A 41,789-nucleotide genomic window follows, 5' to 3' on the forward strand; every position below is an offset into this window, starting at 1 on the left:
CCGCGCCATGCGCATGGTCGACCCTGGCCTGGAGCTCGTCGCCTGCGGCAGCTCTGGCTCCGGGATGCCGACCTTCGGCGCCTGGGAGGCGACCGTGCTGGAGGAGACGTACGACGTCGTCGACTACATCTCCTGCCACGCCTACTACGAGGAGAAGGACGGCGACCTCGGCAGCTTCCTGGCCTGCTCCACCAACATGGACTACTTCATCCGCTCGGTCGTCGCCACCGCCGACCATGTCGGCGCCAAGCTGAAGTCGCGCAAGCGGATCGACATCTCCTTCGACGAGTGGAACATCTGGTATCAGTCGCGCTTCCAGGCAGCCGAGCCGGGAACCGACTGGCCGATCGCCCCGCCCCTGCTGGAGGACCACTATCACCTGGCCGACGCGGTGGCCTTCGGCGGCCTGCTGATCAGCCTGCTGCGCAACAGCGACCGGGTGACGTCCGCCTCGCTCGCCCAGCTCGTCAACGTCATCGCCCCGATCATGACCGAGCCGGGCGGCCGGGCCTGGCGGCAGACCATCTTCCACCCGTTCGCCCAGGCCTCCCGGTACGCGGCCGGCGACGTGCTGCGCGTCGAGCCGGTCTCGCCGCTGTACGACACGGCCGAGTTCGGTGAGGTGCCGCTGCTGGACGCCGTCGCCACCCGGTCCGACGAGGGCGTGACGATCTTCGCGGTGAACCGTTCGACGGACACGCCGCTCTCTCTGGAGATCGACGCCCGCGCCCTCGGCGGCGCGCGCATCGTGTCGGCCACCACGCTCACCGACCCGGACGTGCACGCCCGCAACACCGCCGACGACCCCGACCGGATCGCCCCCCGCGCCAACGACGACATCGAGCACGACCCGATGCGGGTACGCCTGCCCCCGGTCTCCTGGAACGTGATCCGGCTCGCCTAACGGCCGACGCAGGGGCCGGTGCTCTCCCGTACCACGAGCTCCGGCTCCACCAGCCGCCGGGTGGTGTCCTGCGCCGTGCCGGCCATCCGCTCCAGCAGCAGGTGGAAGGCGTGCCTGCCGACCTCGCCGAACTCCTGCCGCACCGTGGTCAGCGGCGGCCAGAAGTAGGCCGCCTCCGGCACGTCGTCGAAGCCGACGACGCTCACGTCCTCCGGCACCCGCCGGCCGGCCTCGCGCAACGCCCGCAGCATGCCGAGCGCCATCTGGTCGTTGCCCACGAACACCGCCGTCACCGACGGGTCGGCCGCCAGCCGCCGGCCCAGCTCGTAGCCGGAGCGCGGGCTCCAGTCGCCGCGCAGCGGCTCGGGCACCGGCCGGCCCTCCGCCTCCAGGACTCCGCGCCAGCCGTCTATCCGGTAGTTGGCGTCCAGCCAGTCGACCGGCCCGCCCAGATGCCAGACCGTCTCGTGGCCGAGGCTGAGCAGGTGTTTGGTCGCGCGGGCCGCGCCGGCCCGCTGATCGACGGTCACCACCGGAACCGGGATGTCCTCCCCCGCGTCCACCGCGACCACGGGCAGATCGGGCGGCAGATGGCGCAGCCCGTCGGCCGCCGACTCGTGCGGCGCGAGGATGACCACCCCGTCGACCGACTGGGCGCGCAGCCGGTGCACGGCCTCCTGGATGGACCGGCGGCTGAGGATGCCCAGGCTGGCGATGCTCACGCTGTAGCCGCTGAGCCTGGCCGCCTGCTCGATGCAGTAGAGGGTGGAGGCGGGACCGTACAAAGTGGTGTCGATACTGACCACGCCGAGCACGCCGGAGCGGCCCGTGACGAGCTGGCGGGCGGCCGAGTTGGGCCAGTAGTCCAGCTCGCGGACGGCGGCGAGGACGCGGGCGCGCGTCTCCGCGCGCACCCTGTCGGGTGCGTTGAGCACCCGGGAGACCGTCATCGCCGAGACCCCGGCGAGCGCGGCGACGTCGCCGAGCACCGCGGGCCTGCTGCGCGGGTTGCTCTCATCCGACCTCGTGGTCATGCGTCAACGCTAACAGCCGATTGACCGCGCGACTTCCGGCAGATTACGTTCTCGTGAGCATGCGGGCGGCCGAAGGAGAACACGTGAACCTGCCCGAAACCGGGAGAACGGCCGATGACCTGCTGGCCGAGCTGGCCAGGCTCAAGGAGCACGACCTGCCCGTGCGCGGCGGGCAGGTGACCTCCTACGTGTACGACACCGGGCGGCCCGGGGTGCACGAGGCGGCGGCCCGCGCCTACTTCGAGATGCTGGAGGTCAACAGCCTCGACCCGACCGCCTTCCCGAGCGTGGTGGAGATGGAGAAGCAGGTCGTCGGCGCGGTCGCGGACCTGCTCGGCGGCGGCCACGGCATCTTCACCAGCGGCGGCACCGAGTCGATCATGCTGGCGGTGAAGGCCGCCCGCGACGAGGCGGGCCGCGACCGGCCCAACCTGGTGCTGCCCGTCACCGCCCACCCCGCCTTCCACAAGGCGGCCCACTACCTGGGCGTCGAGGTCAGGCAGGTGCCGGTGGACCTGGCGACGTACCAGGTCTCGCCGCAGGCCGTGGCGGAGGTCATCGACGGTGACACGGTGCTGGTCGTCGTGTCCGCGCCGTCCTACCCGCAGGGCGCGATCGACCCGGTCGAGGAGGTCGCCGCCGTGGCCGCGGCGGCGGGCGTGCGCTGCCATGTGGACGCGTGCGTGGGCGGCTGGCTGCTGCCGTGGCTGCGGGAGGCGGGCGCGAAGGTGCCGCCGTTCGACCTGTCGGTGCCAGGTGTCACCTCGCTCTCCTGCGACCTGCACAAGTTCGGGTACGCGCCCAAGGGGGCCTCGGTGGTGCTGTTCACCGATCCGGCGACGCGGCGCAGGGCCTACTTCGCCTCGGCCGCCTGGCCCGGTTACACGATCATCAACGCCACCGTGCAGAGCTCCAGGTCGGCCGGATCGCTGGGCGGCGCCTGGGCCACCCTGCAGTCCCTCGGCAGGCAGGGTTACGTGGAGCTGGGCCGGGCCACGCTGGAGGCGGCGACCAGGCTGCGCAAGGGCATCGCCGCGATCGACGGCCTGCGCGTGCTGGGCGAGCCGGAGTCCACCCTGATCGCCTTCGCCGGGGAGGGGGTGGACGTGTTCGTGCTGGCCGACGAGGCTCGGGCGCGCGGCTGGTTCCTGCAGCCGCAGCTCTCGTACGCGGGCATCCCGGCCAACCTGCACATCACCGTGACCGGGGTGACGCTCGCCGGGGTGGAGGCGATGCTGGAGGTGATCGCCGAGTCGGCGGCGGCCGCCCGGCGGCGCGGCCCGGCGGAGCTGCCCGACGGCCTGGTCGAGCTGATCACCGGCCTGGATTTGGACGCCCTGGACGACGCCACCTTCGCGGAGCTGGCCGCGTCCGTCGGCGTGGACCTGCGCCCCGGCGCGGGACAGCCCGCGATGGCGGTGGTCAACACCGTCCTGGACGCCCTGCCCGCACCGGTGCGGGAGGCGGTGCTGGTGCGCTTCCTGTCGGTGATCTACAGCTGATCGAATACCGCTATGGTCAGCCTGTGAGAGAAAAGCCCGGGTTATCCCATGCCGCCTGGGCAGCGGCGGTCGCCGTCGCGGCCGTCCCCACCTGGCAGGAATGGCAGCCACGGCCGGAGCCGACGGGGCTGTTCTTCTCCTATGGCCCTTGCTATTTCTCGCCGCCGACCAGCAGGGAGGCGCTGGTCTCGGCGGCACACGACCTGCTCGGCGACGCCGCGGAGTTCGCGCTGCTCCGGGCGGTCCCCGTGATGCTCGTCGTGCTCGGTCTCCTCTGGTGGCTGCGGCAGGAAGATCCGGCGGCGGGGCAGCGGGTGGCGTGGGGGCTGACGCTGATCGCGGCGGCCGGGTTCTGCGTCGCCGAGTACCGGATGGAGCCCTGCGACGTCCTGTCGCCCCTCGGCCTGGACTGGATGGGGAACCAGGGTTACTACCTCGTGGCGGCCCTGCTGGTGCTCGCGGGCAGCAGCAGGGGCCGGGCGCTCAGCCGCGCGACTCGTTGACGCAGCGCAGCACCGGATAGGTGGTCAGCGCCTCCGGGGATCTGGATGCAGGCGCTCGGTTCAGAACGTGTTCTGATATAGACTCAGCGCGTGAGCACATGCCATGCCGACGCCGTGACCTTCTCAGAACTGTCAAGAAATCCCCGATCGGTCGCCGAACGCGCGGCGCGCCTCGGACGCGTTCGCGTCACACATCGCGATGCTCCCGACTTCTACCTGACAGCAGCAGACCGTGAAGAGGAGCGCGAACAGACACTGGCCACCGCGTCCCGGCTGTTCCTTGCCCTGATCAAACATGACCCCACAGCGCGGGCGCTGGTCATCGCCATGCCGGAGGTCTTTCCCTGGGTTCGCCATCTGTCCTCGGACGAACTGCGCGCCTTCACGCTGGAACTGGTCGAAGCGCTCTCCGACGCGGCCGAACTCGACGTCGACGCCACAACCCGAGAGGTCGTCGCGGGCTGGCGAGCCACCGCCAGAATCAAGGCCGACCCTGCACATCACGCCGAGGCCCGCAAGCCCACCAGCGGCGACTTCGGCCCGGTACAGATTTTCACATGAGTCCGAAACGGGGCGATCGCGTTACGGTACCGCCACCGGATGACGAGTGGGATCTCCGGTTCGGCACCGGCGATGCGGTCAAAGGCTGGGAAGAACTGTGCCGCCACGCCTTGGCCAATACGCGCCGATGCTTCGAGATGCTGCGAGCCGATCCCCGATCACGCGCAAGTCACGACCGTCAGCATCGCCTGCGCGGTGATCTCGCGACCCATCGTCACAACGGCAAGGACTTGGAGCAGTGGGAGTTCGAGGTGACCAGCGGCGGGCGTGTGCGGTACGCCATCGATGACGCCGCTCGTACTGTCTGGGTGATATACGCATCGCCTCGACACCCCAAGGACACCGAATAGGCACGGCCGAAACCTGGCGCACCATAAGTTCTTGGCGACGCGAGCGGCCCCATAGCCGGCGCGGGTCGCGTTCCGGGCACTGCGGAATCGCTTCACCCTTCGATAGAGCTATTCGGCCTCGCCGAATCGCCGAAGCGATGCGTAAAAGCAGCCTGAGCGGAAGCGGGAACGACTGCGTCGAAGTGGCTGACAACCTTCCCGGCATCGTGGCCGTACGCGACAGCAAGGACCCTGACGGGCCGGCGTTGGTCTTCAATCCGAGCGAGTGGAGAGCATTCGTTTCCGGAGTCAAGGGCGGCGAGTTCGACCTGGCTTGACCACCCGGTTCACCGCGGTCTCTTACGGCTCGCCGATCCGATCGGCGAGCCGTCTGCTTAAAGAAGGATCACGACCCGATGCCGGTCCACCGTGCGGCCGAGGGAGGGCCTGTCGGCGGCGGGTTGAATCACGTTCTTGCAAGATCTTCGTGCAGGGGTGAGCAGGAGTCCGGAAAGCCTCTCAGCCGGCCCGACCCAAGGTCACGGTGCGGGATCCGAGTGTGAAGTCGCCGAAGGACTGTTGCCAGGACTCACCGGGCCAGTAGTACGTCACAAGGCCCTCGGCGGGCCGGTAGTGGGCGGTGTAGAGCGTTACCGTCCCCTGCTCGTCGAAGGGTCGATACAGCGGCGGCTTGAGCATCGCCGCCACGTCCACGCCCGCGGCGCGGATGGCTTGCAGCCGCTCCTGCGTCCGCATGGCCCGCTCCTGTTCGTCGGTCACCGGCAGATGCTGGTGATTGGCGGCGCAGGCGTCCGGTGCCACCGTCGGCGGCATATCCGGTCCCACGAACACCGTCATCGCCTTCTTGGGATCGACAAGGGTGAGGTTCTGGGGGACGGCGACCGGCAGGGACCGCAGCCTGTCGACCGCCTCATCGACGGTGTCGCACGTCTCCAGCAGGTAGCGCACGAGGATGAGAATGGCGAAGCCGCGTCCGTAGACGGAACGTCCGCCCCAGGTGAGCGAAACCGCGAGACCGGCGTCGTTCATCCCGTCCTGCAAGCCCCACAACATGTCCTGCATCCCGATCACGGGGCGCAGGAAGCAGGAGGAGATGATGGTCCCTTCACACTGATCGGGCCGTAGGTCATAGTTGCGCAGCAGAGTGCCGTTCTGGCCGATCTGGGTGCAGGCCTGGGAGAACGGTCGCAGTGCCGCGTGGGTGAGGAAGACTTCCGCCTCGGGCCGGTCGAGTTGGCCGACCAGGCGGTCCAGAACCGGGACCAGCTCCGGCATGTGCGCACGGAACAGCACCCGAACACGATCCGCGCCCTCCGGAGTCCGGCCTTCCTCGGTCAGCAGGCCCTCCATCTCCTGCCACAGGGCCCGGGCGTAGGCGGCCCACCGCCCGTCGCCGCCGTCGCCGACCTCGATCGCCTGGAAGGTCTTGTGCTGTTGCCGCACGCCCGCCACTCCCCTGTGAGAATCGGACAAGGCGAGGACAACCTAGCTAATTGGGCAAGTATTCACCAGGTGGCCGCCATCGGCGACGAGCTAGGCGCCGGTGATCGCGTGCCAGCGTTCCCGGGCGTCACCCGCCTCGACACAGACCCCGAGAGCGGTGAAATCAGGCTGTGTTCACGGAAGAGTCCCTGGGCGCCCACGCGTGGTTCGCGTTCCTGGGTCCCATGCTGACCGTGCTGGACCAAGGCTCGGTCCTGCTCGTGGACGAAAAGGAAGAGAACCTCGAACGGGGGTACCTGCGTGGCCGCTACGGCGGGGTGCCGCGAGTGACCGCAAGAGAGATCGTCCGCGAAATCGTGCTCGGTCACGATGCGCGTTCGCGTGCCTCGTTGACGCAGCGCAGCACCGGATAGGTGGTAAGCGCCTCCAGGTCGAGGGGTTCGTCCGTGGTGACGTGGAAGGTCGCCTCCTCGCCCGGCAGCAGGGTGACCAGCATGGCGTCCACCGAGGCCGCCGGGTCCAGGCGGTCCGGGAAGAGGGCCAGCTCGCGCAGCAGGGTGCGGGCCGTCACGGTGACGCGGTAGCCGCCCTCGGCCGGCTCGGCGCGGGCGTCGTAGTCGGCGGGGGCGAAGGCCACGGCGGTGTCCTCGGCGAAGAACGACACCACGCGCGTGTCCCCGAGCCGGACGGTCAGCAGCTCGGCGGCCGGGTCGTCGGGGTCGCCGACGGCTGCGGGCAGCGCCACCCTGGCCACCGAGCGGGGGGCCGCCTCGACCGGGACGGCCTCCTTGGCCAGCGGTCGGCCGCTGAGGCTCTGCCGCGTCAGCACCAACTCGCCCAGCCACGGCTCGTCGCCGTCGTTGACCACGGCCACCTCCCCGTCCTGTAGGGTCACCAGCCGGTCGGCGTAGGCGCGGCGGAGCGCGTACCAGAGCGGTTTGCGTCTGCCGTCGCCGTCGACGGCGGCCCAGGAGGTGACCGGCCAGCAGTCGTTGAGCTGCCAGACGATGGTCCCCATGCAGTACGGCGCGAGCGAGCGGAACCGCGCCACGCCGAAGGCCATCGCTCTGGCCTGGTTGAGCTGGGTCAGGTAGTGCCAGTCGTCGAACGAGTCCGGCTGCGGCAGGTGGTCGCCGAGGCCGCGCAGCAGCTTGGCGTTGCCGTCGTCGGCCTTCTGGTGGTGCAGCACGAGCGGCGCGTCGGCGGCCAGCTCGCCGCTGATGGCGCGGCGCATCGTGGCGTAGGCGGGCGGCCCCTGAAAGCCGAACTCGGCGACGAAGCGGGGCGTGTAGGCGGCGTAACGGCTGTAGTCCTCGCGGTTCCACACGTCCCAGATGTGGATCGTGCCGCTGGCCGGGTCCTGCGGCGGCTGCCCGGGGGTGGCCGAGAAGGGGCTGCCGGGGATGTACGGGCGCGTCGGGTCGAGCTCGGCCACGATCGACGGGAGCAGGTCGTGGTAGAAGCCGCCGCCCCAGCTCCGGCCTTCGAGACGCTCCTGCCACTGCCAGTCGGCGTAACCTTCGAGGTTCTCGTTGTTGCCGCACCACAGCATCAGGCTCGGGTGCGGGGCGAGCCGGACCACGTTCTCGCGGGCCTCGGCCACCACCTCGGAGCGGATCGGCTCCTCCTCCGGGTAGCTCGCGCACGCGAACGGGAAGTCCTGCCAGACCATCAGGCCGAGCTCGCCGGCCAGGTCGTAGAAGTCCTCGCTCTCGTACAGGCCGCCGCCCCAGACCCGCAGCAGGTTGACGTCCGCGCCGGTGGCCTGGGCGAACCGCTCGGCGAGCCGCTCGCGGGTGACCCTGGTGGGGAAGCAGTCGTCGGGGATCCAGTTGACGCCGCGCACGAACACCGGCACGCCGTTGACGACCAGCTTGAACGCCTCACGCTCGACCTCCACCGAACGGAAGCCGATCTTCCTGGTCCACGCCGAGTCGCCGAGCCGCACGGCCAGCTCGTAGCGGTGCGGCTCGCCGTACCCGCGAGGCCACCACAGCGCCGGGCCGGGGACGGAGAGGGACACGACCGCCTCGCGCTGCCCGGTGGCGAGCCGCACCTCGGCGGCGACGCCCGCCACCTCGGCGCGCAGCGTGAGCGGCTCCTCGGTGGCGCGCTCGACCTTGACGTGCACGTCGACGGTGCCCACGCCGTCGCCGACCCGGACCAGCGGGCGCACCTCGGCCAGCCGGGCGCCGCTCCAGCTCTCCAGGCCGATGGGCCGCCAGATCCCGGCGGTGACCAGGGCGGGCCCCCAGTCCCAGCCGAAGTTGCCGGCCATCTTGCGGATGAACGGGTACGGCGCCGCGTACGCGCCGGGCCGCTCACCCAGCGCCGCGCGCTGCTCCTCCGCGTAGCCGACGGCGGAGTCGAAGGTCACGGTGAGCGTGTTGACGCCCTCGCGCAGCAGGTGCCGCACCGGGAACCGGTAGGAGCGGTGCTGGTTGGCGGTGCGCGCCACCCGCACGCCGTTCAGGATGACCGTGGCCACCGTGTCCAGCCCCTCGCACACCAGGTCCGTGCGCTCGTGCTCGTCGCCGGACCAGGTGAAGGAGGTGGTGTACGACCAGCCGGCGCGGCCGATCCAGGCCAGCCGGTTCTCGTTGTCGTCCAGGTAGGGATCCTCGATCAAGCCCGCTGCCAGCAGGTCGGTGTGCACACAGCCGGGCACTGTGGCGGGCACCTCGATGTCCTGCGAGACAGCTGACAGGATCCAGCCGTCGTGCAACGGTCGGTACGAGCTCAAGTAGGTCTCCTTAGCAATCGCTGAGCTGGGCGCAGGCTACGAAGTGTCCCGGATCGGCCTCCAGCAGCCCGCCGGTGGCCCCGCGCTCGTGGTACAGGCAGGTGGCCGGCGGCTCCAGGTCGTCCCACGGGGCGTGGAGACGGGGGACGGCCGACAGCAGCTGCCTGGTGTAAGGATGCAGGGGGTCGTCGAAGACCTTCGAGGTCAGGCCCATCTCGACGATCGTGCCGCGCCGCAGCACGACCGTGCGTTCGGCCAGGTAGTGGCCGAGCGACAGGTCGTGGGTGACGTACAGCACGCCGAGGCCGCGCGCCTTGAGCTCGGCCAGCAGGTTGAGCACGTCGATGCGGGTGGAGGCGTCGAGCATGCTGGTGATCTCGTCGGCGATCAACAGCTTGAGGTCCAGCAGCAGCGCCCTGGCGATGAGCAGCCGCTGCAGCTGGCCGCCGCTGAGCTGGTGCGGGAACTTGCCGAGCACCTCGTCCGGGTTGAGCCGTACGTCCTGGATGGCCGAACGGACCCGCTCGGTCCACTCGGCGTCCGGCACCGACGGGTAGTAGCTCTCCTTGATCAGCTGGAAGACGCGGTCGGCCTTGAAGACCGGGTTGTAGCAGCTGAACGGGTCCTGGAAGACGCCCTGGACCGACCGGTAGTAGTCTTTGCCCGGCTGGATCGGCACGCCGTCCACGGTGATCGAGCCGCTGGTGATCGGGGTCAGGCCGAGGATCATCTTGCCGATCGTGCTCTTCCCGCTGCCGCTCTCCCCGATGAGGGAGACGACCTCGCCGGGCCGCACGTCGAAGCTCACCGTGTCCACGGCCGTCATGGTCCGGCCGCCGAAGGTCCCGACCTTGTAGACCTTCGTGACGTTGTCGACTTTCAGCATCAGGCCTTCCAGCATGCGACGAAGTGGTCGGGCTCGATCTCGGCCACGGGCGGCTCCTCGGCGCACTCCTCGCCCGCGAGCGGGCATCGGGCCCGGAAGCGGCAGCCCTGCGGCGGGTTCAGCAGGGACGGCGGGCTGCCGGGGATGCCGGCCAGCTTGCGCTGGTCGTACCGGACGCCGATCTCCGGCAGCGAGTTGATCAGAAGCTGGGTGTACGGATGCCGTGGCGCCTTGACGACCTTGTCCGCGGGCGCCTTCTCGGCCAGCTTGCCCGCGTACATGATCATGATTGTGTCGGCGAGGTTGGAGGTGAGCGCCAGGTCGTGGGTGATGAAGATCATGCTCTTGACGAAGCCGTTGTCGCGGAAGCCGAGCATCGCCTTGACGACCGCCTTCTGCGTGGACACGTCCAGCGCCGAGGTGATCTCGTCGGCGATGAGCAGCGACGGGTCGAGCAGGGTGGAGATGACCATGACCATGCGCTGCTTCATGCCGCCGGACAGCTCGATGGGGTAGCGGCTCAGCACCTCGCGTTCCAGGCCGACCAGGTCGAGGCGGTGGTGCAGCTCCTCGGTGTCGAGCGTGACGCCGCGCGACCTGAGCAGCTCGGCGATCATCTTGCCGATCCTGCGGGTCGGGTTCATCGCGCTCATCGAGTACTGCGGGATGAGCGAGACCTCGTGGAAGCGGAACGCGTTCATCGCCCGGTCGTCGCCGACGGGCAGGTCGCGGCCGTCCAGCTCGACCGTCCCGCCGGCGTGCCGCATCCGGCCGTCCATCCGGATGAGGCTCTTGCCCAGGGTGGTCTTGCCGCAGCCCGACTCGCCCGCGAGGCCGAGGATCTCCCCGTCCGCCATGGTGAAGGACACCCCGTCCAGCGCCTTCACCTCACCTTTGAGGGTGCGGTAGTGCACCCTCAGATCGCTGACCCGCAGGCTCATGTTTCCCTCAATTTCGGGTTGAAGACCTCGTCAAGGCCGACGTTGGCGACGTACAGGGCGCCCACGACGGCGGTGATGCCGGCCCCCGGCGGGACGAACCACCACCACAGGCCGAGTTGGAGCGCGCTCCACTGGGTGGAGTTCTGCAGCATCAGGCCGAGCGAGACGCCTTCGGTGGGACCGAGCCCGATGAAGTCCAGCGAGGAGGCGATCAGGATCGAACCGCCGAACAGCAGGATGAAGGTCATGAACAGGTAGGAGCTCATGTTCGGCGCGATCTCCCGCATGATGATCTTGCGGGTGTTCATGCCGCTGAGCCTGGCCAGGTCCACGAACTCCCGGCTGCGCAGCGAGAACGTCTGCGCCCTGATCGACCGCGCGGCCCACGGCCAGGAGGTCAGCCCGATGAACAGCGCCTGCACGCCGACACTGCGGATGCCCAGGTAGGCGTTGATGATGAGCAGCACGGCCAACGTCGGGATGACCAGCACCACGTTGGTGAGCATGTTGAGGATCTCGTCCACCCAGCCGCCCCGGTAACCGGCGACGAAGCCGATCACCATCGCGATGACGGCCGCGATGCCGCCGCCCAGCGCCCCGGCCAGGAACGTGGTCCGCAGGCCGTACACGAACTGGGCGAAGACGTCCTGGCCGAACGTGGTGGTGCCGAACCAGTGCTCCGACGAGGGCGGCAGCATCGCCGCCGCGACGTACTCGTTGGGGTCCTCGATGCTCATGAAGATCGGCCCGAACACGCCCACGAGCAGCAGGAACAGGACGATCCCGAAGCCGATCATCAGCTTGGTGTTGCGCACCGCGAAGTACAGCGCCTCCCGCCGCACCACGCGCTCCTGCGTGGGCAGGGTGGTCGTCGTGGTCATGCCTGAGCACCCGCCATTCCGGTACGCGTACGGGGATCGATCAGCACGTAGACGATGTCGATGATGAAGTTCGCCACCAGCACCCCGATCACGATGAACATGAAGGTGCCCTGCAGCAGGAAGAAGTCCTGGTTCTGGATGGCCTTGAGTATCAGGCTGCCGAGCCCCGGATAGGAGAAGACGATCTCGGTGACCAGCGCCCCGGCCACCAGCACGCCGAGCTGCAGCGCCAGGCCGGTGATCTGGGGCAGGATCGCGTTGCGGTAGGCGTAGCGGCGGATCAGCCGCGACGGCGCGCCGAGCGCGGACAGATAGTTGGAGTAGTCCGACTCCAGCTCATAGATGATCATGTTGCGCATGCCGATCGCCCACCCGCCGAGCGCCACCAGGAACAGCGACAGGAACGGCAGGACCCAGTGGTGCAGCAGGTCGAGGACGAAGGCCCAGGTCCAGCTCGGCTGCAGGGAGAAGCTGTAGCCGCCGGCCACCGGGAACCACCCGGCCACCACGCCCAGCCCCCAGGCCAGGAGCACCGCCAGCCACATGTACGGCGTCGCCGTCAGGATGTAGCCGACCGGCAGGACCGTGTTGTCGAGCAGCTTGCGCCGCGCCGCGAAGGCGCCGAACCGGTTGCCGACCCAGTAGCTGAGCAGCACCGACGGGATCATCAACGCCAGTGTGTACGGCACCGCCGCCAGGATGACGTCGGCCACCGGGGTCGGGAACACCCAGATGCTGATGCCGAAGTCCCCCTGGAACATCGCGCCCCAGAAGTTCAGGTACTGCTGCCAGACAGGCTGGTCGAAGCCGAACAGGTTGGTGTAGTAGGTCCGCATCGCCTCGACCGCCGCGGGCTGCGTCACGCGGGCCCTGGCCAGCATGCTCGCCACCGGGTCGCCGGGCATGAAGCGCGGGATCATCCAGTTGACCGTGACGGCGACCACGAAGGTCAGACCGTAGATGAGCAGTTTCCTGCCGAAGTATTGGCGCACGTGAGGTCTCCCCAAAGGGGCCCCCTCCGCCCGGGGGGACAGGCGGAGGGGACACGATCATCCGGTCAGCCGGCCACGGGCTGGAGCTGGGTGAGCGTCTCAAATCCGCCCAGTTCGAGCCAGTTGCGCCACATGACGGGCGCCGACTTGGGCGCTCCCGGCGCCGAGGAAGGCCAGTTCTTCCACACGCTGTTGCTGGACTGGGCCCACAGGCCGTTGTACCAGAGCGGGATGACCGGCATCTCGTCCAGGTGGATCTTCTGCAGGTCGGAGATGACCGCCTTCATGCCCTCGATGTCGTCGGTCTTGACCTGGTCGAGCTTCTGGACCAGCTCCCAGGCCTCCTTGTTCTCGTAGCGGCCGAAGTTGACGGTGTTCTGCGTCTTGCGGATCGGCAGCTGGAAGAGGTAGTCGTAGTAGGTCCACGGGCTGCTGGACAGCTGGCGCTCGTTGTTGACGATCAGGTCGAAGTCGCCCTTGCTGCGGTTCTCGACGAGCGCGTTGAAGTCGGGGAACTCCGGGTTGACGTCGATGCCGGCCGCCTTGGCGCTGCTGGAGATGACCCGGGCCGCCTCCATCCAGTCCGTCCAGCCGGCCGGCACCTCGATCTTCAGGCTGATCTTCGAGCCGTCCTTGTTCTCCACCAGCCCGTCGCCGTTGGTGTCCTTGTAACCGGCGTCGGCCAGCGCCTTCTTCGCCTTGGCGGTGTCGAAGGCGAAGCCGCCGGCGCTCACCACGCTCTGGTCGACGAACTGGTCCCACTGCGGCAGCAGGCCCGTCGGGCTGGAGGCCTTGACCAGGTTGCCGTAGACGCCTTCGACGATCTTCTTGACGTCCACGGAGGTGGCCAGCGCCTTGCGGAAGGCCGGGTCGTTCATCGGCTTCTTGGTGGTGTTGGGCACCAGCCAGGCGGTGTTGGCCGACAGCATGTACGGCGGCTCGTTGTAGAACGTGGTGATCCCGAAGTTGCCCTTGACCAGGTTGGCCACGCCGGGCAGGAAGTTGTTGCTCATGTCCATGCCCTTCTGCAGCAGAAGGCCCATGGCCACCTCGTTGCTGGGCGTGGCGACGTCCACAATGTACTTGGGCTTGGGCTCCATGTTGAGCGCCGCCTTGCCCCACCAGTCGTCGCGCTTCACCCAGACCACGCGGTCCTGGTCGTGGCTCTGGTACTTGTACGCGCCGGTGCCGACCGGGTTCTCGTTGACCCCGTTCAGCACGTCCTCCTCGGAACGGCTGCTCCAGATGTGCTCGGGCACGATGACCCGGCTGTAGAGGTTGTAGTCCCATTCCTGGTAGTTCGCCTGCGAGAACGAGAAGCGGACCGTCTGGTCGTCGACCGCCTCGACCGACTTCAGCCAGTCCCAGATGTTGTGGTACGGGACCGTCTCCATCTTGCCCAGGTTGTAGGAGAAGGCGACGTCCTTGGCGGTCAGCGGCTTGCCGTCCGCCCAGGTGACGCCCGTGCGGATCTTGGCCTCGTACGTCGTGTCGTCCGTCCAGCTGCCGCTCTCGGCGAGCCACGGCGTGAGCTTGGCCGCGTTGGGGTCGAAGTGGAAGAGCGTCTCGTACACCAGGCCCTTGGTGCCGGTGGCGGAGTCCCACTCGCGGATCGGGTTGAAGTTGGCGGGCGGCCCCCACTGGGTGCCCGTGGTGTACAGCGTCTCGTTACGCGGGAGCTCGCCGGTGTTGCCCTGGGGGGCGGGTGCGGCGCTGCCGGCCTGGGAGGCTTGGGGAGCCGGCGTCGCGCCGCCTCCCGAACAGGCGGTGGCGGCCATGCCTGCCGCGAGGAGCGGTATCAGGATCCGTGCCCGGGTCTGCATTGCGTTTCTCCTTCCCCCACCGAAGCGGAGGTCGACCATGTGTCCAACCCCGAAGTCGGCGGCCCGGGACATTACGCCGCCGTCGTACCTGGTCAGCGGCCTGATCGGCGCCATTGAGCCGTTTGGGAGCGCTCTCATGCACTGCCGCGCAGAACCTTGCTGAACCGGATAAGTACCGCGAACGTAAATTCGCGGTGACAACCACGTCAAGGGCCGTGATCTGTTTGAGACAACGCCCCTTGGTGTGCCCCAGCTGATGTGCGACGCCCGGACCAGGGGTAAGGTCGTCTCGACACGTAGCTAACCGGTTCAGAAACAGGGGGCTCGGTGAAGCGACCGACGATCGCCGACATCGCTCGACAAGCGGGAGTCTCCAAGGTGGCCGTCTCCTACGCGCTCAACGACCGCCCCGGAGTCTCCCCCGCCAAACGCGCCGCCATCAAGGCCATCGCCGAAGAGATCGGCTGGCGGCCCAACAGCGCCGCCCGCGCCCTCAACGGCGCCCAGGCCCGCACCGTCGGGCTCACCCTGTGCAGGCCCGCCCGAATACTCGGCGTCGAGCCCTTCTTCATGGAGCTGATCAGCGGCATCGAGACCGAGCTGTCGGCCCGCTCCTACGCGCTCATGCTCCAGGTCGTCACCAGCCCCGAGCAGGAGATGGAGATCTACCGCCGCTGGTGGGGCGAGGGCCGCGTCGACGGCGCCATCCTCGTCGACCTGCGCTTCGCCGACCCCCGCGTCAGCGCGCTCAACGAGCTCGGCCTGCCCGCCGTCGTCATCGGCCACCCCTCCGAGGCCGGCTCACTCACCCCCGTCTGGTCCGACGAGTCCGTCCCCGTCCGCGAGACCGTCGAATACCTGGCCGCCCTCGGCCACCGCAGGATCGCCCGCGTCGCGGGGCTGCCCGACCTCGTCCACACCGTGCTGCGCGACCAGGCGTTCACCACCGCCTGCCAGGACCTCGGCCTCGACCAGCACCCGATCATGCACACCGACTACACCGGCGAAGAGGGCGCCCACGCCACCCGCCGCCTCGTCAGCTCCCCCACCCGCCCCACGGCGATCGTGTACGACAACGACATCATGGCCGTCGCCGGCATGTCCGCCGCCCACGAGATGCGCCTCGACGTGCCCGGCGACCTGTCGATCGTGGCCTGGGACGACTCGCCGCTGTCCCAGGTCGTACGGCCCGCGCTGAGCGCCCTCACCCGCGACATCCCGGCGTACGGCGCGCACGCGGCACGGGCGCTGCTGTCGTTGATCGCCGGCGAGGAGGTGGAGGGGGTGGAGGACGAGGCGGCCCGCCTGCTTCCCCGGGGCAGCACCGCTCCACCGAAAGAGAAGACCCTGCCCGTCCCGGAGGACAGCGAGGAGTAACCACATCGCGCCAGGTGTGCCGCCCAGGGCTAACGATCATGTCGAGGGAGATCATTCGGGCGTGCGGGAACCCTGGTCGTCATGGGCCTTCTTCGCCGTGCCGAACCACCGTCCGAGCGCTTCCCGGAGCCCGTCCGGATCGGTTCCCGACCACGCGACGTACCCATCGGGCCGGATGAGCAGTGACGGCGCCGCCGCACGGGCGGCCACGCGGGCGACGCGATCGGACCAGGCCGACCCGGCCTCGGCGAGCGCGGCGTCGTCGGAGAGGTCCAGGAGCAGCGGGCGAGCGTCGCGGCGGAGTTCGGCGAGGCGGAGCGCGCGACCGTCCTCGGTCGTCAGGTCGAGGCTCGGCGCGAACCACCCGATGAGGTCGGCGGGCTCGCACTCGCCCATGTCGTACCGGACATCCGCGCCCGCCATCAGGTCGGCGACCAGCTGGACACTCTCGCGCTTCGTCATTAACTCGGTGAACAGCTCGCGGAGGGCGGTCACGGCGCTGCCCGGCGCCATGAGGGCCGTCTGCGACTGCGTCTGCATGAACACGCGTTCGCCGAGCGCGCGGCGTTCGGACTCGTAGCTGTCGAGAAGTCCGTCGGGGGCCCAGCCGTGCAGGTCCGCTGACAGCTTCCATGCCAGGTTCGCGGCGTCCTGCAGCCCCAGGTTGAGGCCCGGGCCGCCCGAAGCGGCATGGACGTGGGCGGCGTCGCCGGCGAGGAAGACCCGCCGGTTGCGGTACCGGTCCGCCAGTCGCGTGTTCCGCCCGCAGATCCGGCGCAGGAGGGTCGGCGAGCCCTCCGGCGGCGAGGACAGGGCCACCTGCACGCCGAGGACCCGTTCGACGCTCGCCTCCATCTCCTTGAGCGTCATCGGTGCGCCCGGACCGGGGTGGCTGCCGACGGGGTGGTCCTCCCATTCGAGCGTCGTGACGAAGGGGTGCTCGGGAGCGAGGAAAGCGATCACGATGACCCCGCGTTCCGTCCTGTGGAAGTTGCCGGAGATCTCCCCGAACCCGCCGATCGCGATGCGACCGCCCGGCGCCGGCGCGATCTGCCCGGTCGATCCGATGAGTGCCGCTCGCGACACCACCCGTTCGTCGACGATTCCCGGGAACGCGATGCCCGCCTGCTTCCGGATCTCGCTGTGGCCGCCGTCGCAACCTACGAGGAACCGGGTGCTGAGGTTCTCCTGCGCGCCGTCGAGGCTCGTGACGACGAGATCGACGTGGTCCTCCGACTGCGCGAACTTCCGGACCTCGTACCCGCGACGAACGTCCACGCCCAGCTCGGCGGCCCGCTCGGCCAGGATGCGTTCGATGTCGCGCTGGTTGATCTGGAGCATGTACATCGGGTTGCCGTCGCCGAGGATGTGCAGCGGCAGGGGCAGTGTCCCGAAGGAGAACGTGGGCAACGGCTTCGGAACCCCCGATCCGCCGAACCGCTCGAACAGGCCGCGATCGTCGAGCAGGCGCACCGCCTGGCCGACGACGCCGTGGGCCTTGTCCGCCTGACTCGGTTCGGGCAGTCGCTCGACCACCACCGGGTCGACCCCCGCGAGCTTGAGCTCGCAGGCCAGAAAGAGCCCGACGGGCCCTCCACCGACGATGACGGCGTCGAACATCATGCACGCTCCCGTTCACTGTAAGAGAGGAATTGCTCTCTTAGTACAGTAGGCGTGCTTGCTAAGAAAGGAAAGCCTCTCTAGCGTGGAGGGGTGGTAGAACCCGTCCCGAAGCACGCCCGCCGCAGACACGGCGAAGAACTCCAAGCCGCGCTGCTCGAAGCCGCATGGGACGAGCTCGTCGAGACCGGCTACGCCAAGCTGACGATGGAGTCCGTCGCCAGACGAGCACACACCGGGATCGCGGTGCTCTACCGCCGCTGGCCCAACAAGGACCAACTCGTGCTCGCCGCCATCGAGCACTACCCCAAGGTCCACCCGGTCGCGGTCCCCGACACCGGCACGCTGCCCGGCGACCTGCTCGCCCTGCTGACCGGCATGGGCGAAGCCCGCGCTACCTTCTTCGCCACAGCCGCGGCGAGCGTCTTCTCGGGGCTGCTGACCGATGCGGGGCTGACTCTCGCGCAGGCACGCGAGAGGATTCTGGGTGGCGCGCCACTGGCACGCGCCGAGATCGTTTACCGGCGCGCCCACGACCGCGGCGAGATCGATCTTGAGCACATCCCGTCCGCAGTGCTCGCCATGCCGTTCGACCTGGTGCGCCACGATCTGCTCATGGGCCTGAAACCCCTGGAGCCCGCACGCGTTCATTCGATCGTCAACGATCTCTTCATGCCCCTGGTCCAGAAGCACCGGAGCAGACCGGATCGATCACGCATACCGAACTGACTTCACCACGGCGAACTTCCGCCGTTCCCGCGGCTTACCGCAGGCACGGGAGCTCGAACCAGACGACGGTGCCCGGCTGGCCGGTGGCGCACAGGCGAGTCCACCCGGCACCGCAGCGTCCGTGGGTGAACTCGGCGACGATCCGCAGCCCCCGCCCCCCGAGGGCCAGCTCGTCGACGTCGTCCGGGACGGCGAGGGGGCGGCGCAGCAGGCTTTCGATCAGCCCGGCGCCGGCGCCGGCGTCCACCACCTCGACCCTGCCCGGTGCGCCGTGGTCGTGCACGATCCGCAGCTCGTAGGGGCCGGGGGCGTAGCTGGCCGCGTTGGTGGCCAGCTCGGCGACGACCAACTCCAGCTCGACGAGCACATCGCAGGCGAGGTGCTGCCGGGACAGGTGGTCGCGGAGCAGTTCTCGCGCACGGCTGGTGGCGCTGTCTGGGGGCAGGCACCATGCGATCATCCGAGAGCTTTCATCGGACCTGTCGGATAGGGCGGAGCGTGGGGTAGGCACATCGTCTTCCTCTCCGGCTGAGACAGGCGACAGCCTGATCGCCATCGTGCCCGACGAAAGCCGTACACGGAGAGTCGCCGAACCTATACTCTGCGCTTGTCAGGTGGGTGATCGGCCGAGCCGATCGCCTTGGGCGATGGGCCCGCGGAAACGACCTCGAGCGCGGTGGGACGCCGGTTACCGTGAGCCAACGAACTCGGCCGTGGAAAGGTCGGCATGAACGTCAGCCACGCCAGCGCGCACGACATCGACCCCACCATCTGGGACGACTCCCAGATGCGTCAGGCCTTGTACGTCCGCGACATGGCCACTGTTTACCGGCTGCTGCAGCGCATCGGCATCTCTCAGCGGCACATCGCCACCCTCACGGCACAGTCCCAGTCGGAGATCTCCGAGATCCTCAAAGGCCGCCAGGTGATGGCCTACGACGTGCTGGGCCGCATCGCCGACGGGCTCGGCATCCCGCGCGGCTACATGGGACTGGCCTACGACACGTCCTCGCCGGAACCGGAGCCGGAGCCGGAGCCGGCCAAGCCTGCGAAGGAGCCCGACCTGGACGAGGACGAGCAGGTGCGGCGTCTCCTCGCCCATGCCGCGCAGGTGACCGTCGGCGCGGCCGGGGAGCACGGCGAGAACTGGACGCATCCCCTGGCCCCGGTGGAGACACCCGCGCCGCAGCGGATCGGGCTGGCGGACATCGAGCAGGTCGAGACGGTGACGCGCACGCTCCGCGCGCTCGACTACCAGCACGGCGGCGGCGTCTGCCGGGACGCGGTGGTGGCGCAGCTCGCGTGGTCACAGCGGCTGCTGCACGCGACCTGCGCGCAGCAGGTCGGCCTCCGGCTCCACCAGGCGCTGGCCGATCAGCACAACCTGGCGGGCTGGACGTCCTTCGACGTCGGTCTGTACGGCCCGGCGAGACAGCACCTGGCTCTCGCGCTCGAACAGGCCAAACACGCCCGCAACTTCTCCCTCGCGGCCAACGTCCTCTACCGGATGGGCCGCGTACACCTGCACTGTGATCGTGTGCAGGACGCGTTGCGCTTCTTCCAGCTGGGGCAGATCTGCGCGCAGGACGCCAACTGTGAGCGGACGGTGGCGATGTTGTGCGCCAACGAAGCCTGGGCGTACGCCCTGCTGGGTGATGCCGAGCTCGCCCTCAAGTCGATCCACCGGGCGCGGGACGAGTTCGCCCGCTCGTGCGGGCAGCCGTTCCCGGCCTGGGTGAGCTTCTTCGGCCCGGCCGACCTCGACGCGCTGAGCGGCATGGTCTACGCCGACCTCACCGACGACCATCTCGACGTCGCCTCGGAGTTCCTCACCGACGCGCTCGGACGCCGCAGCCCGAGCATGACGCGGAGCAGGGTGTTCGAGCTGACCGCGCTGGCGACCGTGCAACTGCGGGCGGGCGAGCTGAACAGCGCGATCGCCAACGGCCATCAGGTCGTCGCCCTGGCGACCCAGATCCGCTCGAAACGGATCGTCGACCGGCTCGCCCCCCTCCAGGCCGCGGCCCGCGCGCGGGCGCACGACGCCGACGCGCACGAGCTGGCCCAGCGCATCGCGGCGGTGCGTGCGGCATGACGGCGACCGCCGACCACACCTGCGGCCTCACCCGCGACCGGCTCGACACCCTGCTCGCGGCCTTCTGCGACCAGGCGGGCCTGCCCTCCTCAGGCGCCGAGCTGATCAAGTTCACCAACAACGCCGTCTTCCGCCTCCGCCACGCGCCCGTCGTCGTGCGCATCGCCGGCTCCACGGCCGCCCGCGTCCGCACGCCGGCGGTCGTGCGGGTCGCCCGCTGGCTGGCGCAGCACGACTTTCCAGCGGTACGGCTCCTCCCCGGCGTCGAGCAACCGCTGCGGGTGGACGACCAGCTGGCCACCCTGTGGGCGTACGTCCCCGAGGTGGGCCCGCGTCCCGGCGGCGCCGACCTGGCCACCCTGCTCCAGAGCCTGCACGCGCTGCCCGATCCGGGGCACACGCTGCCGCCGTGGCGGCCGATGAGCCAGATCCGCCGGCGGCTCGCCGAGCCGGAGGACCTCTCCCCCGACGACCACGCCTTCCTGCTGGACGAGTGCGACGACCTCGAAGAGCGCCTCGACGCGCTCCGCTACGTGCTCCCGCCGGGGGTCATCCACGGCGACGCGTTCCTCGGCAACGTCATCGCGGGGCCGGACGGCCCTGTCCTGTGCGATTTCGACAGCACCACGATCGGCCCGCGTGAATGGGACCTGACCCCGGCGGCGGTCGGCAGCCTGCGAATGAACTACCCGGTGAACGAGCATCTCGCGCTCGCGGGGTCGTACGGCTTCGACGTGATCGGGTGGGAGGGCTTCCCGGTGCTGCGGCGGCTCCGCGAGCTCAAACTGGTCACCAGCGTGCTGCCCATCCTGCGCAGCAACCCGTCCATACGGTCCCAGTGGCGCCACCGCATGCACAGCTTCAAAACCGGCGACACAACCGTCCGCTGGGAGCCGTACAGGTGATGAACACCGTGCTGCGAGGACGGCGAACCGGCAGCGCTCATTCGAGTAAGAGCTACGCGACCCGCGTGCGGCGTTCGTGTAATGCGGAAACCTCGACGAACAGGCAGACTGGGAGTGTGAATCCTCGGTCGCGATACGTCAGCCACCGGCTGTATCTTGTGCCGGCCGATCTGCGAGAGCTGACGGGGCCGGTCACCGGCGTGGTCGAGCTGCCCGTCCACCTTGATTGGTCGGAGCAACGGGTCTATGACCTGGACGACGATGCCCAGCTCGGGCTGATGTACGAACGTGTCATCCGCGAGGCAGTGCAGCTCGATGACCTACGCACCTACCTGAACGGATCGCTCCTGATCAGGATCTGGCCGCAGCTTTTCCTACCCGTGCGAGCCAGGAAGTCGTGGGAAGCCCGCTTCCGAGATCTAGTGCGAGCCGCGTAAGGCCATGGACCCCCTACACGAACTGGCCGCCGGCATCGGCCTGGCGGCCACCGAGCGCTTCGGCTTCGCACCCGCAGGAGGCTATGCCGTACAAGCTCACGGGTTCCTCACGCGACGTTCAGAGGACGTGGATCTCTTCACGTCGGCCGACGGTGAGTTCGACGCCGCCGTCCACGCGGCCCTGACGGCGTACCGAGAAGCCGGCATGAAGGCTGAGATCACCCAGGAGAACCCAGGGTTCGCCCGCTTGCTTGTCACCGACGCCAGTGGTCGCTCGGTGAAAGTCGAGATGGGAGTCGATTGGCGCGCGCATCCGCCGGTCCGATTGGAGATCGGACCTGTCCTTCACCCGAACGACGCCGTCGGGAACAAGGTGGCCGCGCTCTATGGCAGGGCGGAAGTCCGTGACTTCGTTGATGTGGACGCCGTCCTGAGCAGCGGCCGCTACACCATGGAGGATCTGACCCACCTGGCCACAAACGCCGATCCAGGTTTCGACCTCATCATGTTCGCCGTCGCGCTATCGGCTCTTGACCGTATTCCGGACCAGGCGCTCGCCCACCACGGCCTGTCCACCAGCGATATCGCCCTACTCCGTGAACGATTTCAGCGGTGGGAGCGAGCTCTGCGCGCCGATGGCCCATGACGCCCCGGTGGTGGTCGGTAGCGTAGCCGCTGCACCCTTGTGTCGGGGGGATGCGTCCAACCGAACCGCTCGCGTATGTGCCGGAATACCGAAGGCGCGGCGCCCGTGCGGGGCGCCGCGCCTGTTTGACGGCTGGATCAGGCGGTGGGACAGGTGTAGGTGAAGGGCTTCGTCTCGGTGTCGGCGTTCGGGGCGATGATCACGAGCTGGATGTCACCCGCGATGGTCGGCGGGCCCGTCGGCGTGAGGCCGAGGGTCACCGGGTGGACGCCCGCCTTGTCGAGGACGACGGTGGTGGGGATGGAGGTGGTGGCGCCGTTGATGACCCAGTGGTAGGTCAGCGTGGTGGCGCCGGTCACGGTGATGCCGGCCGAGACGTTGACGGCGGGGCTGGACTGCAGCGCGCAGGTCTCGTAGTTGGGGGCGGTGCTCAGGCTGGAGATCGAGGCCGTCACGGCGGCGTCCGCGCACTTCACCGTGGTGTGGGCGACGTTCGAGGACCGGTGGTTCGGGCCGAGGATCTCGATCCAGCGCTTGACGCTGCCGCTGTCGGACGCGGTCACCGTGTGGCTCACGTGCTTGGCGCCGGAGTAGCGGGCGAAGTACAGCGACTCGACGGAGCCACGGTAGCCGGGGCCGGCCCAGCGGTACTTCACGGTCGTGCTGGTGCCGTTGACGGCGATGGTGCCGTTGAACACCCGGTCGACCGGGCAGCTGCCCTGGTAGGAGGAGGGCGCGGTCACCCTGGCCGAGGCCGTGGCCTCAGGCCGGCACCACACCTTGTAGTGCGCGCGGTCGGAGTCGGTGTGCCGGGGGCTCACGATCTCCAGCGCGACCCAGCCCTGCTGACTGCCGTGCGGCGTGAAGGAGTAGTGGACCTTGCGGTCGTCCCAGACCTTGACGCTGCCGGAGTCCACGACACGGCCGTTCCGGATCCAGCGGTACTTCACCCAGGCGGGCTTGCTGACGCGGATCGTGCCGTACGCGTCCACCGGGGACTGGCAGGAGGTGTAGCGGTCGACCTTGACGCTTGCCTTGACCCACGTCCTCTTCTCCACCGGCTTCTCCACCGGGTTGAGGACGAGCTCCTTCTCGCAGCTGACCGAGAAGTAGCCCTTCTTCGACGTCACCTTGCGGGGTGAGAGGACCTGCAGGACCTGCCAGTTCTTCTTGATGTCGTTCTTGAAGGTGGCGGTCTCCTTGAAGGTGACCGTCTTCGTGCTCTTGCCCTTCAGGGTGTACGACTTCGCCTTGCTCTTGGAGCCGTCGCCGTGCAGCCAGCGGTAGACGACCCGCGTCTTACTGCTCGTGGGCTTGACCTTGGCTTTGGCCGAGAAAGTGACCTTTACCGGACACTCTCCCTCGTAGCGCTTGGGAGAGGCCGTCGGCGTCGACACCGAGACCTTCGGCTTGGCGGCCTGGACGGCCCCGGTGCCGGCAGCCGCCGCGGGCGCGGCCACCAATCCGGAGACCATGGTCGCGCCCATGGCCAGGCCGGCGCCCAGAGCCGCCAGCCTGCGGACTGAATCCTTGGAGATCATGAGGGTGTTGCTCCGTTCAGGAGTCGAGAGTGCCTCCGAAGCGGCTGCCGCCCCGGCACGTCCTGCGCCGGGGCTCGGCAAAGCTTCGGTAAGCCTTCTTACTCAATCACGGGCAGCTGATCTTCAACCTGGCGTTGATCGCGGGTTTTGTCTCATTATCACTACTTTCGGGAACGGCCGCCGGTGCCGCTGAAATGCCGCGCTTGCTCCCCCGCGATCTCGAAGGTCACGAAGCAGCCCGGCTACACCGAGTAGGCCGTGGCCACCCGAACGGGTGGGCCTAGCTCAGGTCGTCAGGTCCCTCGGTCCAGCGGGCAGACGGTCGGCGGGAAGGCGGTCCGGTGGGGGACTGAGGACCGGACGGGCCATTGGTCGCCTGGCGCCGATGACCGATGCGACACATGATCGAACGAGTAGGGTGCGGGTCTTCCTGGAACCGGACGGTGTTGAAAGCATGTCAGTTGTTTCGCACGATGAGCCCTCACGGGAATTGCCACGTGAGCGAAAGCATCGCCCCTGGATTCACTCGACACTTTTCGTGGCGGCGCCGATCTTTCTGATTTATGTGTTCATCATGGCGCCCGCCTGGATCCACGACCACCAGTTGGCAGGTCTCACGGATCGCATTCTGCGACATCCAACGCCACCCGGCGGCTCTGGCATCAGCCTTTACGGGCCCCAGCAGGTGGTCAGCGGCGACTCGGGCGACTGCATGGTCAGCGTACGCTTCGACCTGGTCACGGACAGGCCCGGGGAAGAGGTGCTGCGGCACTATCGAACAGCGAATTTCACGGATGGTGACCAGCGGTACACCGACTTCGAGGTCAACGCATGGGTGCCCTACGGATCCGACCAGGCGGAGTACGGCTACCAGACAGTGATCGTCGAATTCGATGCCGCCTACCAAGGCGATGGCAGCTGGGATTTCCGCTGCTGGTGATTCACGAAAGAAGCGCTTTTCACCGGCATGGGTTCGGGGCGATGACCGACGCACGGAAGGCGCGAGCGGCCAGGAAGGCGTCCGAGCGAAGCGAGGACCTCAGTGCTGGGCGGGTGTGGACGGTCGACATCTCAGGGCTAGGAGAACAGGCGTTGGGGGTGCATGCCGTCCACCAGGCCCGTGTCCGGTGGGTGGATGCTGTAGCCGAGCATGCGGCGCACCCGCCGGCTCAGTTGCCGGGCGACGTCGCGCCCCGGCGAAAGGGTGAAGGCCTCGCGGGTGCGCAACCACGGCTCGCAGTAGTGGGCCTTGACGGTCAGGCTCGGGTTCGCCCAGGTCTGGGTCGGGGGGCGGGCGTGCCAGAGGGTGCCGAGCAGGACCGTACAGGAGCCGGCGGGCGGGGTCAGGGTGAGGCCGTCGCCGGCGGGAAGGCGTCTGTCGGGCCAACGGTGGCTGCCCGGCCACACGGTGAGGGCGCTGCCCGCGTCGATCGTCCACAGGGCCGCCACCGACAGGGCCGGGCGGGGGCGGGACACGGGATAGTGCTCGTCGTCGGGGCGGGGGTGCCGGGCGGCGGCGCCTGGGCGTACCTCGACCACTTCGAGCTGTGACAGCAGGAAGTTGGGCAGCAGCAGGCGGTCCAGGAGGGCGAGCACGTCCGGTTGGTCGATGAGGTCGTCGACGGCGCGGGTGTTGTGCAGGACGCCGAAGACCTGGCGGGTGTGCCGGGTCTGGAAGGGGTCGCGCCCGGCGGGGCCGAGCAGTGGGGTGAGCTCCGCCCGGATGTGCCTGCGGCGCGCCTCCGGCAGGAGCGCCGGGAGCACCACGTAACCGTCGCTGTGCAGGAGCGACATGGGACTTCGTGTCATGTCAGGCGCTCCTGAGTATCGGGCACACGCGGTGCGGCCTCCTCGGCTCCCAGCGCGGCGACGCTGAACTTCCAGACCTCGGCGACGACCAGGTCACGATCCGGCCGGGGATTCTTGTCCAGGACGACGGTGAAGATGGCGCGCATGCCGCCGACGACTCCCGCTGACAGCATCTCGGGGTCACGGTCGGCGGCGACGGCGCCTTCGGCCTGGCCTGCGGCGATGTGTTTGACGCCGGTGGCGACGACCTGCCTGATACAGCGTGCCTCCATGGCGGCGACCTCGGCGTCGCCGACCATGCGGCCGAGCACCACGGGGGACAGTGGGTCGTCGTAGACCCGGTCGACCCAGGTGCGCACCTGGGCGCGCCAGCGTTCGAGCCAGGTGTCGCCCTGATGGTCGGCCAGGACGGTGTCGGCCACCAGCCGGTCGTAGAAGTCGGCGAGCAGGGCGCTCATCAGGCCGCTGCGGGTGCCGAAGTAGCGATAGGGCAGCCCCACGCTCATCCCCGCGCGCCGGGCGACGGCCGCCACCTCGACGTCACCGGTCTCGATGAGCTCTTCGGCGGCGGCTTCCAGCAGGCGCCTGTGGGTAGCGGCCGCACGGCGGGACAGTGGTTCCATGGAGTCCATATTGGTTGAGCTCAACTCAACATGCAAACACTATCCTGTCAATCGACACACAGCATGATCATGTACGCGTGCCCGCCTATACTCGAGGAAGTGAGTAGGCCGTGACCGTCTCGTTGCCCGCTGCCTGCAACGCAGCTGAGTCGTTGCGTTATCCGGCGGGGTCGCTGGTCATCCTGACCGGCCTGCCCGGGGCGGGCAAGACCACGCTCCTGAGACGCCTGTACTCCCTGGACGGCACCGAGACCGCGCCGGTCACGGCGGGCGAGGCGACGGTGATCGACTCGATGCAGTCCCGCCTCTACTGGGCCGACCGGCTCGGCTGGGCCCCCAAACCGGTGCGCACCGGCGTGGTGTTCGCCACACACCTGTGGCGCATCCGGTCGGCGGTGCGCGGCGGCCGGTCGGTGATCGCGCACAACCGGGGCTGCGGCCCGATCGTGCTGCGCGTCTTCGCCAGGATGGCCCGGCGTTCCGGAGCGGGTTTCCATCTGCTCCTGCTGGACGTGGCCCCCGAGGCGGCGCTCGCCGGGCAGCACGCCAGGGGCAGGGTGGTGCCCGAGCGGACGTTCGCCCGCCACCGCCGCCGCTGCCAGCGGCTGCTGGTCCGGGCCAAGGCCGGTGACGCCGCCCCCGCCTCCGGCGCCCATGTGCTGGACCGCGCGAGCGCGAACGTCCTGACCAGCATCCGGTTCGAGCGATGAGCATGCGCGCCTTCGTCCTCACCGGCCCCGGTCAGGGCGGGGTGCACGACGTCCCGCCGCCCGAGGCACGTCCCGGCCAGGTGGTGGTGGACGTCGAGCGGGCCGGGGTGTGCGGCACCGACGCCGAGTTCTTCTCCGGCGCCATGAGCTATCTGCACACCGGCCAGGCCCGCTATCCCATCCGCATCGGCCACGAGTGGTGCGGCGTGGTCTCGGCGGTCGGCGAGGGCGTCGATCCCGGCTGGCTCGGGCTGCGCGTCACCGGCGACACCATGCTCGGGTGCGGCCACTGCGACCGCTGCGCCGGCGGTCGCCACCACCTGTGCGCCGACCGGCACGAGATCGGCATCCGCGGCGGCTGGCCCGGCGCCCTGGCCGAACGACTCCCCGTCCTGGTCACGGCCCTGTACAAGCTGCCGGAAACGCTCGACCCCGCGCTCGGCGCCCTGGTCGAGCCGGGCGGCAACGCGCTGCGCGCCGTCCGCGCCGCCCGCCTGTCACCGGGGCGGCGGCTGCTCGTGCTCGGCCCCGGTACGATCGGGCTGCTCGCCGCCATGCTGGCGGCCGCCCAGGGCGCCGAGGTGCACCTGATGGGCCGCGACGATCCCTCGCTCGCCTTCGCCCGCACCCTCGGGCTCGGCCCCGCCTGGACCCGGGAGACCCTGCCCGGCCTGCGCTACGACGCGATCATCGACGCCTCGGGCGCGACCGCCCTGCCGGCGCTGGCCGCCGAGCTGGTGGAGCCCGGCGGCAACGTGGTCTACATCGGCATCGCCGCCGCGCCCAGCCTCCTGGACACCCGCGCGCTCGTGCTCAAGGACGTCACCGCCACCGGCGTCCTGAGCGCCTCGGGTGGCCTGGACGGCACCATCGAGCTGTACGCCTCGGGCGCGGTCGATCCGCGTCCCCTGGTCGCGGCCACCGTGACGCTGGACGAGGTCGCGCGGGTGCTCGGCGGCGACCGCCCGGCCACGTGGGGGCACGCGCCGAAGGTCCACGTCGATCCCCGGGTCAGAGCCGGGTGATGCGGATCGCGTCGGCGATCACGTACCCACTGGTGGAGGTCCAGCGGCTCACGCCGACCACGTTGTAGGTGCCGGCGGCGAGGGTGAAGTCGCCGAGCGAGCGCCACTGGCCGCCGCCCGTGCGCTGGTCCACGTACACCGTCCGGTTGTCGGTGATGATGTACGGCGTGGCGCTGTTGTAGCCCGCGTCGGCCGGATGCCAGACCTCCACGCGATAGCTGCCCGCGCTGGGGATGCTCGCCCGGTACCACGCGGGGTCGCTGGCTGCGACCGGGTCGGCGAAGCGGTAGTCGGCGCCGTGCGGCTGACCGGAGAAGGCCGAGGTGCCCCAGCCGGAGCTCGCGGTGAAACCGGGGTCGGCGTTGTCGATGACGACGCTGAACCCGCCGCCCGACCCCGTCACGGCCCTGCCGGCGCTCGGCGCGCTCTCCTGGTGGGTGCGGTTGAGCGCGGACACGTAGTAGGTGTAGGCGGTGCCGGCCGTCGCGGTGGTGTCGGTGAAGGTGGTCCGCCTGGTGGTGGTGAGCAGGTTGCGGGCGTCGGCGAAGGCGCACGGGTCGGCGGTGGCCGGGGTGCCGTTCACCCGGTGGACGGCATAGGAGGTGCCGCCGCCCTGCCAGGCGAGGGCGACTCCGCCGGAGCCGCGGGTGGCCGAGGTGATCGCGGGGGCGGCGGGCGCGGCGGACGTGCCACGGGCGGGCAGCAGGGCGGGCTTGGCGTAGTGGGCGGCGGCCAGGGTGGAGAAGGCGTCGATCCGGTTGGCCCGGACGTCCTTGGCGCTGAAGAAGATGTCGCCGGCCACTTCAGGGTGCCGCCTGTTGACGTGCAGGTGGTCGCTGAGCTCGGCCCGGTCCTGCCAGGCGGCGTCCTGGCCGCTCGCTCCCGCCCGGTAGGCGGCCTGGCCGATGAGGAGCTGGACGCCGGTGCCCCTGACCACGCCCGCCCACCATGCGGTGAGCACCTCGTAGTCGGCCGTGCCGAACCCGATATGCCAGTAGATCTGCGGCGCGATGTAGTCCACCCAGCCCTGCTTCACCCACAGCCGGGTGTCGGCGTAGATGGCGTCGTAGGACTGCAGGCCCGAGGTGCGCGAGCCGAGCGGGTCGGTGCCGGCGTTGCGCCAGATGCCGAACGGGCTGACGCCGAAGGAGACCCAGGGCTTGGCGGCGTGGATGCGCCGGTCGAGCTCGCGTACGAGGAGGTTGACGTTCTCGCGGCGCCAGTCGTGCACGTTGGCGAAGCCGTCGCCGTGCTCGGCGTAGGCGGCGGCGTCGGGGATGGCCTGGCCGCCGGCCGGATAGGGGTAGAAGTAGTCGTCGAGATGCACGCCGTCGAGGTCGTAGCGGCTGACCGCGTCCATGATCACGTCTTGGATGAAGTCGCGGACCACGGGCAGGCCGGGGTTGTAGTAGAGCTTGCCGTCGTAGGCGAAGCGCCAGCCCGGATTGCGGCGGGCCGGGTGGGTGGCCTGCAGTCTGCTGGGGTCGTCGTGGTTGGCCACCCGGTACGGGTTGAACCAGGCGTGCAGCTCCAGGTTGCGCGCGTGCGCCTCGCCGACCATGAAGGCGAGCGGATCGTAGCCCGGGTCGCCGCCCTGGCTGCCGGTGAGCCATTGTGACCACGGTTCGAGCGACGACGGCCAGAACGTGTCGGCGGTCGGCCTGACCTGCACGACCACGGCGTTCATGCGCCGCTGCACGGCCAGGTCCAGCCAGGCGCGGAACTCCGCCTGCTGCGCGGAGACGCTCAGGCCGGTCCGGCTCGGCCAGTCGATGTTCGCGACGCTGGAGATCCACATGGCCCGCAGCTGCCGCTTGGGCGTGGCGGGGTCGGTGGCGCACGCGGCGGCCTGCGCGGGGGCGGCGGCCAGGGTGACAGCCGGGGTGACAGCGGGGGTGACGGCCAGGGCGAGCACGGCGGTGAGGGCCACGAGGACGAGACGCGGAAGCGTGGTCACGAAGAGAAGTTTCAGCGCACTTGCCACAAAGCGCAATAGTCTTCACACGGTTCGCATAAGTCCACGAACTACCGCGCGGGCGGAAAGTTTCCTTTCATGCCCGAGTAATGTCAATTATCGACATCTGTCATGGAAGTCCCTTACTGTGCGTCCGACACCCCTCGGTGAGGAGCACCCATGGCATCCCCTCTCATGCGATTAGTCGCCCTCGTCATCGCCTCCCTCATGGTCCTCGCGGGCCAGCCCGCCCTGGCCGGCACGCAGAACCCGCTGGCGGAGTCCTTCGACCGCGCCGCCGCCGCCCACGACGTCCCCCGCGACCTGCTCGTCGCCCTCGGCTACGCCGAGACCCACCTCGACGGCCACGGCGGCGAGCCCAGCGCCAGCGGCGGGTACGGCCTGATGCACCTGGTCAGCAACCCCACCAACAAGTCCCTGGAGAAGGCCGCCGAGCTCACCGAGCTGCCGGTCGAGAAGCTGCGCGCCGACGACGCCGCCAACATCCTCGGCGCGGCCGCCGTCCTCCGCTCGCACGCCGACGCGCTCGGCCTCGACGAGGCGGCCAGGAAGGACCTCGGCCGCTGGTACCAGGCCGTCGCCGAGTACGGCAACGCCACCTCCCCCGAGCTGGCCCGCCTGTACGCCGACGCCGTCTACGAAGGCCTCGGCCTCGGCCTCGAAGCCAGGGGCGTGACGGTCGAGCCGCAGGAGGTCACCGCCGACCGGGGCGACCTGGCCAAGGCCCGCGACCTGAACGCGCGGGCCGCCGTGGCCAGCGCCGACTACCCGCCGGCCGCCTGGGTCGCCGCCAACTCCGGCAACTACCGCGTCTCCAGCCGCGAGACCAGCTACAACATCGACCGGATCGTCATCCACGTCACCCAGGGCTCCTACGCGGGCACCATCTCCTGGTTCCAGAACCCCAGCGCCAACGTCTCGGCCCACTACGTGGTCAAGTCCTCCAACGGCGCCGTCACCCAGATGGTGCGGGACAAGGACGTCGCCTGGCACGCCGGGAACTCCACCTACAACAACCGGTCCATCGGCATCGAGCACGAGGGCTTCGTGGCCGACGCCTCGTGGTTCACCGAGTCGATGTACCGCTCCTCCGCCGCGCTGGCCCGCCACCTGTGCGACAGGTACGGCATCCCCAAGACCCGCACCGGCATCATCGGCCACAACCAGGTCCCCGGCGCGACCCACACCGACCCGGGCTCGCACTGGAACTGGTCCACGTACATGAGCTACGTGACCGGCGACGACGGCGGCACCCCGACCTGGACCACCACCGTCGACAACGCCGCCGCCGGGTTCACCGCCAGCGCCAACTGGGGCACCTCGGCCTACTCCGGCGACCGCCACGGCGCCGACTACCGCTTCGCCGACCCGGTCGCCGCCAGCGACCCGGCCTGGTTCCAGGCGGCCATCCCCAGCGCAGGCAACTACCGGGTGGAGGTCTGGTATCCGAGCGATCCCGGCTACAACAGCTCCGCGCCGTACATCGTCGCCGCCGCCGGCGGCAACCAGACGGTGTACGTGGACCAGCGCTCAAGTGGCGGAGCCTGGCGCTCCATCGGCACGTTCCCCCTCGATGCCGGCACCCAGAACGTGGTCGGCGTGAGCAGATGGACCTCCGGCACCGGCTACGTCATCGCGGACGCCGTACGCATCTCACGCCTCTGATCCCCAGCCCCTGAGACCCGTCCGGCTCGTCTCCCCGCCAGAGGAGACGAGCCGGGCGGGGTTCTGAACACGTCCGGCCGTCCCGGCCCTGGTCAGCGGGCGAACGCGTACGCCTCCTCCGGGGACAGGCGCGCGCCCTGGGCGAAGGCCTCGGTGAACGCCTCCTCCCCCAGGTCGCGCCGGGCCGCCGTCTCGATCCGGTCGACGTCGCCGCGCTCGCCCTGCGGGAGCGGCGCGCCGGTCGAGCGTCGCGCCTGGTCGGCCGCGCCCAGCAGGACCGCGGCCGTACGCGCGTCGCCCGCGAGCGCCTCGGCCCCGGCCAGTCCCTCCAGCGCCAGCGCGAGGCCACGCGGATCGCCGAACACCCGGGCCTCCTCGAACCCCTCCGCGTGCAGCCGCCTGGCCTCGGCCGCCTCCCCGCGCAACTCGGCCACGAAACCGAGCTCGGCCACGAGCAGGGCCGTCGCGCCGTAGTGGTCGTACTCGCGGAACCAGTCGAGCACCTCACGCAGGTGCCGTTCGGCCTCGTCCAGCAGGCCCTGCCTGCGGGCGCCGAGAGCGAGCCCGATCTGGGCGTACCGCTCGCCGGGGGGGAACGCCTGCTCGGCGGCGAGCCGTACGGCGCGCTCGTGCAGGTCTCGACCGCCGTCGAAGTCGCCGACCAGCAGCGCGATCCTGCCGAGCGCGGACATCCGGTCGGCGACCTCGCTCCACAGGCCGAGCTCCTCGGCCATCCGCAGGCCGGCGCGCAGCAGCCGGGCCGCCTCCGGGTAGTCGCCGCGGATCTCGGCGAGGACGCCCAGCGGGTAGCTGGTCTGGGACAGCCCCCAGTGGTCGCCCAGGTCGGTGAAGAGGGCGGCGCTCCGTTCGGCCCGCTCCCGCGCGAAGGCCAGCTCGCCCCGCGCCAGCGCGGTGTTGGCCAGCGCGCACAGCACCGCCGCCTCGCCCCAGCGGTCGTCCAGCGCCCGGAACCCGTCCAGCGCCCGCGCCAGCAGTTCCTCGCCCAATGCCAGGTCGGCCGTGCCGTACCCGGCGTACCCGAGGAACCAGCGGGCCCGCGCCAGCGCGAGCGGGTCCTCCAGGTCGCGGTAGGCGGCGAGGGCCCGTTCGATGCGGGTGCGGCGGTCGTGGCCTTGGCCCCGGAGGAGCTCGACGCCGACCTGCCACACGCGGGCCTCGGCCAGCGGGCCGCGCACCTCTTCGGGTTCGTCCGCCGGCGGCGGCCACGGCACGTCGACACGGCCGCACACGGCCTCCAGCGCCGAGCGGGCCTCGTCGAGCCGTCCGCGCAGCACCCAGTACCAGGTCAGCGCGTTGACCAGGGACAGCGCCCGGCTCCTGGGGGCGTGGCGGACAGCCCGGCGCAGGTTGCCGGCCTCGACGTCCAGGCGGCTCAGCCAGTCGCACTGGTCGTGGCCGCGCAGCTCGGCGCGGTCGGCCAGGCGCCCGTAGTGGCGGACGTGACGGTCGCGTACGAGATCGTCCTCGCCCGCCTCGCGTAACCGCTCCCGGCTGTATTCGGCCACCGACTCCAGCAGCCGGTAGCGGGGGCCGTCGGTGACCGTCACCAGCGACCGGTCCACCAGGCGGCCCAACGCGTCCAGCACGTCGATCCCGTCGCCGCCGCAGATCTCCTCCGCGGCCTGGAGCGTGCAGCCGCCGGCGTGCACGGCCAGGCGTCTCAGCACCACCCGCTCCTGCTCCTCCAGCAGCTCCCAGCTCCAGTCGATCACCGCCCTGAGGGTCCGCTGCCGCGACGGCACGCCGCGCTGCCCGTTGCCGAGCAGCCGGAACCGGTCGTCCAGCCGGGCCGCGAGCTCCCGCAGCCCGAGCACGCCCACCCGGGTGGCGGCCAGCTCCAGCGCCAGCGGCAGCCCGTCGAGCCGGCGGCAGATCTCCGTCACGACGGCCTCGTCCTCCGGCGCCGGCACGAAACCGGGCGTCGCGGCGACGGCTCGCGTCACGAACAGCCGCACGGCGGACGGGAGCGCCAGCGGGGCGACGGGGAGCACCACCTCGCCGGGGAGGCCGAGCCGTTCGCGGCTGGTGGTCAGCAGGCTCAGGCCGGGAGCCGACCGCAGCAGGTGAGCGGCGAGCTCGGCGACGTCGGCGATCAGGTGTTCGCAGTTGTCCAGCACGAGCAGCAGCCGCTTGGCCGCCAGCGCGGCGGCGAGCCGGTCCGGTGGGTCCAGCGGTTCGGCGTGGGTCAGTGGGCCGGGGGCGTCGTCGCGGATGTCCAGCACCCTCATGACCTGCGCGGCCAGCACGGCCGTACCCCCGCGCGGGTCGAGGGAGGCCAGCTCCACCAGCCGGACGCCGTCGGCGAAGTCGCCGACCATCCCGGTGGCGGCCTCGACCGCGAGCCGGGTCTTGCCGACGCCGCCGGGGCCGGTGAGCGTCACCAGCCGCCTGCCCGCCACCGAGGAGCGCACGTCCTTGACGTCGTCGTCCCGGCCGATGAGGTCGGTGACCTGGGCCGGGAGGTTGTCGCGCCGCGCGGTGGGGGTGAGTCCGCGGTCCTGCCGCAGGATGGCCGCGTAGAGCTCGGCCAGCTCCGGGGAGGGATCGACGCCGAGCTCGGCGACCAGCCGATCGCGCAGCTCCTGATAGCCGGCGAGCGCCTCGCTCTGCCGCCCGGCGGCGTAGAGGGCCCGCATGCGCACGCCGTGCAGGCGCTCGCGGAGGGGATGGCGGGTGACCAGACCGGCCAGCTCGGCGGCCACCTCGGCGTGCTCGCCGAGCGCCAGCCGGGTCAGCGCCCGCTCCTCCAGCACGAGCAGCCGCTCCTCCTCCAGACGTGCGGCGGCGCTCCTGGCGAACGGCTCCTCCGCGAAGCCGTCGAACGCGGGACCGCGCCACAGCGCGAGGGCCTCACCGAACAACCGGGCGCGTACGCGCGGGTCCTCGCTCCGGCGGGCGCGCCCGGCCAGCGCCTCGAACCGGCCGGCGTCCACCGCCTCGGCCTCGGCCCGCAGCTGATAGCCGCCCGGCTGCTTGACCACCAGCCCGGCGAGCCCGGCGGCCCCGAGCGACCCACGCAGCCGCGAGACCTTGGTGTGCAGGGCCGCCGAGGGGTTCGCCGGCAGCTCCTCCCCCCACAGGTCCCGGACCAGCCGGTGAACGGGGACGGGATGCCCGGCGTGCGCGAGCAGATCGGCCAGCAGGACGCGGACCTTCGCCTCACCGATGGCGACGTCCTCCCCCTCGGCCGTCCACACCCGCAACGGGCCGAGCACCCCGAATCGCATACCGCCACGTTACCGACAGACGACCGACCGGAAACCGAGAGCCGGCCGGGTCAGGCTCGCCCCATGACTATGAACTCTTCACGCGCCGGGCGGCGAGAGTGGGCCGGCCTGGCCGTCCTGGCGCTGCCCACCGTGCTCCTCGCCCTCGACCTGAGCGTGCTGCATCTGGCGGTCCCGCACCTGAGCGCGGACCTGGCTCCCAGCGGCACCGAGCTGCTGTGGATCCTCGACGTGTACGGCTTCATGATCGCGGGCTTCCTGGTGACCATGGGCTGGGTGGGCGACCGGATCGGCCGTCGCCGCCTGCTGATGATCGGCGCCGCCGCCTTCGGTCTGGCTTCGGCGCTGGCGGCGTACTCCACCGGCCCGGCCATGTTGATCGTCTCCAGGGCGTTGCTCGGCGTGGCGGGTGCGACGCTGATGCCCTCGACCCTGGCGCTGCTCGGCACCATGTTCAAGGATCCACGGCAGCGGGCGATGGCCGTGGGCGTGTGGATGACCTCCTTCATGGGCGGCAGCGCGATCGGCCCGCTGGTCGGCGGCGTGCTGCTGGAGCGCTTCTGGTGGGGGTCGGCGTTCCTGATCGGGGTGCCGGTGATGGCGCTGCTGCTCGTCGCCGCCCCGCTGCTGCTTCCCGAGCAGCGCGATCCCCAGCCGGGCGGCATCGACGTGGTCAGCGTGGCCCTGTCACTGGCCGCGCTGCTGCCCGTCGTCTACGGGCTCAAGGAGCTGGCCAAGGACGGCCCGGCCCCCTTGGCGCTGGCCGCCCTGGGGGCCGGAACGCTGTTCGGCGCCTGGTTCGTGCGACGGCAGCGCACGCTGGCCGTGCCGCTGGTGGACCTGCGGCTGTTCGGCGAGCGTGGGTTCACCGCGGCACTGGTGATCATGCTGCTGGCGTTGGTCACCACCGGTGGCGGGTTCATGATGGTCGCCCAGTACCTGCAGCTCGTCGCCGGGCTGTCCGCGCTGGAGGCCGGGGTCTGGCTGCTGCCGGCCACGCTGCTGACGATCGCCGGCTCGCTGCTCGCGCCGAAGCTGGCCGGCCGGATGCCGATGGGACGCCTCATCGGAGCCGGGCTGGCGCTCGCGGCCGTCGGCTATCTGCTGCTCGCCCTGGTGGACGGCTCGCCGGTCACGGCGGTCGCGGGCATGGCGATCGCCTTCTTCGGCGTCGCGCCCATGATGGTGCTGGGCACCGACCTGGTCATGGGCTCGGCGCCGCCGGAGAAGGCCGGCGCGGCATCCGCCCTGTCGGAGACCAGCGGCGAGCTCGGCATCGCGCTGGGGGTCGCGCTGCTGGGCAGCGTCGGCACGGCCGTCTACCGGGCGCTCGTCATCGTGCCGGACGGGGTGCCCGGCGAGGCCGCCGCCGCTGCCCGTGACACCCTGCCCGCCGCCTTGGCCACCGCCACGGAACTGCCCGAAGGCCCCGGGGCCGTGCTGCTGGAGTCGGCGCACGCGGCTTTCACCACCGGGCTGAACGTGATCGGGGTGGTGAGCGCCGTCATCGCGCTGGGCCTGGCCGCCCTCGCCCGCACCGCCTTCCGCGCTCGCGACACCACCCCGGCAGAGCCCTTGCGGCGGTGACGGATCCGGGGGCGGAGGTGCGGGCCATGCGTACGCGGGCAGGTGACCTCCGGCCGTTCTACCTGCGCCTTCGGTGATTCGCCGGTCGTGCGGCCGGAAAGGACCACGGGGGTGAGCGAGCCGATACTCCGGGCCGAGGGCCTGCGTAAGGGCTTCCCCGGCGTGCAGGCCCTGGACGGGGTGGATCTGAGCCTGCGGCCCGGCGAGGTGCACGTACTGCTGGGTGAGAACGGCGCGGGCAAGAGCACACTGATCAAGATGCTGTCCGGCGCCTACCGCCCCGACGAGGGCCGGGTGCTGATGGACGGGCACCCGGTGCACATCCGCACGGCCGGCGACGCCCAGCGGCTCGGCATCTCCACCATCTACCAGGAGTTCAACCTGGTGCCCGAGCTGAGCGTGGCGGAGAACCTGTCGCTGGGCAGGCCGCCGCGCAGGTTCGGCCTGATCGACAAGGGCGCCATGATCCGGCAGGCGGGCGAGCTCCTGGCGCGGGTGGAGGTGGACGTCGATCCGCGCACCCCGGTCGCCCGGCTGGGCATCGCCCGGAGGCAGATGGTGGAGATCGCCAAGGCGCTGGCGCTGAACGCCCGCGTGCTGATCATGGACGAGCCGACGGCGGTGCTCACCACCAGCGAGGTCGACAAGCTCTTCGCGATCGTCCGGCAGCTCCGGGACGAGAACGTGGCGGTCGCGTTCATCACCCACCACCTGGAGGAGATCGCCGCGATCGGCGATCGGGTGACGGTGCTGCGCGACGGCCGTTCGGTGGCCGAGGTGCGGGCCGACACCCCCCAGGACGAGCTGGTACGGCTCATGGTGGGCCGCCCGATCGACCAGCAGTTCCCGCGCCGCCCGGGCGAGCTGGGCGCGCCGCTGCTCAAGGTCACCGGCCTGAGCCGCAGGGGCGCCTTCGACGACGTCTCCTTCGAGGTGCGGGCGGGCGAGGTGGTGGGCATCGCCGGGCTGGTGGGCGCGGGCCGCACCGAGGTGGCCAGGGCGGTCTTCGGAGCCGACCGCTACGACTCGGGCGAGGTCACCGTACGCGGGCGGCGGCTGCCGCCGGCCGACGTGCACGCCGCCATGGAGGCGGGGCTCGGGCTGGTGCCGGAGGACCGCAAGGGGCAGGGCCTGGTGCTGACCGCCGACATCGGCGAGAACCTGGGGCTGGTCACCATGCGCGACGCGACCCGCGCCGGCTTCGTGGACCGCAAGGGGCAGCGCACGGCGGCGGCGAAGGTGGCCGGCCAGCTCGCCATCCGGATGACAGGGCTGGACCAAGAGGTCCGCACGCTGTCCGGCGGCAATCAGCAGAAGGTGGTCATCGGCAAGTGGCTGGTGGCCGACGCGGGCGTGCTCATTCTCGACGAGCCGACCCGCGGCATCGACGTGGGGGCGAAGGTCGAGATCTACCAGCTCATCAACGCCCTCACCGACTCCGGGCACGCCGTGCTCATGATCTCCAGCGATCTGCCGGAGATCCTCGGGATGAGCGACCGGATCCTGATCATGGCGCGGGGGCGGCTCGTTGGCGAGCTGCCCTCGGCCGATGCCACGCAGGACGACGTGATGGCGCTGGCGGTCACGGAGGTGGAGGGCAGTCGTGTCCGGTAACGTGCTGGCCCGCCGCTCGCCGGCGGCCGTCTGGCTGGCCGAGAACGGCGCGGTGGCCGCGCTCGTCGTGCTGGTGGTGGCGCTGTCGCTGCTGTCGTCGACGTTCCTCAGCGTGACCAACCTGCTCAACGTGGGGGTGCAGGCGGCCGTCACCGCGATCCTCGCCTTCGGCTCGACGTTCGTCATCGTCACCGGCGGCATCGACCTGTCGGTCGGCTCCGTGGCGGCGCTCTCGGCGATCACGCTGGCCTGGACGGCCACGGACGCGGGGGTGGCCTGGCCGGTGGCCGTGGTGGTGTCGCTGACGGTCGGCGTGGTGGCCGGGCTGGTCAACGCGGCGCTCATCGCGTACGGAAAGCTGCCGCCGTTCATCGCCACGCTGGCCATGCTCGGCATCGCGCGCGGCCTGGCGCTGGTCATCTCGCAGGGCAGCCCGATCTCGATGCCGGACGCCGTGTCCGCCCTGGGCGGCAATCTCGGCCGTTACCTGCCGATCCCGGTGATCGTGATGGTGGTGATGGGCCTGATCGCGGCGGTGATACTCAACCGCACGTACGCGGGTCGCGCCATGTACGCGATCGGCGGCAACGAGGAGGCGGCCCGCCTGTCCGGCATCAAGGTCGACCGGCAGCAGCTCATCACGTACGGGCTGTCGGGCGCCTTCGCCGCGGTCGCCGGCATCGTGCTGGCCAGCCGCCTGGCCTCCGCGCAGCCGCAGGCAGCCGCCGGCTACGAGCTCGACGCCATCGCGGCCGTGGTGATCGGCGGCGCGAGCCTGTCGGGCGGCAAGGGCAGGGCGCTCGGCACGTTCGTCGGCGCGCTCATCCTGGCCGTGCTGCGCAACGGGCTCAACCTGCTTTCCGTATCGGCTTTCTGGCAGCAGGTCGTGATCGGCGCGGTGATCGCGCTGGCGGTCCTCGTCGACACCCTGCGCCGCAGGGGAACGTACTAGAAGGGGGATGATCATCATGCGGACTCCCGCGATCGTCATGGCCGGGGTGGCGCTGACGCTGGGGCTGGCCGGGTGCGGCACGGACGGCGGCTCGTCCGGCGGCGGGCAGCAGGGCGGCGTGAAGATCGGGATGTCGGTGTCGACGCTGAACAACCCGTTCTTCGTCCAGCTCCGCGACGGCGCGCAGGCCCAGGCCACCAAGCTCGGCGCGGCGCTCACCGTCACCGACGCCCAGAACGACCCCTCCCAGCAGGTGAACCAGGTGCAGAACTTCACCAGCCAGGGCATGCAGGCGATCATCATCAACCCGGTCGACTCCAACGCGGCGGCGCCCGCGGTCACGCTGGCCGAACGGGCCGACATCCCGGTGATCGCCGCCGACCGTGGCGTCACCGGCGCCGAGGTGGCCCAGACCGTGGCCTCCGACAACGTCGCGGGCGGCAAGCTGGCCGCCGAGGAGCTGGCCGCGCAGATGGGCGAGAAGGGCCAGGCCATCGTCCTGCAGGGCACCCCGGGCACCTCGGCGTCCCGCGACCGTGGCCAGGGCTTCGAGCAGGGCGTCAAGGCCTTCCCGGACATCAAGGTCGTGGCCAGGCAACCGGCCGACTTCGACCGGACCAAGGGCCTGGACGTGATGACGAACCTGCTGCAGTCGCACCCGGACGTCACCGGCGTCTTCGCCGAGAACGACGAGATGGCGCTCGGCGCGATCAAGGCGCTCGGCGACCGGGCGGGCCGACAGGTCAAGGTCGTCGGCTTCGACGGCACCCCGGACGGCCTGACCGCGATCCAGAACGGCACCCTGGCCGCCTCCGTCGCCCAGCAGCCCAGGCTGCTCGGCCAGCAGGCCGTGGACGCCGCGGTGAAGGCGGCCGGCGGCGCGACCCTGGAGAAGACGGTGGCCGTGCCGGTGAAGGTGGCGACCAAGGAGAACGTCTCGGAGTTCCTGACGTCGTAGTGCCCGACGCTCTAGGTGCGGCGCCAGCGGGACTCGCCGAAGCAGTAACCGGCGAACAGCATCAGCCCCACCGCCACCGCCACCAGCAGCCACGGGCCCGCCGGGGTCTCGGCGAACGCGCGCAGTGTCGCGTCGATGCCGCCGGCCTTGTCCTTGTCGTGCGTGATCGCCGCCTGGACGACGAAGATCCCGGCGAGGCCCGCGATGGCGCCACGGGCCACGTAGCCGGCCAGGCCGAGCTTCTCCATCACCGAGCGGGCCCGCGCGGACATCTGCCCGAGGTTGAGCTCCTCGCGGAACTTCTTGGTGACGCCCTGGCGCAGCCAGTGGACGCCCAGCGCGATGATGCCCAGGCCGATGGCGCCCACGATCCACTGCCCGGCGGGCAGGTCGAGCAGCTTGCCGGTGACGTCCTGGGACTTCTCGTCCTCGGAGGCGGCCCGGCCGGCCAGCAGCACGGTCAGCAGCGTGACGAAGATCAGCACGTACACGGCGGTCCTGATGACCGCCTCGACCCGGTCGATGACCTCTTGGTGGCCGAACAACGCCTCGGAGGCCTGCCACAACGCCAGCGCGGCGAAGCCCACGACCATCACCCACAGCAGCACGGCCCCGAACGGCAGCTCCGCCACGGTGGTGATCGCGCCGCCCTTGTCCGCCTGCTCCCCCGCGCCGCCGCTGAGGGCGATCTGGATCGCCAGCACGCCGATCAGCGCGTACAGCACGCCACGGCAGGCCAGGCCGACGCGGGCCAGCCGGTCGAGCATCGGGCTGTCGGCCGCCCGCCGTGCCGTGGCTCGTGCGCTCTGCGCAGTACTCACCGGTCCTCCAAGGGGTCGAAGGGAAGACCCTCATGTGCCCAGATTTCGGGCGGCTAGGCGCGGAAGCGGGCTGATCGGCGCACGTCTCATGGGCGTACGCAGAGATGCCTCTGGGTAGTCATGCGCGTACGGTATGCGTACGAGAGGGACGACACGTGACGATCCACAAGCCGTCAGACAGCGGGCCGGTGAGCTCGCCGCCGGCTCCGGCCCGCGACCGCCGGACCGGGACCGTGATCGTCAACTGGCTGACGTCCACCGATCACAAGGTCATCGGCTACCTCTATCTGATCACCTCGTTCGGGTTCTTCCTCGCGGCCGGGATCATGGCGATGATCATCCGGGCGGAGTTGCTGCACCCGGGGATGCAGCTGGTCAACGCGCAGCAGTACAACCAGCTGTTCACCATGCACGGCGCGGTGATGCTGCTGCTCTTCGCGACGCCGTTGTTCGCCGGGTTCGCCAACGTGATCATGCCGTTGCAGATCGGCTCGCCCGACGTGGCCTTCCCCCGGCTCAACATGGTCAGCTACTGGCTGTTCCTGTTCGGCGGGCTGATCGCGGTGAGCGGGTTCTTCGTCAGTGGCGGCGCCGCCGACTTCGGCTGGTTCGCCTACACGCCGCTGTCCGGCTCCACCTACAGCCCGCAGGTGGGCGGCGACCTGTGGATCGTGGGGCTGGTGATGTCCGGGCTGGGTACGATCCTGGGCTCGGTCAATTTCTTCACCACGATCGTGTGCATGCGGGCGCCGGGCATGACCATGTTCCGGATGCCGATCTTCACCTGGAACGTGCTGCTGACCAGCATGCTCGTGCTGATGGCCTTCCCGGTGCTGGCCGCCGCGCTGCTGGCGCTGGAGTCGGACCGCAAGTTCGGCACCCACGTCTT

General features: G+C 70.2%; 38 protein-coding genes (1 of these 38 cut by a window edge). 22 read left to right on the plus strand and 16 right to left on the minus strand.

Annotated elements, in window-relative coordinates:
• Window positions 1-904 carry the 3' portion of an arabinosylfuranosidase ArfA gene (arfA, locus tag ACTMTF_RS18460; protein ID WP_441111782.1) on the plus strand. Its footprint begins 587 nt before the window's first position, so the window shows 904 of its 1,491 coding nt (coding positions 588-1,491); its start codon lies beyond the left edge, outside the window; its stop codon occupies window positions 902-904.
• On the opposite strand, the gene ACTMTF_RS18465 is transcribed toward arfA, so the two are convergent.
• A complete protein-coding gene (locus tag ACTMTF_RS18465; RefSeq protein ID WP_441111783.1) occupies window positions 901-1,938 on the minus strand; it encodes a LacI family DNA-binding transcriptional regulator in 1,038 nt (345 codons plus the stop codon). The genes arfA and ACTMTF_RS18465 overlap by 4 nt on opposite strands.
• Window positions 1,939-2,021: 83 nt before the next feature.
• Here ACTMTF_RS18465 and ACTMTF_RS18470 point away from each other — a divergent pair, with 83 nt between their 5' ends.
• From ACTMTF_RS18470 to ACTMTF_RS18490, 5 genes are all read left to right on the plus strand, one after another.
• Window positions 2,022-3,440 carry a pyridoxal phosphate-dependent decarboxylase family protein gene (locus tag ACTMTF_RS18470; RefSeq protein WP_441111784.1) on the plus strand — a complete coding sequence of 473 codons (1,419 nt, stop codon included), beginning with the start codon at window positions 2,022-2,024 and terminating at the stop codon, window positions 3,438-3,440.
• Between the two features lie 23 nt (window positions 3,441-3,463).
• On the plus strand, window positions 3,464-3,943 hold the full coding sequence (locus ACTMTF_RS18475) for a hypothetical protein (RefSeq protein ID WP_441111785.1): 480 nt from the start codon (window positions 3,464-3,466) through the stop codon (window positions 3,941-3,943).
• 90 nt (window positions 3,944-4,033) lie between these two features.
• On the plus strand, window positions 4,034-4,504 hold the full coding sequence (locus ACTMTF_RS18480; RefSeq protein WP_441111786.1) for a hypothetical protein: 471 nt from the start codon (window positions 4,034-4,036) through the stop codon (window positions 4,502-4,504).
• The gene (locus ACTMTF_RS18485; protein WP_441111787.1) at window positions 4,501-4,854 is read left to right on the plus strand and encodes a hypothetical protein; all 354 of its coding nucleotides are present in this window, start codon (window positions 4,501-4,503) and stop codon (window positions 4,852-4,854) included. The genes ACTMTF_RS18480 and ACTMTF_RS18485 overlap by 4 nt, the downstream gene beginning before the upstream one ends.
• 137 nt (window positions 4,855-4,991) lie before the next feature.
• On the plus strand, window positions 4,992-5,171 hold the full coding sequence (locus ACTMTF_RS18490; protein ID WP_441111788.1) for a DUF397 domain-containing protein: 180 nt from the start codon (window positions 4,992-4,994) through the stop codon (window positions 5,169-5,171).
• 181 nt (window positions 5,172-5,352) lie between these two features.
• Here ACTMTF_RS18490 and ACTMTF_RS18495 read toward each other — a convergent pair whose 3' ends face one another.
• The gene (locus tag ACTMTF_RS18495) at window positions 5,353-6,297 is read right to left on the minus strand and encodes a C45 family autoproteolytic acyltransferase/hydolase (RefSeq protein WP_441111789.1); all 945 of its coding nucleotides are present in this window, start codon (window positions 6,295-6,297) and stop codon (window positions 5,353-5,355) included.
• A 224-nt stretch (window positions 6,298-6,521) separates the two neighbouring features.
• Between ACTMTF_RS18495 and ACTMTF_RS18500 the strand changes: the two genes are divergently transcribed.
• On the plus strand, window positions 6,522-6,710 hold the full coding sequence (locus ACTMTF_RS18500; RefSeq protein WP_441111790.1) for a hypothetical protein: 189 nt from the start codon (window positions 6,522-6,524) through the stop codon (window positions 6,708-6,710).
• On the opposite strand, the gene ACTMTF_RS18505 is transcribed toward ACTMTF_RS18500, so the two are convergent.
• The 6 genes from ACTMTF_RS18505 to ACTMTF_RS18530 all read right to left on the minus strand — a co-directional run bounded on the left by ACTMTF_RS18505 (window position 6,662) and on the right by ACTMTF_RS18530 (window position 14,563).
• Window positions 6,662-9,040 carry a glycosyl hydrolase 2 galactose-binding domain-containing protein gene (locus ACTMTF_RS18505; RefSeq protein ID WP_441111791.1) on the minus strand — a complete coding sequence of 793 codons (2,379 nt, stop codon included), beginning with the start codon at window positions 9,038-9,040 and terminating at the stop codon, window positions 6,662-6,664. The two genes, ACTMTF_RS18500 and ACTMTF_RS18505, sit on opposite strands and share 49 nt — an antisense overlap.
• 10 nt (window positions 9,041-9,050) lie before the next feature.
• On the minus strand, window positions 9,051-9,926 hold the full coding sequence (locus ACTMTF_RS18510; protein ID WP_441111792.1) for an ATP-binding cassette domain-containing protein: 876 nt from the start codon (window positions 9,924-9,926) through the stop codon (window positions 9,051-9,053).
• Entirely contained in the window at window positions 9,926-10,867 is a 942-nt protein-coding gene (locus ACTMTF_RS18515; RefSeq protein WP_441111793.1) for an ABC transporter ATP-binding protein, read from the minus strand. Before ACTMTF_RS18515 ends, ACTMTF_RS18510 begins: the two co-directional genes overlap by 1 nt.
• On the minus strand, window positions 10,864-11,748 hold the full coding sequence (locus ACTMTF_RS18520) for an ABC transporter permease (RefSeq protein ID WP_441111794.1): 885 nt from the start codon (window positions 11,746-11,748) through the stop codon (window positions 10,864-10,866). Before ACTMTF_RS18520 ends, ACTMTF_RS18515 begins: the two co-directional genes overlap by 4 nt.
• On the minus strand, window positions 11,745-12,740 hold the full coding sequence (locus ACTMTF_RS18525; protein ID WP_397007696.1) for an ABC transporter permease: 996 nt from the start codon (window positions 12,738-12,740) through the stop codon (window positions 11,745-11,747). The genes ACTMTF_RS18520 and ACTMTF_RS18525 overlap by 4 nt, the downstream gene beginning before the upstream one ends.
• A 65-nt stretch (window positions 12,741-12,805) precedes the next feature.
• A complete protein-coding gene (locus ACTMTF_RS18530) occupies window positions 12,806-14,563 on the minus strand; it encodes an ABC transporter substrate-binding protein (RefSeq protein WP_441111795.1) in 1,758 nt (585 codons plus the stop codon).
• Window positions 14,564-14,890: 327 nt separating this feature from the next.
• Here ACTMTF_RS18530 and ACTMTF_RS18535 point away from each other — a divergent pair, with 327 nt between their 5' ends.
• Entirely contained in the window at window positions 14,891-15,940 is a 1,050-nt protein-coding gene (locus ACTMTF_RS18535) for a LacI family DNA-binding transcriptional regulator (protein WP_441111796.1), read from the plus strand.
• A gap of 51 nt (window positions 15,941-15,991) precedes the next feature.
• Here the strand turns inward: ACTMTF_RS18535 and ACTMTF_RS18540 are convergent, their stop codons facing one another.
• A complete protein-coding gene (locus ACTMTF_RS18540; RefSeq protein ID WP_441111797.1) occupies window positions 15,992-17,563 on the minus strand; it encodes an FAD-dependent monooxygenase in 1,572 nt (523 codons plus the stop codon).
• A gap of 90 nt (window positions 17,564-17,653) precedes the next feature.
• On the opposite strand from ACTMTF_RS18540, the gene ACTMTF_RS18545 reads away from it, so the two are divergent.
• On the plus strand, window positions 17,654-18,289 hold the full coding sequence (locus ACTMTF_RS18545) for a TetR/AcrR family transcriptional regulator (protein ID WP_441111798.1): 636 nt from the start codon (window positions 17,654-17,656) through the stop codon (window positions 18,287-18,289).
• 34 nt (window positions 18,290-18,323) lie between these two features.
• On the opposite strand, the gene ACTMTF_RS18550 is transcribed toward ACTMTF_RS18545, so the two are convergent.
• Window positions 18,324-18,749 carry an ATP-binding protein gene (locus ACTMTF_RS18550; protein WP_441111799.1) on the minus strand — a complete coding sequence of 142 codons (426 nt, stop codon included), beginning with the start codon at window positions 18,747-18,749 and terminating at the stop codon, window positions 18,324-18,326.
• A gap of 267 nt (window positions 18,750-19,016) precedes the next feature.
• Here ACTMTF_RS18550 and ACTMTF_RS18555 point away from each other — a divergent pair, with 267 nt between their 5' ends.
• Genes ACTMTF_RS18555 through ACTMTF_RS18570 form a run of 4 tightly spaced genes read left to right on the plus strand, consistent with a single transcriptional unit; the run spans window position 19,017 to window position 22,372 of the window.
• Window positions 19,017-20,384, plus strand: coding sequence for a hypothetical protein (locus ACTMTF_RS18555; RefSeq protein ID WP_441111800.1), 1,368 nt, complete (start codon window positions 19,017-19,019; stop codon window positions 20,382-20,384).
• Window positions 20,381-21,289, plus strand: coding sequence for a phosphotransferase enzyme family protein (locus tag ACTMTF_RS18560; protein WP_441111801.1), 909 nt, complete (start codon window positions 20,381-20,383; stop codon window positions 21,287-21,289). The genes ACTMTF_RS18555 and ACTMTF_RS18560 overlap by 4 nt, the downstream gene beginning before the upstream one ends.
• Entirely contained in the window at window positions 21,289-21,726 is a 438-nt protein-coding gene (locus tag ACTMTF_RS18565; RefSeq protein ID WP_441111802.1) for a hypothetical protein, read from the plus strand. Before ACTMTF_RS18560 ends, ACTMTF_RS18565 begins: the two co-directional genes overlap by 1 nt.
• A 4-nt stretch (window positions 21,727-21,730) precedes the next feature.
• Window positions 21,731-22,372, plus strand: a complete 642-nt coding sequence (locus tag ACTMTF_RS18570) for a nucleotidyl transferase AbiEii/AbiGii toxin family protein (RefSeq protein WP_441111803.1) — start codon at window positions 21,731-21,733, stop codon at window positions 22,370-22,372.
• Between the two features lie 137 nt (window positions 22,373-22,509).
• Here ACTMTF_RS18570 and ACTMTF_RS18575 read toward each other — a convergent pair whose 3' ends face one another.
• Window positions 22,510-23,913: a hypothetical protein gene (locus ACTMTF_RS18575; protein ID WP_441111804.1), complete on the minus strand. Its 1,404-nt coding sequence runs from the start codon at window positions 23,911-23,913 to the stop codon at window positions 22,510-22,512.
• A 418-nt stretch (window positions 23,914-24,331) separates the two neighbouring features.
• On the opposite strand from ACTMTF_RS18575, the gene ACTMTF_RS18580 reads away from it, so the two are divergent.
• Window positions 24,332-24,853: a hypothetical protein gene (locus tag ACTMTF_RS18580; RefSeq protein ID WP_441111805.1), complete on the plus strand. Its 522-nt coding sequence runs from the start codon at window positions 24,332-24,334 to the stop codon at window positions 24,851-24,853.
• Between the two features lie 137 nt (window positions 24,854-24,990).
• On the opposite strand, the gene ACTMTF_RS18585 is transcribed toward ACTMTF_RS18580, so the two are convergent.
• Together ACTMTF_RS18585 and ACTMTF_RS18590 are read right to left on the minus strand one after the other, a co-directional pair.
• The gene (locus ACTMTF_RS18585; RefSeq protein ID WP_441111806.1) at window positions 24,991-25,722 is read right to left on the minus strand and encodes a phytanoyl-CoA dioxygenase family protein; all 732 of its coding nucleotides are present in this window, start codon (window positions 25,720-25,722) and stop codon (window positions 24,991-24,993) included.
• On the minus strand, window positions 25,719-26,345 hold the full coding sequence (locus tag ACTMTF_RS18590; RefSeq protein ID WP_441111807.1) for a TetR/AcrR family transcriptional regulator: 627 nt from the start codon (window positions 26,343-26,345) through the stop codon (window positions 25,719-25,721). The genes ACTMTF_RS18585 and ACTMTF_RS18590 overlap by 4 nt, the downstream gene beginning before the upstream one ends.
• A 110-nt stretch (window positions 26,346-26,455) precedes the next feature.
• Between ACTMTF_RS18590 and ACTMTF_RS18595 the strand changes: the two genes are divergently transcribed.
• Both ACTMTF_RS18595 and ACTMTF_RS18600 read left to right on the plus strand, forming a co-directional pair.
• The gene (locus ACTMTF_RS18595) at window positions 26,456-27,055 is read left to right on the plus strand and encodes an AAA family ATPase (RefSeq protein ID WP_441111808.1); all 600 of its coding nucleotides are present in this window, start codon (window positions 26,456-26,458) and stop codon (window positions 27,053-27,055) included.
• Window positions 27,052-28,080: a zinc-dependent alcohol dehydrogenase gene (locus ACTMTF_RS18600; RefSeq protein ID WP_441111809.1), complete on the plus strand. Its 1,029-nt coding sequence runs from the start codon at window positions 27,052-27,054 to the stop codon at window positions 28,078-28,080. The genes ACTMTF_RS18595 and ACTMTF_RS18600 overlap by 4 nt, the downstream gene beginning before the upstream one ends.
• On the opposite strand, the gene ACTMTF_RS18605 is transcribed toward ACTMTF_RS18600, so the two are convergent.
• Complete coding sequence (locus tag ACTMTF_RS18605) at window positions 28,067-30,037, minus strand: family 10 glycosylhydrolase (RefSeq protein ID WP_441111810.1); 1,971 nt, start codon at window positions 30,035-30,037, stop codon at window positions 28,067-28,069. The two genes, ACTMTF_RS18600 and ACTMTF_RS18605, sit on opposite strands and share 14 nt — an antisense overlap.
• A gap of 177 nt (window positions 30,038-30,214) precedes the next feature.
• On the opposite strand from ACTMTF_RS18605, the gene ACTMTF_RS18610 reads away from it, so the two are divergent.
• Complete coding sequence (locus ACTMTF_RS18610) at window positions 30,215-31,720, plus strand: golvesin C-terminal-like domain-containing protein (protein WP_441111811.1); 1,506 nt, start codon at window positions 30,215-30,217, stop codon at window positions 31,718-31,720.
• A gap of 92 nt (window positions 31,721-31,812) precedes the next feature.
• Here ACTMTF_RS18610 and ACTMTF_RS18615 read toward each other — a convergent pair whose 3' ends face one another.
• Complete coding sequence (locus ACTMTF_RS18615; protein WP_441111812.1) at window positions 31,813-34,968, minus strand: BTAD domain-containing putative transcriptional regulator; 3,156 nt, start codon at window positions 34,966-34,968, stop codon at window positions 31,813-31,815.
• A 63-nt stretch (window positions 34,969-35,031) separates the two neighbouring features.
• Here ACTMTF_RS18615 and ACTMTF_RS18620 point away from each other — a divergent pair, with 63 nt between their 5' ends.
• From ACTMTF_RS18620 to ACTMTF_RS18635, 4 genes are all read left to right on the plus strand, one after another.
• Entirely contained in the window at window positions 35,032-36,555 is a 1,524-nt protein-coding gene (locus ACTMTF_RS18620) for an MFS transporter (protein WP_441111813.1), read from the plus strand.
• 111 nt (window positions 36,556-36,666) lie between these two features.
• Window positions 36,667-38,169 (plus strand): sugar ABC transporter ATP-binding protein, encoded by a 1,503-nt coding sequence (locus tag ACTMTF_RS18625; protein WP_441111814.1) that lies wholly within the window; start codon window positions 36,667-36,669, stop codon window positions 38,167-38,169.
• A complete protein-coding gene (locus ACTMTF_RS18630) occupies window positions 38,159-39,121 on the plus strand; it encodes an ABC transporter permease (RefSeq protein ID WP_441111815.1) in 963 nt (320 codons plus the stop codon). Before ACTMTF_RS18625 ends, ACTMTF_RS18630 begins: the two co-directional genes overlap by 11 nt.
• Window positions 39,122-39,137: 16 nt before the next feature.
• A complete protein-coding gene (locus ACTMTF_RS18635; protein WP_441111816.1) occupies window positions 39,138-40,079 on the plus strand; it encodes a D-ribose ABC transporter substrate-binding protein in 942 nt (313 codons plus the stop codon).
• An 11-nt stretch (window positions 40,080-40,090) separates the two neighbouring features.
• On the opposite strand, the gene ACTMTF_RS18640 is transcribed toward ACTMTF_RS18635, so the two are convergent.
• Window positions 40,091-40,900: a DUF1206 domain-containing protein gene (locus ACTMTF_RS18640; RefSeq protein WP_441111817.1), complete on the minus strand. Its 810-nt coding sequence runs from the start codon at window positions 40,898-40,900 to the stop codon at window positions 40,091-40,093.
• Between the two features lie 188 nt (window positions 40,901-41,088).
• Between ACTMTF_RS18640 and ACTMTF_RS18645 the strand changes: the two genes are divergently transcribed.
• On the plus strand, window positions 41,089-41,789 hold a 701-nt coding region (locus tag ACTMTF_RS18645), incomplete at its 3' end, for a cytochrome c oxidase subunit I (protein WP_441111822.1).

Source organism: Nonomuraea sp. ZG12 (genome assembly GCF_052068115.1).
Classification (GTDB): Bacteria; Actinomycetota; Actinomycetes; order Streptosporangiales; family Streptosporangiaceae; genus Nonomuraea.

Coding starts and splice junctions, on each gene's coding strand:
- ACTMTF_RS18550 (WP_441111799.1), bottom strand. CDS start 18,749: ATGATCGCATGGTGCCTGCCCCCAGACAGCGCCACCAGCCGTGCGCGA.
- ACTMTF_RS18560 (WP_441111801.1), top strand. CDS start 20,381: ATGACGGCGACCGCCGACCACACCTGCGGCCTCACCCGCGACCGGCTC.
- ACTMTF_RS18515 (WP_441111793.1), bottom strand. CDS start 10,867: ATGAGCCTGCGGGTCAGCGATCTGAGGGTGCACTACCGCACCCTCAAA.
- ACTMTF_RS18610 (WP_441111811.1), top strand. CDS start 30,215: ATGGCATCCCCTCTCATGCGATTAGTCGCCCTCGTCATCGCCTCCCTC.
- ACTMTF_RS18520 (WP_441111794.1), bottom strand. CDS start 11,748: ATGACCACGACGACCACCCTGCCCACGCAGGAGCGCGTGGTGCGGCGG.
- ACTMTF_RS18555 (WP_441111800.1), top strand. CDS start 19,017: ATGAACGTCAGCCACGCCAGCGCGCACGACATCGACCCCACCATCTGG.
- ACTMTF_RS18490 (WP_441111788.1), top strand. CDS start 4,992: ATGCGTAAAAGCAGCCTGAGCGGAAGCGGGAACGACTGCGTCGAAGTG.
- ACTMTF_RS18575 (WP_441111804.1), bottom strand. CDS start 23,913: ATGATCTCCAAGGATTCAGTCCGCAGGCTGGCGGCTCTGGGCGCCGGC.
- ACTMTF_RS18590 (WP_441111807.1), bottom strand. CDS start 26,345: ATGGAACCACTGTCCCGCCGTGCGGCCGCTACCCACAGGCGCCTGCTG.
- ACTMTF_RS18465 (WP_441111783.1), bottom strand. CDS start 1,938: ATGACCACGAGGTCGGATGAGAGCAACCCGCGCAGCAGGCCCGCGGTG.
- ACTMTF_RS18615 (WP_441111812.1), bottom strand. CDS start 34,968: ATGCGATTCGGGGTGCTCGGCCCGTTGCGGGTGTGGACGGCCGAGGGG.
- ACTMTF_RS18485 (WP_441111787.1), top strand. CDS start 4,501: ATGAGTCCGAAACGGGGCGATCGCGTTACGGTACCGCCACCGGATGAC.
- ACTMTF_RS18570 (WP_441111803.1), top strand. CDS start 21,731: ATGGACCCCCTACACGAACTGGCCGCCGGCATCGGCCTGGCGGCCACC.
- ACTMTF_RS18565 (WP_441111802.1), top strand. CDS start 21,289: ATGAACACCGTGCTGCGAGGACGGCGAACCGGCAGCGCTCATTCGAGT.
- ACTMTF_RS18510 (WP_441111792.1), bottom strand. CDS start 9,926: ATGCTGAAAGTCGACAACGTCACGAAGGTCTACAAGGTCGGGACCTTC.
- ACTMTF_RS18635 (WP_441111816.1), top strand. CDS start 39,138: ATGCGGACTCCCGCGATCGTCATGGCCGGGGTGGCGCTGACGCTGGGG.
- ACTMTF_RS18620 (WP_441111813.1), top strand. CDS start 35,032: ATGACTATGAACTCTTCACGCGCCGGGCGGCGAGAGTGGGCCGGCCTG.
- ACTMTF_RS18600 (WP_441111809.1), top strand. CDS start 27,052: ATGAGCATGCGCGCCTTCGTCCTCACCGGCCCCGGTCAGGGCGGGGTG.
- ACTMTF_RS18530 (WP_441111795.1), bottom strand. CDS start 14,563: ATGCAGACCCGGGCACGGATCCTGATACCGCTCCTCGCGGCAGGCATG.
- ACTMTF_RS18540 (WP_441111797.1), bottom strand. CDS start 17,563: ATGATGTTCGACGCCGTCATCGTCGGTGGAGGGCCCGTCGGGCTCTTT.
- ACTMTF_RS18585 (WP_441111806.1), bottom strand. CDS start 25,722: ATGACACGAAGTCCCATGTCGCTCCTGCACAGCGACGGTTACGTGGTG.
- ACTMTF_RS18500 (WP_441111790.1), top strand. CDS start 6,522: ATGCTGACCGTGCTGGACCAAGGCTCGGTCCTGCTCGTGGACGAAAAG.